General features: G+C 44.8%; 61 protein-coding genes (1 of these 61 running past the window's edge). 6 read left to right on the top strand and 55 right to left on the bottom strand.

Annotated features, from left to right (window positions below):
• The 5 genes from thiM to ACMN7X_RS14280 form a co-directional block, all read right to left on the bottom strand.
• Positions 1-535: the 5' portion of a hydroxyethylthiazole kinase gene (gene thiM / locus ACMN7X_RS14300; protein ID WP_418748125.1), read on the bottom strand. Its footprint begins 326 nt before the window's first position; 535 of the gene's 861 nt are visible here — the first part of the coding sequence; it begins with the start codon at positions 533-535; the stop codon falls past the left edge of the window.
• Complete coding sequence (gene thiW / locus ACMN7X_RS14295) at positions 528-1,259, bottom strand: energy coupling factor transporter S component ThiW (RefSeq protein ID WP_418748124.1); 732 nt, start codon at positions 1,257-1,259, stop codon at positions 528-530. The genes thiM and thiW overlap by 8 nt, the downstream gene beginning before the upstream one ends.
• A 29-nt stretch (positions 1,260-1,288) precedes the next feature.
• Positions 1,289-2,230 (bottom strand): magnesium transporter CorA family protein, encoded by a 942-nt coding sequence (locus tag ACMN7X_RS14290; protein ID WP_418748123.1) that lies wholly within the window; start codon positions 2,228-2,230, stop codon positions 1,289-1,291.
• A gap of 113 nt (positions 2,231-2,343) precedes the next feature.
• Positions 2,344-4,317, bottom strand: coding sequence for an MATE family efflux transporter (locus ACMN7X_RS14285; RefSeq protein WP_418748122.1), 1,974 nt, complete (start codon positions 4,315-4,317; stop codon positions 2,344-2,346).
• A gap of 86 nt (positions 4,318-4,403) precedes the next feature.
• On the bottom strand, positions 4,404-4,658 hold the full coding sequence (locus ACMN7X_RS14280; protein ID WP_418748121.1) for a hypothetical protein: 255 nt from the start codon (positions 4,656-4,658) through the stop codon (positions 4,404-4,406).
• Between the two features lie 291 nt (positions 4,659-4,949).
• On the opposite strand from ACMN7X_RS14280, the gene ACMN7X_RS14275 reads away from it, so the two are divergent.
• Positions 4,950-5,693 carry an AzlC family ABC transporter permease gene (locus ACMN7X_RS14275; protein WP_418748120.1) on the top strand — a complete coding sequence of 248 codons (744 nt, stop codon included), beginning with the start codon at positions 4,950-4,952 and terminating at the stop codon, positions 5,691-5,693.
• A gap of 14 nt (positions 5,694-5,707) precedes the next feature.
• Positions 5,708-6,025, top strand: coding sequence for an AzlD domain-containing protein (locus tag ACMN7X_RS14270; RefSeq protein WP_418463671.1), 318 nt, complete (start codon positions 5,708-5,710; stop codon positions 6,023-6,025).
• On the opposite strand, the gene ACMN7X_RS14265 is transcribed toward ACMN7X_RS14270, so the two are convergent.
• Positions 6,003-6,824, bottom strand: a complete 822-nt coding sequence (locus ACMN7X_RS14265) for a Cof-type HAD-IIB family hydrolase (RefSeq protein WP_418748119.1) — start codon at positions 6,822-6,824, stop codon at positions 6,003-6,005. The two genes, ACMN7X_RS14270 and ACMN7X_RS14265, sit on opposite strands and share 23 nt — an antisense overlap.
• Positions 6,825-6,896: 72 nt before the next feature.
• On the opposite strand from ACMN7X_RS14265, the gene ACMN7X_RS14260 reads away from it, so the two are divergent.
• A complete protein-coding gene (locus tag ACMN7X_RS14260; protein WP_418748118.1) occupies positions 6,897-7,184 on the top strand; it encodes a DUF1294 domain-containing protein in 288 nt (95 codons plus the stop codon).
• A gap of 20 nt (positions 7,185-7,204) precedes the next feature.
• Here ACMN7X_RS14260 and ACMN7X_RS14255 read toward each other — a convergent pair whose 3' ends face one another.
• The 6 genes from ACMN7X_RS14255 to ACMN7X_RS14230 form a co-directional block, all read right to left on the bottom strand.
• Positions 7,205-9,943 (bottom strand): NYN domain-containing protein, encoded by a 2,739-nt coding sequence (locus ACMN7X_RS14255; protein ID WP_418748117.1) that lies wholly within the window; start codon positions 9,941-9,943, stop codon positions 7,205-7,207.
• Positions 9,944-9,966: 23 nt separating this feature from the next.
• Positions 9,967-11,136, bottom strand: coding sequence for an RNA-binding domain-containing protein (locus tag ACMN7X_RS14250; protein WP_418748116.1), 1,170 nt, complete (start codon positions 11,134-11,136; stop codon positions 9,967-9,969).
• 615 nt (positions 11,137-11,751) lie between these two features.
• Entirely contained in the window at positions 11,752-12,141 is a 390-nt protein-coding gene (locus ACMN7X_RS14245) for a hypothetical protein (protein WP_418748115.1), read from the bottom strand.
• A 12-nt stretch (positions 12,142-12,153) separates the two neighbouring features.
• Positions 12,154-12,729 (bottom strand): hypothetical protein, encoded by a 576-nt coding sequence (locus tag ACMN7X_RS14240; protein ID WP_418748114.1) that lies wholly within the window; start codon positions 12,727-12,729, stop codon positions 12,154-12,156.
• Complete coding sequence (locus ACMN7X_RS14235) at positions 12,719-13,273, bottom strand: hypothetical protein (RefSeq protein WP_418748113.1); 555 nt, start codon at positions 13,271-13,273, stop codon at positions 12,719-12,721. The genes ACMN7X_RS14240 and ACMN7X_RS14235 overlap by 11 nt, the downstream gene beginning before the upstream one ends.
• Before the next feature lie 97 nt (positions 13,274-13,370).
• Positions 13,371-13,571 (bottom strand): hypothetical protein, encoded by a 201-nt coding sequence (locus ACMN7X_RS14230; protein ID WP_418748112.1) that lies wholly within the window; start codon positions 13,569-13,571, stop codon positions 13,371-13,373.
• A gap of 91 nt (positions 13,572-13,662) precedes the next feature.
• Here ACMN7X_RS14230 and ACMN7X_RS14225 point away from each other — a divergent pair, with 91 nt between their 5' ends.
• The gene (locus ACMN7X_RS14225) at positions 13,663-15,897 is read left to right on the top strand and encodes an ATP-binding protein (protein ID WP_418748111.1); all 2,235 of its coding nucleotides are present in this window, start codon (positions 13,663-13,665) and stop codon (positions 15,895-15,897) included.
• 41 nt (positions 15,898-15,938) lie between these two features.
• Positions 15,939-16,436 carry an HD domain-containing protein gene (locus tag ACMN7X_RS14220; protein WP_418748110.1) on the top strand — a complete coding sequence of 166 codons (498 nt, stop codon included), beginning with the start codon at positions 15,939-15,941 and terminating at the stop codon, positions 16,434-16,436.
• 23 nt (positions 16,437-16,459) lie between these two features.
• On the opposite strand, the gene ACMN7X_RS14215 is transcribed toward ACMN7X_RS14220, so the two are convergent.
• From ACMN7X_RS14215 to ACMN7X_RS14160, 12 genes are all read right to left on the bottom strand, one after another.
• Positions 16,460-17,104, bottom strand: a complete 645-nt coding sequence (locus ACMN7X_RS14215) for an NADAR family protein (RefSeq protein WP_418748109.1) — start codon at positions 17,102-17,104, stop codon at positions 16,460-16,462.
• Positions 17,097-18,152, bottom strand: a complete 1,056-nt coding sequence (locus tag ACMN7X_RS14210) for a hypothetical protein (protein WP_418748108.1) — start codon at positions 18,150-18,152, stop codon at positions 17,097-17,099. Before ACMN7X_RS14210 ends, ACMN7X_RS14215 begins: the two co-directional genes overlap by 8 nt.
• Before the next feature lie 9 nt (positions 18,153-18,161).
• On the bottom strand, positions 18,162-19,553 hold the full coding sequence (locus tag ACMN7X_RS14205) for a DUF6612 family protein (RefSeq protein WP_418748107.1): 1,392 nt from the start codon (positions 19,551-19,553) through the stop codon (positions 18,162-18,164).
• Positions 19,554-19,622: 69 nt separating this feature from the next.
• Positions 19,623-19,946: a helix-turn-helix domain-containing protein gene (locus tag ACMN7X_RS14200; RefSeq protein ID WP_418748106.1), complete on the bottom strand. Its 324-nt coding sequence runs from the start codon at positions 19,944-19,946 to the stop codon at positions 19,623-19,625.
• A 5-nt stretch (positions 19,947-19,951) separates the two neighbouring features.
• Entirely contained in the window at positions 19,952-20,524 is a 573-nt protein-coding gene (locus ACMN7X_RS14195) for a sortase (RefSeq protein WP_418748105.1), read from the bottom strand.
• Positions 20,525-20,527: 3 nt separating this feature from the next.
• Complete coding sequence (locus tag ACMN7X_RS14190) at positions 20,528-21,310, bottom strand: hypothetical protein (protein ID WP_418748104.1); 783 nt, start codon at positions 21,308-21,310, stop codon at positions 20,528-20,530.
• Positions 21,311-21,321: 11 nt separating this feature from the next.
• Positions 21,322-22,155 carry a class C sortase gene (locus ACMN7X_RS14185; RefSeq protein ID WP_418748103.1) on the bottom strand — a complete coding sequence of 278 codons (834 nt, stop codon included), beginning with the start codon at positions 22,153-22,155 and terminating at the stop codon, positions 21,322-21,324.
• On the bottom strand, positions 22,142-23,560 hold the full coding sequence (locus tag ACMN7X_RS14180) for a SpaH/EbpB family LPXTG-anchored major pilin (protein WP_418748102.1): 1,419 nt from the start codon (positions 23,558-23,560) through the stop codon (positions 22,142-22,144). Before ACMN7X_RS14180 ends, ACMN7X_RS14185 begins: the two co-directional genes overlap by 14 nt.
• 29 nt (positions 23,561-23,589) lie before the next feature.
• Complete coding sequence (locus ACMN7X_RS14175) at positions 23,590-29,463, bottom strand: SdrD B-like domain-containing protein (RefSeq protein WP_418748101.1); 5,874 nt, start codon at positions 29,461-29,463, stop codon at positions 23,590-23,592.
• A 370-nt stretch (positions 29,464-29,833) separates the two neighbouring features.
• Entirely contained in the window at positions 29,834-30,673 is an 840-nt protein-coding gene (locus tag ACMN7X_RS14170) for a tyrosine-type recombinase/integrase (protein ID WP_418748100.1), read from the bottom strand.
• A gap of 184 nt (positions 30,674-30,857) precedes the next feature.
• The gene (gene galT, locus ACMN7X_RS14165; protein ID WP_418748099.1) at positions 30,858-32,348 is read right to left on the bottom strand and encodes a UDP-glucose--hexose-1-phosphate uridylyltransferase; all 1,491 of its coding nucleotides are present in this window, start codon (positions 32,346-32,348) and stop codon (positions 30,858-30,860) included.
• Between the two features lie 31 nt (positions 32,349-32,379).
• Positions 32,380-33,663 (bottom strand): galactokinase, encoded by a 1,284-nt coding sequence (locus tag ACMN7X_RS14160; RefSeq protein WP_418748098.1) that lies wholly within the window; start codon positions 33,661-33,663, stop codon positions 32,380-32,382.
• 194 nt (positions 33,664-33,857) lie between these two features.
• On the opposite strand from ACMN7X_RS14160, the gene ACMN7X_RS14155 reads away from it, so the two are divergent.
• On the top strand, positions 33,858-34,853 hold the full coding sequence (locus ACMN7X_RS14155) for a LacI family DNA-binding transcriptional regulator (protein WP_418748097.1): 996 nt from the start codon (positions 33,858-33,860) through the stop codon (positions 34,851-34,853).
• Between the two features lie 193 nt (positions 34,854-35,046).
• Here ACMN7X_RS14155 and ACMN7X_RS14150 read toward each other — a convergent pair whose 3' ends face one another.
• The 31 genes from ACMN7X_RS14150 to rplE form a co-directional block, all read right to left on the bottom strand.
• On the bottom strand, positions 35,047-36,642 hold the full coding sequence (locus tag ACMN7X_RS14150; RefSeq protein ID WP_418748096.1) for a hypothetical protein: 1,596 nt from the start codon (positions 36,640-36,642) through the stop codon (positions 35,047-35,049).
• A gap of 23 nt (positions 36,643-36,665) precedes the next feature.
• Positions 36,666-37,190, bottom strand: coding sequence for a hypothetical protein (locus ACMN7X_RS14145; RefSeq protein ID WP_418748095.1), 525 nt, complete (start codon positions 37,188-37,190; stop codon positions 36,666-36,668).
• 17 nt (positions 37,191-37,207) lie between these two features.
• Entirely contained in the window at positions 37,208-38,350 is a 1,143-nt protein-coding gene (locus ACMN7X_RS14140) for a tetratricopeptide repeat protein (protein ID WP_418748094.1), read from the bottom strand.
• 75 nt (positions 38,351-38,425) lie between these two features.
• On the bottom strand, positions 38,426-39,751 hold the full coding sequence (locus tag ACMN7X_RS14135; RefSeq protein WP_418748093.1) for an MATE family efflux transporter: 1,326 nt from the start codon (positions 39,749-39,751) through the stop codon (positions 38,426-38,428).
• Positions 39,748-41,826 carry an NB-ARC domain-containing protein gene (locus tag ACMN7X_RS14130; RefSeq protein WP_418748092.1) on the bottom strand — a complete coding sequence of 693 codons (2,079 nt, stop codon included), beginning with the start codon at positions 41,824-41,826 and terminating at the stop codon, positions 39,748-39,750. The genes ACMN7X_RS14135 and ACMN7X_RS14130 overlap by 4 nt, the downstream gene beginning before the upstream one ends.
• On the bottom strand, positions 41,827-42,756 hold the full coding sequence (locus ACMN7X_RS14125; RefSeq protein WP_418748091.1) for a hypothetical protein: 930 nt from the start codon (positions 42,754-42,756) through the stop codon (positions 41,827-41,829). It lies immediately after the preceding gene.
• A gap of 326 nt (positions 42,757-43,082) precedes the next feature.
• Positions 43,083-43,475, bottom strand: coding sequence for a 30S ribosomal protein S9 (gene rpsI / locus ACMN7X_RS14120; protein ID WP_412281491.1), 393 nt, complete (start codon positions 43,473-43,475; stop codon positions 43,083-43,085).
• Between the two features lie 24 nt (positions 43,476-43,499).
• Positions 43,500-43,934, bottom strand: coding sequence for a 50S ribosomal protein L13 (gene rplM, locus ACMN7X_RS14115; protein WP_418748090.1), 435 nt, complete (start codon positions 43,932-43,934; stop codon positions 43,500-43,502).
• A 138-nt stretch (positions 43,935-44,072) separates the two neighbouring features.
• Positions 44,073-44,819 carry a tRNA pseudouridine(38-40) synthase TruA gene (gene truA, locus ACMN7X_RS14110; RefSeq protein WP_418748089.1) on the bottom strand — a complete coding sequence of 249 codons (747 nt, stop codon included), beginning with the start codon at positions 44,817-44,819 and terminating at the stop codon, positions 44,073-44,075.
• Positions 44,810-45,610, bottom strand: coding sequence for an energy-coupling factor transporter transmembrane component T family protein (locus tag ACMN7X_RS14105; RefSeq protein ID WP_418748088.1), 801 nt, complete (start codon positions 45,608-45,610; stop codon positions 44,810-44,812). Before ACMN7X_RS14105 ends, truA begins: the two co-directional genes overlap by 10 nt.
• Positions 45,607-46,461: an energy-coupling factor transporter ATPase gene (locus ACMN7X_RS14100; RefSeq protein WP_418748087.1), complete on the bottom strand. Its 855-nt coding sequence runs from the start codon at positions 46,459-46,461 to the stop codon at positions 45,607-45,609. The genes ACMN7X_RS14105 and ACMN7X_RS14100 overlap by 4 nt, the downstream gene beginning before the upstream one ends.
• Before the next feature lie 5 nt (positions 46,462-46,466).
• Positions 46,467-47,324, bottom strand: a complete 858-nt coding sequence (locus tag ACMN7X_RS14095) for an energy-coupling factor transporter ATPase (protein WP_418748086.1) — start codon at positions 47,322-47,324, stop codon at positions 46,467-46,469.
• A 93-nt stretch (positions 47,325-47,417) separates the two neighbouring features.
• Complete coding sequence (locus ACMN7X_RS14090) at positions 47,418-47,942, bottom strand: bL17 family ribosomal protein (RefSeq protein ID WP_418748085.1); 525 nt, start codon at positions 47,940-47,942, stop codon at positions 47,418-47,420.
• Positions 47,943-47,978: 36 nt separating this feature from the next.
• The gene (locus ACMN7X_RS14085) at positions 47,979-48,938 is read right to left on the bottom strand and encodes a DNA-directed RNA polymerase subunit alpha (protein ID WP_418748084.1); all 960 of its coding nucleotides are present in this window, start codon (positions 48,936-48,938) and stop codon (positions 47,979-47,981) included.
• Positions 48,939-49,002: 64 nt separating this feature from the next.
• Positions 49,003-49,596 carry a 30S ribosomal protein S4 gene (rpsD, locus tag ACMN7X_RS14080; protein ID WP_418463172.1) on the bottom strand — a complete coding sequence of 198 codons (594 nt, stop codon included), beginning with the start codon at positions 49,594-49,596 and terminating at the stop codon, positions 49,003-49,005.
• Between the two features lie 18 nt (positions 49,597-49,614).
• Positions 49,615-50,010, bottom strand: a complete 396-nt coding sequence (rpsK, locus tag ACMN7X_RS14075) for a 30S ribosomal protein S11 (RefSeq protein ID WP_418748083.1) — start codon at positions 50,008-50,010, stop codon at positions 49,615-49,617.
• Between the two features lie 25 nt (positions 50,011-50,035).
• A complete protein-coding gene (rpsM, locus tag ACMN7X_RS14070) occupies positions 50,036-50,404 on the bottom strand; it encodes a 30S ribosomal protein S13 (protein WP_132091805.1) in 369 nt (122 codons plus the stop codon).
• A 236-nt stretch (positions 50,405-50,640) separates the two neighbouring features.
• On the bottom strand, positions 50,641-50,754 hold the full coding sequence (gene rpmJ, locus ACMN7X_RS14065) for a 50S ribosomal protein L36 (RefSeq protein ID WP_073992704.1): 114 nt from the start codon (positions 50,752-50,754) through the stop codon (positions 50,641-50,643).
• A 70-nt stretch (positions 50,755-50,824) separates the two neighbouring features.
• Positions 50,825-51,043, bottom strand: coding sequence for a translation initiation factor IF-1 (infA, locus tag ACMN7X_RS14060; RefSeq protein WP_132091802.1), 219 nt, complete (start codon positions 51,041-51,043; stop codon positions 50,825-50,827).
• Position 51,044: 1 nt separating this feature from the next.
• Positions 51,045-51,347 carry a hypothetical protein gene (locus ACMN7X_RS14055; RefSeq protein WP_418748082.1) on the bottom strand — a complete coding sequence of 101 codons (303 nt, stop codon included), beginning with the start codon at positions 51,345-51,347 and terminating at the stop codon, positions 51,045-51,047.
• Positions 51,348-51,352: 5 nt separating this feature from the next.
• Complete coding sequence (map, locus tag ACMN7X_RS14050; protein ID WP_418748081.1) at positions 51,353-52,108, bottom strand: type I methionyl aminopeptidase; 756 nt, start codon at positions 52,106-52,108, stop codon at positions 51,353-51,355.
• A 2-nt stretch (positions 52,109-52,110) separates the two neighbouring features.
• On the bottom strand, positions 52,111-52,755 hold the full coding sequence (locus ACMN7X_RS14045) for an adenylate kinase (RefSeq protein ID WP_418748080.1): 645 nt from the start codon (positions 52,753-52,755) through the stop codon (positions 52,111-52,113).
• A gap of 131 nt (positions 52,756-52,886) precedes the next feature.
• Positions 52,887-54,200 (bottom strand): preprotein translocase subunit SecY, encoded by a 1,314-nt coding sequence (gene secY / locus ACMN7X_RS14040; RefSeq protein WP_418748079.1) that lies wholly within the window; start codon positions 54,198-54,200, stop codon positions 52,887-52,889.
• Positions 54,200-54,640 (bottom strand): 50S ribosomal protein L15, encoded by a 441-nt coding sequence (gene rplO, locus ACMN7X_RS14035; RefSeq protein ID WP_178040974.1) that lies wholly within the window; start codon positions 54,638-54,640, stop codon positions 54,200-54,202. The genes secY and rplO overlap by 1 nt, the downstream gene beginning before the upstream one ends.
• Positions 54,641-54,662: 22 nt before the next feature.
• Positions 54,663-54,845 carry a 50S ribosomal protein L30 gene (gene rpmD, locus ACMN7X_RS14030; RefSeq protein WP_418748078.1) on the bottom strand — a complete coding sequence of 61 codons (183 nt, stop codon included), beginning with the start codon at positions 54,843-54,845 and terminating at the stop codon, positions 54,663-54,665.
• A gap of 15 nt (positions 54,846-54,860) precedes the next feature.
• Complete coding sequence (gene rpsE, locus ACMN7X_RS14025; RefSeq protein WP_418748077.1) at positions 54,861-55,370, bottom strand: 30S ribosomal protein S5; 510 nt, start codon at positions 55,368-55,370, stop codon at positions 54,861-54,863.
• Positions 55,371-55,385: 15 nt separating this feature from the next.
• Positions 55,386-55,754, bottom strand: a complete 369-nt coding sequence (rplR, locus tag ACMN7X_RS14020; protein ID WP_418748076.1) for a 50S ribosomal protein L18 — start codon at positions 55,752-55,754, stop codon at positions 55,386-55,388.
• A 19-nt stretch (positions 55,755-55,773) separates the two neighbouring features.
• On the bottom strand, positions 55,774-56,316 hold the full coding sequence (rplF, locus tag ACMN7X_RS14015; RefSeq protein WP_178625951.1) for a 50S ribosomal protein L6: 543 nt from the start codon (positions 56,314-56,316) through the stop codon (positions 55,774-55,776).
• Between the two features lie 293 nt (positions 56,317-56,609).
• Entirely contained in the window at positions 56,610-57,011 is a 402-nt protein-coding gene (gene rpsH / locus ACMN7X_RS14010; RefSeq protein ID WP_412281474.1) for a 30S ribosomal protein S8, read from the bottom strand.
• A gap of 25 nt (positions 57,012-57,036) precedes the next feature.
• Positions 57,037-57,222 (bottom strand): type Z 30S ribosomal protein S14, encoded by a 186-nt coding sequence (locus ACMN7X_RS14005; RefSeq protein WP_418748075.1) that lies wholly within the window; start codon positions 57,220-57,222, stop codon positions 57,037-57,039.
• A 14-nt stretch (positions 57,223-57,236) separates the two neighbouring features.
• Positions 57,237-57,671 (bottom strand): 50S ribosomal protein L5 (gene rplE / locus ACMN7X_RS14000; RefSeq protein WP_418748074.1); only part of this gene is annotated, 435 nt, incomplete at its 5' end.

The following is a 57,671-nucleotide window of genomic DNA, read 5'->3' as shown; positions in this document are numbered from 1 at the left end:
CTTTTGCCGCGGATTTTGCCAGTCCGATCATTTCCGTCCGATTATCCTCTGACAGCACATCCCCCGAAGCCACATCGACACCGCTGACATGATAATCCGCTCCGGCCAGGGCCTTCAACTCCGACATATTTCCCTTTAATACGAGCGGGCTTTCCGGGACTTTCACAGCTTCCGACATGCGCTGTTTTAAAAATTCCTCTGTGAGTTCTCTGCGGAAATGACTGCATCCAATCCCAACCATATCCAGAATCACAGGGATATGCCGCTCCATCGCAGCCTTTCCCGAAATTAAAATCGAAGTCCTTCTGGCATCGGTGATATTGCCGAGGTTAAGGGCCAATGCTCCGGCTGTCACGGTAATCTCTTCCACTTCCGCCGGATGTTCCGCCATCATCGGACGGCCTCCCGTCGCCAAAACCACATTGGCACAATCATGGATGGAGATCGGATTTGTAATACAGTGAATCAGCGGCGCTTTTTGCTGCACCGCTGCACGAATGTGAGAAATTTCGTTTAATATTTCATTTTTAAGCATTTTTCTGTTCCCGCTCCTTACTCGACTGGGTGACATAATATACAATCGCAATCACTTCCACAAGAATCAACGCGGCGGCCGGAAGGATCTTCACCATGATTCCCTCAAGATGAAAAATATTTTTGGAAACGACCAACACCGCCAGATAAACAATAATTCCAAGGAAGCCGATGCCCGCGGCATCCATCCGCAGATCCGAAGGCTTCTCCTGTACGGAGGAACCCAGCATCTGCTGCATTTTCGTGAGCATTTTTCCCTTATTCAAATATTTCAAAAAGATAAAAGCGACGCTGCCGCCGATCAATGTTCCACAGATAAAGGACGGGACATAAAACATCAGAGAAAGTCCTTCGCGTCCCACAATAAATGTCATCACCGGATAGGACACCATCGCCCCGATAATACCGGTGCCGATCACCTCACCGACAACCGCGAAAATCATTCTTCCCCCGGATAATCGATATAAAACGCCGGACAAAAAAGCGCCGAAAACTGCTCCCGTTAAAGCCAGCGGCGGTATTCCCATAAACATCATGCGGATAATGCCGATCAATATGGCGCACAGCAATGAGTACCACGGTCCCATCATCACCGCACAGACAATATTGATCAAATGGGCCATCGGGCACATTCCCTCAACTCTCAAAATCGGAGATATGACCACTCCGATGGCAACCATCATTGCCAAAAAGGTCATTTTAATCAAGCCATTCTTTGCATTCACAGTCAAAACCTCTCTTCTCTCTAAATCGTCTATAACATTTTCTTTTTACGAAGCAGCCACAATGCCAGTATGCAGATCAATAAAGTGATGACACACAAAATGCCAAAGCCCTGAACCGAGCTGGCAAAGGGCATTCCTCCCGCATTGACGTTCATTCCATATAAACCGGAAATAACTGTCGGTATGGCCATGACGATCGTAATCGACGTCAGATATTTCATAACGTTATTCAGGCGGCTGTCAATCACTGAGGAAAGCAGTTCACGGGTACTATTGATAATATCTCTGTATATCGTAGTCATCTCGATGGCCTGTTTATTTTCAATGATAACATCATCCAAAAGCTCCTGATCCTCCGGATACTGTTCCAACCGTTTGTAACGTGTCAGCCGGTCCAAAACAACGCCGTTGGCCCGCAGGGAAGTTGCAAAATAAACCAGTGTGGATTCCAACTCATGCAGAGCCATCAGATCCACATCCTCCGTATCCCCCTCGATGCGTTCTTCAATCTCTGTCCGCCGCTTGTCCAAAACTCTCAGATAAGCCTGATACAATGAAGCGGCACGAAACAAAATCTGATATACGAAACGCATCTTCTTTTTTGTGCTGAACTCCTTCACTCTGCCCTTTATAAACCGGTGCAATATCGGCGTATCCTCCGTACATACGGTGATGATCATATTTTGGAGCAGAATAATACCTAACGGAATTGTCGTATAAGCCCGTTTTTCATGGCGGACCTCCACCGTTGGTATATCGACAAGTATCAGTGTATACCCGGGTTCCAATTCAATACGAGAACTTTCCTCCTCATCCAATGCAGCCATGACATCGTCAATATCGATCTCCAGTTCCTCGGCAACCCTCATTGCTTCCTCTCTGGTTGGATGAATCATCTGTATCCATACACCTTCCTGAATACTATCCTCTTCGTGTATAAAATTGTCATCTGTTCTGTATATTTTTATCATTCCGGATAAACTCCCCTCTGTCGAATGTTTTACCTTATTCTATTATATACATAACCCTTAAAAATGCAAAGAAAAAAGTCCCGAATCTGTTTTCGGGACTTTCAACTCTGCTGTTATTGCCGTTTCTGAATATATTCATATATCAGATCCGCACTTTTTTCCGCACCGATCGAACTGTCAATACACAGATCATATTGATGCACATCTCCCCACTTAAAACCGGAGATGTTTTTATAATAGGCTGCTCTCGCGGCATCCGAACGTTCAATACTCTTACGTCCTTCTTCCATAGTGTCTCCATACATTTCCATAACCTTTTTTACGCGGTAATCCTTCGGCGCATGAATGTAGATTCTGACTACATTTTCCCGCTCCCGGAGCACATAATCGGCAGCCCGGCCGATAAGGACGCAGGAACCTGCGTCTGCGATCATCTTGATCACTTTATCCTGGGCGGTAACCGCCTGCTGGATCACATTTGTACTTAAATAAAGTTCTTTCATTACGGCATTTTCATTCGAATTTATATTTGAAATAAACTCTTTAGTAAGTCCGCTCTCCTTTGCGGCCAAAGCCGTCATTTCTTTATAGTAACATGGAATATTCAGTTTTTTTGCAACCAGCTGGCCAATATATTTTCCGGCCGTACCGTGTTCACGGGCAATAGTAATAATAACTCCGGCATGTGAAGGCTGAAGGGCTGCCTTCTCTGCTTCCGGATCTCTGACTTCATTTTCGCGGCTGTCTAACTGTTTCCACAAATTAACCATAACCGCCGCCGTGATGGCAATCGCAATAATATCCGCGATCGGAGCTGCCCAGAAAATACCTGTCACTCCCCAAAACATTGGGGCTATCAAAGAAAAGACAATTAACAGTACATCTCGCAGAACAGAAAGGGGCGCCGCTTTTTTTGCATGACCGATAGACTGAAGAAAAATAGCGCATACTTTCTGCACACAGGTAAAAACGATAAGTGAAAGATAAATTCTCAGGCATAAAACAGCAAACTGAGTATACAATTCGCCGTCGGCACCAAACATCCGGATAAAGAATAACGGGAATATTTCAAACACGGCCGTACAGATCAGGCAAATAATCATCGTCCATTTAATAATCAACCTTAACAGTTCTTTGACACGGTCGTATTTCTCCGCACCGTAATTATACCCTACAATCGGCTGTGCGCCTGCGGCAATTCCTATGGCGATGTTCAAGACAATCTGGAATAACTTCATAATGACAACAAAGGCCGCCAGTGGAATATCTGCGCCATACGGAGAAAGAGCGCCATATTTGACCAATAAAATATTGTTAATAACCGTTATGATCACAATTGAAAATTGTGTCAGGAAACTGGAGGTCCCCAGAGCAATTACATGCTTTAAAAGTGTAAAATCCACCCGGAAACTGCTCAGGGAAATTTTGAAGGTCTTACTCTTCCTCAAATAAACAGCACATATAAGAAAGCTGACAAACTGGCCCAATATTGTCGCATAGGCAGCGCCTTTGATTCCCATATTCAATACAAAAATCGCAACCGGGTCGCCAATGATATTGACAACAGCTCCGGCCAGCATGGCGCCCATGGCGTATTTTGGACTGCCGTCGGCACGGATAATGGACGCCAGCGTATTCTGCACCAAAGCCAGCGGCATCATAGCATAAATGATAAACCCATAATCATGGGCCAGCCCCAGATTGGCGTCTGTTGCTCCGATTAAGAGTAATAAATTATCTCCCCAAAGATAACCTATGGCAATAATGACGATCCCTAAAAGAAATGAGCACAATACACTGTTGCCGACGCTCCGATGAATATGCTTTGTTTCATTCCTCCCAAGGGAAACACTCAGAGCCGCCGCGGCTCCATCCCCAAAAAGCAGAGAAACACCCCATCCGATAACCGTGATGGGGAAAATAACACCTGTAGCTGCATTGCCTAAATAACCAACACCATTCCCCACAAAAATCTGGTCCACAATGTTGTAAAGACATGAGATGATCAACGAAAAAATGCACGGAACGGCAAATTGCCGAAGCAATTTTCCTACCTTCTCTGTCCCTAAATAATTATTCTGATTCATAGATTCCTCCTGTTTAAACGCAAAAAAACAGAGCGCAGAATTCAGTCTGAAATTCTACGCTCCCGCTGTTCGACTTTCTAAGCTTATTACTGTTTTTCAAAATATTCACTGACATCCGCCCGTTCATTATATTGCTTTCTGACACGAATAATAACAGAACCATCCGGCTGTTCAGTTTCTTCCGTAATCTGATAACGGGTGTGTGTCTTCTCAAGGGATGCTTTATATCTTTCTAATTCCTCATGATTCAATGCAGCGGCCCGCTCTCTCGAATAGCCAAAATCTTCCTTCTGCTGAAAAATAAGGGTCTGAAAAATACACGCAGATTTTACACGTTTCATGATTTCACCTCCATCAGCACATAACCTATGGCAAAAGTCACAGTGCCCAATATGCAGAGAGATGATGGCGCGAAACATCAGCGTTTACGGAAATCTGATGCCGCAGATCTCCCAGGCTGCTATACACTCTCATGGTAATTTTCATTACCATGAGATTATATCATTGGCTTTTCAAAAAAATCAAGTATTAAAAATGAATATATTTTACATTGGCATCCATTCGTGTTACAATAATTTTTGCTGTTAAAAAGGAAAAATCAGTAAAAATATATTAAATTTGGGAGGATTGTTATGAATCGTAAAGCCGCCTTTCGGCAGGGAATGACCGACGGCATTCCTATTGCCCTCGGATATATGGCCGTCTCATTTACTTTTGGTATTATGGCTAAAAATGCAGGGCTGACCGCTTTTCAGGCCGTACTTTTGTCCCTGACAAATTTAACTTCGGCAGGACAGTTTGCCGGACTCGGTATTATTACCGCCTCCGCCAGCTATATTGAAATGGCTTTTACCCAGCTCGTCATTAATCTGAGATACTGCCTCATGTCCTGCGCTTTATCTCAAAAGCTGGAGCAGAGTACGCCTTTTTTTCATCGTTTCTTTATCGCCTATGGCAACACAGATGAAATTTTCGGTGTGTGCAGCTGCAAAGAAGGAAAACTGAATCCATTTTACAGTTACGGCGTCATTGCCGTCGCCTCACCCGGTTGGGCTTTTGGCACTTTTTTAGGCGTTCTCTCCGGCAGTATACTGCCCGGACGGATTTTGAGCGCTCTCGGCGTTGCCCTGTACGGTATGTTTATCGCCGTCATCATTCCGCCGTCCAAAGCAAGCCGGATCATCGCCGGTGTTGTCCTCGTATCCATGGGCGCCAGTTTTTTGTTTTCCTATATTCCTTTATTGAACCAGATTTCTTCCGGTTTTCGGATCATCCTGCTGACCCTGGTCATTGCCGGCGGCGCGGCAGCCCTTTTTCCTGTCAGCCCTGACTCACTGGATCATACCGAAGAAAACAGTTCCGGCAATACAATTTAAGGAGGATTTTAACAATGTCACATAACATTTATATATACATATTTGTCATGGCCGGAGTGACCTATCTGATTCGCCTGCTGCCTTTGACAATTATCCGAAAAGAAATTAAAAATACATTTATCCGCTCTTTTTTATACTATGTTCCTTATGTCACACTGTCTGTCATGACATTCCCGGCCATCCTGTCGGCAACCCAGAATCTGATCTCCGCTCTGGCCGGATTCATCACGGCAATTATTGTGGCATGGAAAGGCGGCAGCCTCATCAAAGTGTCCGCCGCCGCCTGTATTGCTGTCTTTATTCTGGAACTTATATTACCTGCAGCCATTTAAAGGCTTTAAAAAGGCCGTCTTTATCAACATCCGCCGTCACATGATCGGCAACGGCCTTCAAATCATCCGAGGCATTTCCCATGGCGATGGCTATCGCCGTTTCGGCAAGCATTTCTCCGTCATTCGGCCCATCGCCTATGCCCACGGTTGCCGCCATATCCCCGCCGACGAAAGATACATAGCGGCGGATTCCCGTGGCCTTATTCTCTCCGGCACAGGTGATCTCACCGTTACTCCCCTCGCCGCTCTTATAGCTGGCACCCTCAACTTTAAAATATTCTCCGAGAACCTCCTGAATCTTTTCCATCGATACGGGCGCATCGTAATAAGCCATTTTTTCCACATCCGGACAACTGCGCAAATCTTCCCGCAAAAAAATATCCGCCACCATGACTTTTTCCATTTCTTCCTCAGTCATTCCCATATCGGTGAAATGCCGGATCATGGCCTTCCGGCTTCTTTCTGTCATCACAACCCCCTGCTCTGTCTGAAGCATATAGGTCGTCCGGGTTTTCTCAAAATAATCAACGAGACGTGCCAATTGATCCGGCGCCGCCGTATGCCGATAGATTTCCCGGCCCCCACACTCGATATGAGCGCCGGCCGACGCTATAATCCCATCAAAATTCATTTCTAAAAGTTCCCGATATATCTGCGCCTTGATACGCCCCGTGCAGAGAACCAACTGATGTCCTTCCGCCTTCGCCCGGCAAAGCGCCGTTCTTGCCGACTCCGGGAGCTCCCCGGTAAAATCCATCAGTGTGCCGTCAATATCTAAAAAAATAATTTTCTTCCTCATCGCAGCCTCCATTAACTCTGGTCAAATTCCTTATCATCTGATATGATAGTTTGAGAAAGTAAGGTGTATTTTATGAATTTAACAAATATTTTAATCATTTATTTTATTATCATCAACGCGGCCGCTTTTATTATTTTCGGCATTGATAAGCGCCGGGCTGTTAAAAACCGCTGGCGTATCGCGGAATCCACGCTCTTTCTTCTCGCTCTCATCGGCGGCAGCATCGGGGCATTGGCGGGTATGTATGTTTTTCATCACAAAACAAAACATATCCGTTTTGTTATCGGAATCCCGCTCATTCTTATTCTTCAAATTGCTGCGGTCTTCCTGATCATGAAATATATTCTGAAAATTTTTTAAAGGGCATGATTTTCAGATGTTCATTTAAATTTTTTCTTTCCGAGCCGGACATCCTCAACCAGTTCGGCCATATCTTCAGGCAGGGCATTCAACAGATAATTTCTGTCATTTTCCCGCCGCTCCGCAAGAATCTGACGGATTTCCCGGCATGTCTGCTCCACCTCTTCTTTAAGGCCCTGAGCAGACATCCGCTGCGCGCCCTGACCGAGAATGATGACCTGCTCGAGCGCATCGGAAGTAGCCACCGTTACATCGTACTTACGGTTCATCCGATGCACGGTCTTTTCAATATACTGGTCCGCCGTCTCCGCTTCTTTTGTATAAACCACATAAATATTGTGATATTTAAAAACCTGTCCCGGATTTCCCTCCACTTTGTAGGCATCAAAGACAAGAATCAATGTATCTTTTTTAAATCCCTGATAATTGCACAAAATATCCATCAACGCATTGCGGGCGCTGGTAATATTGACTTCCGACAAGCTTCTCAGCTCATCCCAGGAAAAGATAATGTTGTAGCCGTCAACCAGCAGATAGCTTTCTTCCGCTTTCTTTGCCGGTCTGCGCTCCTCCGTCTCCTGAACTTCCCTCCGCTGCCATTCTCTGCGTTTCACCGGCCCGTAGGTCCGCTCAAAAATCCGCTCCAACTCTTTATCTTCCGCCAGCCCTGAACCCATCGTTCCGCCGCCGGAATTATCTCCGGTTTCTGATCGGTCTGCTGCCGCTGAACGATCCGTTTCCTCCCGGGATACCTGTGCAGATTTCAAAAAACTTTCCAAGTGCATATATTCCGTCACCTTATCCCAGGGTACATTGAATCCTGCTCCATGGGCGCAGAAAACCGACCCGGTTGGATTTTCCAGATCCGCCTCCGAATCGTATCCGACCGCCGCAACCACTTCGTCCGCATTATGGCACGGCATATAGCCGCCCGGTGTGCAGGTGAGCCGCCCCATTCCCTTTGTATAGCCAATCACTTCCGAAGCGTATTCCCGCATATTCACCACCGGGGCCGTCCCGATGATCACTGTCCTGTCGCCCTCCACTCTCGGCGCGGAAAAGCCGCCCTGCATTTTCTGTATATCTGTCATTGCCCGCCCCACCTTGTCCGATGGAATCTCAAGGCAAAATTCATAAATCGGCTCAAGCAGGACGGACTTTGCCTGTTTCAGGCCATGGCGCACCGCCCGATAAGTCGCCTGCCGGAAATCTCCGCCTTCGGTATGCTTGGTGTGGGCCCGGCCGCCCACCAGTAAAATCCTCATATCCGTGATCTCTGCCCCGGTCAAAACACCTCGATGGCTTTTTTCCGCCAGATGGGTCAAGATCAGGCGCTGCCAGTTTCTGTCCAGGGCATCCTCGCTGCACCTGCTCTCAAACTGAAGGCCGCTTCCCGGCTCTCCGGGCTCTAAAATCAAATGAACTTCCGCATAATGGCGCAAAGGTTCATAATGTCCCACGCCCTCAACCGTCGTCTCTATCGTTTCTTTATAGACAATATTCCCGGTTCCGAAATTGACATCCACCTGAAAACGCTCGGCGATCAGACTTTTTAAAATTTCTATTTGGATCTCACCCATCACCCTGGCATAAATCGCCCCCAATTCACTGTTCCACACAATCTGAAGCTGGGGTTCCTCTTCTTCAAGCTGTTTCAACTTTAAGAACATATCATGGACATTCGTTCCCTCCGGCAGCTCAATCGCATAGGTCAATACCGGCTCAAGCAGCGGCGCCGCCCCGCGCCCTTCGATACCGATGCCTTCGCCCGCCTTTGTTTTTTCCAGCCCGGTCACCGCACAGATCATCCCGGCGCCAGCCTCATTCACCATCTCATATCCGGCGCCGGAATAAATTCGGATCTGATCCGGCTTTTCCCCATTATCCAAAGGCATTTTCACTTTTAACACGCCGCCGGTAATCTTCATATGGGTCAAACGATTTCCCTGGGCATCTCTGGAAATTTTATAAACTCTCGCGCCAAAATCTTTCTCATACACCGGCATCTGCACGTATTTTTCAATACCGGTCAACAACGCTTCGATTCCCTGCATCTTTAAGGCTGAACCAAAATAGCACGGAAAAATCTTTCTCTCCGCAATGGCCGCGCCAATCTCCTTTTCTTTAATCGCTCCACGCTCTAAAAAAGCCTCCAGCAACCCTTCGTCACACATAGCCACATTTTCCATAAAAGTATCCGCTGCCGTGTCAGCAGCTTCGGCCCCGCCGGCACCTTTTTCTCCGCCGGCAGCCCCGGCCGTATCGTCTCCAAAATCCACACAGCACTCTGAAAGCCGCCCGCGCAGTTCATCCAAAAGGACCTGCCTGTCCGTTCCTTCCTGATCCATTTTATTTATAAATAAAAACGTAGGGATCCGATAACGCTTTAAAAGCTGCCAGAGCGTCTGAACATGCCCCTGCACGCCATCGGCTCCGCTGATGACCAAAATCGCATAATCCAGCACCTGCAGCGTTCTTTCCATTTCCGCGGAAAAATCCACATGCCCCGGCGTATCCAGCAGAGTTATCCCCAAACCTCCGACAGTCAACTCCGCCTGTTTGGAAAAAATCGTGATCCCTCTGCTCCGCTCCAAAGCATAGGTATCCAAAAAAGCATCTCCGTGGTCCACCCGCCCCAGTTTGCGGATGCTGCCGCTGTGGTAGAGAATCCCTTCGGCCAACGTTGTCTTGCCCGCATCCACATGGGCAAGGATGCCGATACATATATGGTTTTTATATTTTTCTGATGTTCCTCCCATCAAAAATACCTCTTTCATTCTTATTATTTTCTCTTATACACGGTATTATTGGTATTTCCCTCAGATATAACATATCCTGACCCTATCAATATCTTCAAATATCTTCTTACTGTTGCTGGTGATTTTTCGCATATCTCTATCGCGTCCTTCGGTGTTATTACTCCGTATTGATCAATAAAATTAATGATTTTTTCTACTTTATCAAAATCTTTCTTTGATAAAACTTCGCTCAAAACTTCGCTCAAACTTCGCTCAGTTTGAGCAAAGTTTACTCCAGCAGCAGCTTCTTTTTCATCATCTTCCAGAAAAAACGGATGAATCGGAATCTTAATTACCTTTTCACGAATAAACAAATTACGAAAACGCTCCATCGTAGCCTGTATCATCTGCGGCACGGAACCTGTAATATTAGGAAAATCCTCACTAATACTTGGATTTTCTACGCTCCCCTGCGGAAATGCTGTCATCTGCACATAAGTGTAGCCAAAAAACTTTTCCGGGTGCTCACAGAACATCATAATTGCTACATTTTGGATATATCGAAGTTCCGGTGGTCCCACCAGTAATTGCATATCTTCCAATATTTCCTCTATGCCACGTTCTCTGATCTGTTTCGCAAGTTTACTTCCTGTCTTGCGTAAATGATCTTCTAAAAGAACAGGTGAAATATCATCGAAGCTTGCTTTATGATTTGCTCTGCAATCAAAAGGAGTTTGATCTGACATATTGATCAGCTCTCGTTCCTGCTCTGGATTTGCCTTCACAGAGCTGGTCAGATAACGAATATAATAATGATACTTTTTTTCTTTTTTACCAGTAACATATTCTGGTGATTTATAAGGACGCTGTTGTCCGGTTCTCGCCATAATAACAAGAATCCATTTGTTGTCCACCTCTGATGTAATTATCTTTGGAAAATATGGAGGAGAAATCTTGTTATTGTAACCAACCATTTCCTTTTCAATTTTATCCAACATATATTCTGGAATTCCCTTTACCGGTCGAACTGCTACCCCATTTTTCTCTTCAACTCCAACAACAATATATCCACCGCCATCATTATTATAATCATTTGCAAATGCACAAACACTACGATAGATATCATCAGGATTCCATCCCGCCTTAAACTCAATGCGATCTGATTCAATCTTTCTTTTGTTTAATAAATCTTCTACGCTTATTTCAAGCTCCATAGTGCCAACTCCCATCAAAATAATTTCCTTATAAATACCCCTTTCTGTTGTCTATGATTATACGCATTATCATAACACAGAAAGGGGTATAAGTCGATAAAAACAGCCGGTTGATTCACGTTTAAAACCAATCGGCTATGTAAATGATTCTATACTCTATTTAATTTTACTGTTCCCACTTGGTAGGGAAGCACCTATTTTGAATCGTCCACTAAGCAGGACCACGCTCATTTCTTTGTGCCTTAATTATACACATTCAAGGATATACATGTCAAACGATTTCCCACTTTTGGTTCACTATCCCTTTTCTATTATAATACGCAATCTTTTAAATTTATGCTGTCACTTTTTGTTTATTTAAATGAATTTTTATTCCTGTTTAAAAACCAACGCAGTCCATCTGATAAAATGCCAAAAGGAATTGTTTTTCAACATTTTTATCTTTGTCTTTAGTTGATATGAAACTCATTTCCAATCAAATTGGTTAGAAATCGTCTACCCGATTTATATTATAACAAAATACCCCTTTCTGTTGTCTATGATTATACGCATTATCATAGCATAGAAAGGGGTATAAGTCGATAAATTAAAATTATTTAACCTCGGGCGTAATATTTATTTTTCTATAGTTTCTTCTTCAAATGGCGGTAAATCTAAAACAGCAATTCCATAAGCCTCTGTTACTTTTTTTACTGTTTTTCTAAGTTCTGCTAAAGCAACCGGAAGACACACTGCCCGAACACCTTCTTCACTGATTTCAATATTTTCTCCATCTCTCTCAATTTCAAAAATAGAAAGTGTCTCTAATATCAAATATAACCGTTCCTCAGGATTACCAACAGAAAATTTCAATTGAACCGTCAGATATTTGCTATTTTCAAAATCTTTTGGTATTAAAATACCGCCTTCTACGCTGATTTCTACATTATTCTTCTTTTCTTTTTCTCCGTTCTCAATAAAAGAGGCTTCTTTTACGCTATGCTTTCTCAACTTAAAGTTATTCATATCTTCACCTCGCTACGCAAATACCACTTTCTTATTATGAATTTTCTCCATTTTATATTGCATTACATCTTTTGCATCTAAATTTATAGAAAAAGCATCATCTGATATCAAAACGCTTTTTCCACTATATTGAAATGCAAAATATTTATTAACCCTCGGCTTAATCACATATTCTATATTTGTATTTCGTTTCCTAAACGCAGCAATCTCCTCTGCATACTCATCATCTTCTGCATCCATATATTCATCAGCCGTAGGCAATAAATTATCCGGAATATTACTCCTCTTTTCTATTCTGTACTCCACATTTTTTCCATTATAATCAATAATTATTTTATCTTCTGTAATATTCAAAAATGCATCCCTAATCGTAATTTTATTTTCCAGAAGTCTAATCAGGTTATCATACGTTGTCTTTGTCCCAATCCACTCTACTTTGTCGGCCGTCATAAGACAACAAATAAACAAATATACGTTTTTCTTATTCTTGCAGGTAAACATTACCGGATATTTACTCTCAAAAAGAATTTTATCTAAAACAATGCTGCTAAAATCCGGAATCCTTCTAAATATATTTTCAACTTTCATTTTCCAATACCTCAAATTCTTTATATGGTTCCGCATCCGTATATAACCACCAATCAACATGAGAGCCTTTATACTTTATGCCTAAATTTCTTTTCCATTCCTTTGTCTCTAAACAAATTCCATGTATCGGTTTCGTAGTCCCTTTCGCTATAACAAATGGAACCCCAAAACGACTATCCATAGTCATAAATCTTTTTACATCTCTAAACTTTATATAAGTGGATAACGAATACTCCTGCGGGTCATGTACATCTCCATCTACACTAATTTTATATTCATTTTCTTCAAAACTATTCAAAAATGATTCACGATCAACTTTGCCGGTTGCACATGCACGATATACTTGTAATTCCTGTTCTCTTGCCCACTTCGGCATCTCAAAATTTTCAAAATACGAAGGAAATTTTTTTACTATTTGCTCTTTATTCATCGTATCACTCAATTCGCCAAAATTATACCCATTCGTGCATCCCGTATGGGTATCCCATATCACAACATTTATGTTATTTCTATCATACCATATCCAAAATTCTTTTTCCAGCATGGCATGTAAAAAATGTCCTCCAAACTACCATAAATATATGTATGATCTAAACGCGATCCGTTCCGATCTGACGTTGAAATGCATGTGATTGTTCTATTCAGGTTTCATCAAAAAGAGGCGGCCGAATCGCCGCCTCTAAGCTTTTTATAAAAGCCGGAAAATCTGTTCTGTGCAAAGGGTCATATTTTTCTTTGCAGTTTCCTTTTTCCAGTTGGATTGCTTCCAAAACGATGTCTATTCCCGATTTCAGTTCCACATTTGGGAAATAACACTCTTTTAACCCGGCAGACCCCTTCATTATGAAAACACCTCTTAATTTCAACTTGAAGAATACATTTTTTTCATATATAGTAATACTAGGTTGGTTCTGTTTTCGAAGGTGATATATTATGAATAAGAAAATGTTTTTTAAATCTATCCGGAATCTTTTTATTTTGCTTATATGCGGTATTCTGATGCTGCCTGCGGAAGTATTTGCCGCTCAGACCGATACTGAAAGCACAGTTCTGCAGCTCTCCGAGGAAGAGCAGGCTTATCGTGATCGGGCCGGAGAAATTACCATAGGCTGCCCTGTCAACAACTGTCCGATGCTCTTTAAGAACGAAAAAACAGGAGAACCTGAGGGGATCATCATTGATGTGCTGGACATGGTATCTGAAACAACCGGGCTTAGCTTCCACTATCAGGCTCTCCCCTCCGGCAGTATCACATATGAAGACTTGCAGCGGCTTAATGTGGATATTGTCGCCGGCGTGGAATCTAATGAAACCAACGAGCAGGCTGTTGGCATTGTTTTGACAGACAGCTATTTACATGCTGCCAAAGTATTCGTATGCAAAAAAGGAACGGAATTTCATCCCGACGGCGAAATGACCATCGCCGTCAACTCCGGCTCGCAGACGCTTGAAAGAGTTATCCGAAAACAGTATCCTCAGTTTCAGGTATTATTCTGCAGCTCTACAGAGGAGGCGTTATCTGCCCTCCTTTCAGGAAAAGCAGATGCTGTCCTGCAGAATCAATATACCATTGAAAGAATTCTTCGCAAACCTGTTTACGAAAATCTTCGCATCGTAGCTACAGCATCTATCGGCGACAGTCAATGTCTCGGATGTTTTGTACCTATTGGAGAAGGCAAGCAAAATATTATATCCGATGACACTGCGCTTCTCATCTCTATATTAAATAAAGGTATCGATAATCTCGATCAGGGAAAGGTCTCCTTCAGCATCATCAGGGAAACGTCCGAAAATGCTTATCAGTTTACGATATGGGATATGATATACCGTTATCGTTTTGCAATGATCGGCTTGTTCATTAGTTTATTGTTTATTCTGATCCTTTTGTGGAAAAACCATCTCCTGTATCAAAAACGTCAGGAGCAGATCGTAGCCCAGAAACGCGCAAAAGAACTGGCAGCCATCAATGCCCAAATGAAGGAACAGCAGCTTCTTCTGATGGATGCGCTGAAACGGGCAGAGGAAGGAAACCGGGCAAAGACTTCCTTCCTGTTCAATATGTCCCATGATATCCGCACTCCGATGAATGCCATTTTAGGCTTTACCGAAATCGCCTGCCATAATATAAACGATTCCGCGAAGCTGAAAGACTGCCTTGAAAAGATACAGTCCTCCGGCAAACTTCTGCTGCAATTGATCAACGATGTGCTGAATATGACCGAAATTGAAAGCGGAAAAATCACTCTGACAGAGGATTACTGCAATCTCAAAGAGTGTATCGAAAAGGCCCCCGATATTTTTCAGGAAGAAATTGAAAAAAAGCATCTGACGCTCCAGACGGACACGTCAACCCTAAAAAATGAATGGGTTTACTGTGACAGTCTTCATTTCAATCAGATTTTGTTCAACCTTTTGAGCAACGCCGTAAAATTCAGCAAACCCAATGGCAATATTCAGATTACGCTGGCTCAGAATTCCTGCGCTATCCGGGAATATGCCGCATATGAAATACGTGTGAAAGATAACGGCATCGGTATGTCTCCGGAGTTCTTATCCCGCATTTTCGAACCCTTCGAACGGGAATATACCTCCACTATAAGCCAGACCCAGGGGACCGGTCTCGGCATGTCCATCACGAAAAACCTCGTCGATCTGATGGACGGCAGGATTCAGGTGACCAGCGAACTTAATAAGGGAACTGAATTTATCCTGCAATTCACTTTTAAATTGCAGGAACAGGCAGAACCGTCCTCCGATGAAACGGTTTCCACAATTGATTTTTCCGGAAAACGGCTGCTTCTGGTCGATGATAATGAACTGAATATGGAAATTGCCGAGGAACTCCTTCGCGAGGCCGGTTTTCTGGTTGAAACGGCCGAAAACGGACAGATTTCCGTAGAAATGGTTCGAAACTCCGAGGCGGGATATTACGATGCAATACTGATGGATATCCAGATGCCGGTAATGGACGGCTATCAGGCTTCCAGGGAAATCCGCAGCCTTGAAAATAAAGATCTGGCCGAGATTCCGATTATTGCCCTGACGGCAAACGCTTTCGATGAGGATAAAAAAGAAGCCCTGGCCAACGGTATGAACGCCCACATTGCCAAGCCATTAGATGTTGCCATATTATATGAGACACTGGAAAAAATTTTGAAAAATAAATAAACACTATCATATATATATATCAATGAAAGGCGGAAAGTTCCATGCTTAATAAACTTTTTATGGAAATGATAAATTACTACAAAGGAGATGCAAAACGTATCCAGCATTTCACCAAAGTACATTCCTTCGCAAAACTGATCGGCGATATGGAACAGGTGGATGCGGAAACAATGCAAATTCTGGAAGCCGCAGCTTATGTTCATGATATTGGAATTAAGCCCGCAGAAACCAAATACGGCGCCTGCAGCGGAAAATTGCAGGAACAGGAGGGGCCTGCCGTCGCCAAAGAAATGCTCGAAAAACTCGGATTTGATAATCAGCTCATCGAACGGGTCTGTTACTTAGTCGGACATCATCACACTTACACAGAAATTGATGGAATGGATTATCAGATTTTAGTGGAAGCAGACTTTTTGGTGAATCTTTATGAGGATGGTCTCAGCAAAGCCTCGGCCCTCTCTGCCTGTAAAAAAATATTCAAAACCCAAAGCGGAAAACTCATATGCAGAATTATGTTTGATTTGGAGGAAGAAAGCTAGCAGCGCTGCATTTATGTCCGGCTTTACTCAAGTCCAAAATCATCAAACAGATTAAAGTTTTCTCCTGTATGGTAGTTTTTGGTCGTATCGACTTTTATTTCCTGAATCGGCATGCCGAAAAGTCGAAAATTTTCAACATTCGGGCAGCCCAATGTGACATTTTTCCGCCCCCGGTTCGCTGCATAATCGGCTCTGGCACATTTCAAAAGCATTCCCAATACATTACAGCCTTCGGCGATATCGCCTCTTTCATAAGCTCCCCAGAAATCATCCTTTGATGATAATTCGACAATTTCTCTGTCCCCCGTCGACATCAGCAGCCGCCCGAATTTATTCCAGTTATAGAGCAGTTTAAGATGTATGCACCAATTCATGATCGCCACTCTTTTGTCATCCCAGTCTTTTCTTGTCAGATAATTATATTTTCTGCTGATATCCTTGGCAGTCATCGGACTTCGCTGATCAATGATTTCCTTCTGAATATCCGAGTGATCCGGAAAACGGCACGCCTGATACAGGGCCTCAGATGTCCGTATCTGCGTACCGCCAAAATAAACCGGATAACCGGCCGCCATATTGGATAAACCGCCGTTTGCCTCATGGGTTTTCCTGAATACGGCGCAGTCTTTAATAATATATATCTTCTTCAGATATTGATGATCAGCCATTATAGTTTGCCTCTCTCGGTAATAAAGGATACCATTTTCCCAGAGTGGTATCGGATGAATAATTTAAATTTCCCCACCAAAAAGCTAAAGGACAATTGTTAGAGATATTATAATCTGTGACAAAAAAGGCGCCGAATCCCAAAGATATTCCCGTGTCATATCCCATCGGTTTCATACGGTCATTTCCATTGGCCGGCAGAGAGCATATGTAAGCGCCCCGCTTTAACAATGCTTTTTCAAAAAGGACCCTGTTTTCAGTGCCGGTAAACAACCGGGATTCTCCCCGATATATGGGCTCTTTCCTGAATCCTAGGCCGCCTTTTTTCAGTCTTACCTTCTGTTCTTCCATCACATTGAGATAAGCGTCAACATATTCATCATTCTCAACCTTCTGGGGCCACAGTATATCCAAAGGATATTTATAAAACTTATTATTATATCTGTGGGCATAGGTGAAAATTACACTGATATTTTTTTCAGCGCATTTTTCATCCAGACATTTTTTTATATACTGATGATTTCCGCTGTACAAGCCTAAGAAAATAATCTCCAGCTCTGTATTTTCATTTGGATTCATCGTATCGATCCAGTTTTTAATGTCCTTCAAAAGTGTAAAACCGGTATACATGCAGTCATCCAGGTAAATATACTTTTTAACCCCGGCATGATTTATTTTATTAATCTGAGTATGTTTTTCTCTCAAATAATATTCTTCGATCAAACGCAGCAGACGTTTCTGGCTTTTTCCCTTTCGCTGAATATTCAGAAATTGAATGTGACTTATGTATTTCTCCGGATCTGCCCCCATAATGTCTTCAATCTGCCAGATATCGTCAAAGAATGTTTCGATTGCCTGCTTTTTAAAATAGTTGTTCTTCAGCAAACTGTTTGTTTCCGTCAATACAACCAGTCTTTCATCCTCCGGGAACTGGTTCACCCAGGTGTCCACATGTTTATCATCAAAGGTCCAATGATTTAAATCTTTTTGGTAATCCTTAATTTTATCCGCAATGCTTTCTTCCAATTTTTCAAATTGTTTTATCATCATGTCACCGGCCTATTCGTCAATAAAAATATTTGAAAGATTCAAAGCATAAGCGTCATCGATCTCAGCCAGCAAAGCCTCTGTTGTATCATCAAAGCCGTTTTCATCAAATTCCATTTCCGCGCACATATAAACGGAACCGTCGTCCCGGATATCCGCATATAACACCGTAAAAATCTGACTTCCCTCTTCATTCAGATATACGAGCGGAATCAATCCAACCGTATCATCCGCATCTGTAGACGGCGTATCGCTGTCTAAAACAGATAAGCCCTTGTCCTCCAAGCGCCTTGTATAATCTTCCAGAAGATTCCCCAGGGCCTCCGTTGCACTGTTGGCCCTCGCCATGCTAAGCCGGATGCTGACGCCGTGATTCACACCGGTCAGACTTCCTGTGTCCCGCTGGACAAAATTCTCCTCATAAGGAACATAGCCGTCGCGAATCGTATCTTCTTCCAGCCCGTCAAAATAATAACCGATACCCATATGTTCGTACTCCGGGGCCTTACCGTAAATTCCCTGCAGCCCGACCAAATTTTCCGCATCAGGCTCATCATTCTGAACGGCTGCTTCTCCCGGAATACCTTCATCCTGTTTTTCAGCGGATGCACTGTTCAACGCTTCTTCCGGAATCTCTATGCTTTCTATCGTATCAAATTCGGAATAATTCAACTCCAGAGACAGACTGTGAATCTCCATTTCCGTTCCATCACTTTCCGTCACACTGCCCGCATCCGATATTTCCACGCTGACGGATGCCGGAAGCATTTCATCCTTATAAACCCGCAATGTCACGGCAGCTTCTACGCCCGAAAGATCAAGCTCACCGGCATCCTCCGCCATGGATTCCACACTGCCCATAAAGGAATTCAGGCTTTCTCCGGAAATTTCCGCCGTCATCACATAAACTTCTTTATCATCGATCTTCTCCGTTTCTTTCTGCAAGGTGAGCTCCGATTCCGAGCTGAGTTCCTCAAACAGATCGCCGACACCGGCTTCATCTTCCTCCGCATCCTCCTCCGATTTTTCCCAGGCATTATTCATTTTTGTATAGGTAATCTCTTTATCCCCTTCTGTCACCGTATAAGACTCTATATCCATGGAAAGTCCCAACAAGCTCAAATTCAGCTTGCCCGCCATATGTACAACTTCCGGTTCCATTGTCATTTCCAGATCGCAGTCCATACCCATCGTCAGATTCATGCCCAAACCGCTTTCCGATATCTTCATATCGACATTCATCGCCATATCGCCGCTGACGGACTGAACATTGTCCATATTCTCATTGACCTGCTTCAGAATACTCTCCGCCGTCAATTCCTCTTTTTTACTGCCGCAGCCTCCGAAAATCACTGCTGATAACAGCATTGCCCCGGCCAATACCCAACAAAGTTTTTTTCTCATAGAATTCTTCTCCTTTATCCCTGATATAATGATTATACAACGAAACTCCGGAGACATCCATCGTTTAATTTATTTTTCCTGGGCAAGCCGCTCCACTAAAATAGAAATGCCCTGCAGCGACTGGGTATCCAGATAACGCAGTTCGTCAAAAACCTTTCTCAGTTTTTCCGGTTCCCTCATGTCATACTCAAAAAAGTCCTGGGGCGCAATTTCCAAATATTCGCATATTGCAAAAAAGATGGCCATGGACGGCATCGCCCTGCCCTTCTCGATACTGCTTATATATCCGGCATTCTGTCCGAGGGCCAGGCTCATACTCCGGGCCGACACGCCCTTTTTTATCCGCAATTTTTCCAGTCTTTCAGGAAATTCTTTTTCACAATTACTCATCATGTATCTCAATCCCTTTCACAATACACTGCCACACGTCCTCTTCCGCTGTAAGTACAGGTGAACAGTATTAACGCATAATCGCTCTCAACAACTTTTTCTACATCATAAGACGAAATCGTATCGATCAAAACCACTTTATAACGAAAAATCCTATTATCCACATCCACAAAATAGACAAGGTCATTTGGATTCAACTCATGAATTTTTCCAAAATGGGAGGCATAGTTGTGGGCCGCGATCACCAGATCATTCGTTTTTGCTGTTCCCGCATAACGGCACGGTGAAAGCTTTAGCCGCTCATAATCCCACCCGGACATTACAGGCAATTCCAGTTCAAGCGCCGGTATCGTCAAATAACCTACATATTCATTGCCATCCATCACCACGGCTGCCATGCCTGAATCATCGATACCTCCGGAGTCTGAATTTTCTATGCTCGATACAATCCCTCTGAGTACTTTTTCCGTATAACGCCCCGCCTGATTGTCCGCTTTTCGATTCCAAAGCAAAAGGACCAAAGCCGCAAAAACAAGCGCCGCGCCCATCCCCATGCATATAAGTGCTATCTTATTTTTCATATCTTATCTCGCAGAATCCGGGTTGCGGCGCTCCCGATGGTTATGCCCTTCCGCTCTGCCTCCCCGGCAAAGCAGCCATCCGCTCAAAAACAGTATCAGACCTGCCACAGCCATGATCGGTATCGGCCAATTTAACTGCCCCGTCTGCGGCAAGCGGGGAGGTGCAGGATTTCCCGGTATCTTATTTTTTTCAGTCTCCGTCTCCGACGGCTCGGATTCCGAAGATTCCGTCTCCCTTGTCTCCGGCGGCGTCTCTGGCAGCTTTTCAAGTTCTATCTTCGTATTAGCAATAACATCATATATGTATGTGCCATCCTCCATCATCGGCATGCTGACTAAAAACGGCGCCGCCTTCAGATAACCCTCCGCCGCCTGATTCTGCACAAGCAGATATAAGCCTAAATCTAAATTGTCAAAGGCAATGGTTCCATCTCCGGATACGGTGCGGGTCAAACCCGCAAGCTTTTGATTTTCCGCATAGATCTGCAATTTCACTGCCAGACCTTCTGCCTGAATATTTCTGAGGTTTTCGCCGGATGCCTTAAAATCCTCGGAAATAACAAAATCATAATCCCCGTCGTTCTCCTGAACATCGCCTACACGGTATAGCGTAAGGCTCCCGCCCGGCACAGCCTCTTCCCCATAAAGCATTGTAATATGAATGGAACCCTCCCGCTCCATATCCGGCGCTTCATGGGCATAGACCACGGCGCTCATCATATATAGCAATACCGCAACTATGAGTATCGCTGCATATCCTTTACTTTTTATTGTCATCATCGGCATAGAATTCTCTCCTATCTCTTTCTGCATATTCTTATCAGCAACAAAATCACCAAAATGATGAAAATCAACACGATCACTAAAGGAATGAGCGAAAAATGTATTTTCGTTTCTTCCTGCGCAGTTTCCGAAACTGCTGTTTCTTGTCCCGGCTTCTCCCGATCTGCCACCCGGCGGCCGCGAACCAGCATCCGGTGTGTGTTAATTCCATAGGGTGTACAGGTAACCAGTGTACAATAGTCTTTGCCTTCCTCGATTTCCAGTTTTCCCATTTCATCCGGCTCCACAACAGAAATCCGGTCCACCTCATAGGTCAAAATTTCATTAAGAATATGAAGCTCAAAGGTATCTCCTTCGACAAGCTTGTCCAGATTTGTAAACAGCTTTGCGCTCGGAAGACCCCGATGGCCGGAAATAACGCAATGGGTTCCTGCACCTCCCACCGGAAGAGAAGTTCCCGCAATATGTCCCGCCGCAATCTGCAGCGCGGATTCTGCCGTGCCGTGATAGATGGGGAGCGAACAGTTGATTTTTTCAATCTCGATATAGCCGATAATGCCATTGCCGGAAACATTCAGCATCGATTCGTATTCGGCCTTCTCCTCATTAGTCATTTTATAACGGTCCGGCTTTGTCAAAAGCCTCTCATTATAAGCAACGGCATCCTCCCAGAGCTGTTTGTATAAGTCGCTGTTCAGTTCGGCAACCTGCTCCGTATATCTGGCAATGGCCCTGGATTGATGATAGGAATTCCAACAGTCACTGATGGTTGGATACAGGAGCAGCGACAGCCCCGTTAAAAAAATCAGTACTAAAACAATCGTAGGGATTTTTTTACTTATTGACACTTGTACGTTTCCCAAAAATAAAAATTGCAGCCGCGCCAATCACCAAAATACCGCCGACAACATAAAACAGAGTCGTGCCCATACCGCCGGTGGACGGCAGCGTATGCCCCGCCGTGTTTTCGACTTCAACCAGCACTGTCTGACCTTCCTTTACTTCAAATTTCTTTGGAGCAGACAGTTTGGCATATCCATGAGGGGATTTTGTCTCCTCTAATTGATATTCAGCTAAATCAACGCCCTTAACGACAATTTTATTATTTGCAACTGTCACAATAGGAACTCCGGCGCCGGTTTCATTGCCATTGGCAACGCGATACTCGGTATCGGTTACCTTAACAACCTTAACTTCTGTTCCATCCGCCTTCAAAAGCTGGAATTCAGCTCCCGCCAGCGGGTTTTTTCTGGTGTCCGCCGCGTCATATTTTAATATTTCAAACTGATAGGTTTTTGTTGTCGTCGTACTCCACTCAGTTTGGTTCTTATCGCCCCATTTAAGCAGGGCTTCATTCTTTTCTCCGGCTGTAACATCCGCCTTTTCATTTAACACCGCACTATAGGTTACAGTAAGTGTGGTATCCGCAGTAAGACTATTTAAATAGTCCTCAGCAAAGCGAATCTCAAAGGTGCAGTCATCTTGAAGTGCTGCAATGCCGTCGGCAGGCGTATTTACTGTATAATCCGTCCCTTTTGTCAACCCATTAATCTGAACGCTGTCCTTATTAAATGTCAGGCCGTCCTCCATCTTATCATGCATCACATAGTTCCTGGCGCCTTTTTTCATGTTAATCTTTACTTCAAATTCCACCCTATCGCCAATCTGGGCGCTGTTTTCCGACCCGGCTGTGCCGTTTTCCTTAACTTTCTTATCAATCGTTGGATTCGGATTCTTTTCATTCACCGTGGCCTGGGGGGCCAACGGTGTTGTCTCTACCATCGAAAGCGTGCCGTTAGTGGAAGTGATCAAATAGTAGCCGGAATCAAGGCCGTCAAAAGTAATCGAGCCATCTGCCGCCGGAGTCTGTGCTGACACGGCTTCAGTAACGCCGGCAGTCGTCGCCGCATAAGCGGCGGCCGCTTTTCCGAAAGCTTCATAATCAGAAGCCCCACTTTCCTTCCATGTCACATAATCTGTTCCGTCAACGTTTTTTATCTCCACATAAGCAGCGCCAGCGCCGCCGGTATTAAAGAAACTCGCCCATTTGCTGTCCGCAGGAAGTGTGTAGCTGTAGGCCGTCTTATCCGGATTCACATCCACATCCAGCATTTTATAAATTTTATAAGTCTCTCCGCCCTGGGCATTAGTTACCTGAATAGAATTATCCCCTGCGGCAAAAACTGAAAGGGACATGGCAAAAATCATTGCCAGCGCCAATAACAGGCTCATTAATTTTTTTGTCTTTTTCATACTCATTTTCCTCGCTCCCTCTATATTTTTTATCTGGAATGTTTGCGCCTGCGGGTGATCCCCCACGCCGAACCGGCGAATATCATCAGCAGCATACCGCCCCCGATGTAAGCCAGTGCGCCCGGCCCGCCCGTGTCAGGCATCTGAGGCCCGGAGATCACCAGTCCCAAATCCTGATTTCTGGAATCTTCCACATTATTTTTCAGCGCAACCGTTCCCTTCCGAATATCTTCAATAGTGTGCAGCTTTATCTCATCGGATTCGACCGAATACTTAATATAATAAGCATATGTATCTTTATCAATTCCATCAGCTTCCCATTGAGAACCGGCCACCACCTGTCCATCACTTGTATCACTGTCATTCTTTCCGTTTTGCTGATAAGCCGTGGCGCCGGTGTAGGACTTCAGCTTCTCTCCTGAAAAAGCCACGATATAATCACCCGCCGCCAGCCTGTCAAAGGTGTAAGCGCCTCCACTCGCCGTATCCACCGGATTCGCCAGTGAGTTCGTTGGCGGGCTGCCGGTTGCTTCTGCATCGACGACCTCCTTGCAGATTTCATACTTTCCGGTTTCCGTATTTTTTTTGAACAAGGTCACCTCCACGCCGTCCAGCAGCTTTTCGTTGTCATCCCGGATACCGTTTAGATTTTTATCATACCAAACAACTCCGGAAATACGCCGTCCGACGGCCACCGTTCCGACCCTGTTGGAAGTCAGCGGCGGCAGCTTGCTCCCAACGATCCAGCTATTGGAAACATTTCGATACCAGTCGCCCGGCTCATTTCCTTTTGTCTTCACGGTGAATGTCATGGTGATCGTCTGTCCGCCATTCAATTCTTCTGCCTTCACATAAACGCCGCGAATCTCGGACAATCGTTGTTCGGTAACCCCTGTAAGGGATGAATCATACTTAAACTCTCCTTCGCCATTCACTTCTCCCAATGGCTCGAAAAACTTTATGCCGTGCTCACATGTTTCTCCTGCCAGCATAGTCTCCACAGCGGTTTCATTCATGCCGGTGACATTCCCCGCAGCATCCTTTGTTCCGCCAAAAACGCTTACCTTATCATAAAGCTCGTTATATTCGATGGTGCTGTAATAAACCTGGGCCTGCGCAACTCCCCCCAAACTGTCACTTGAGGTTACATTAAAGCTCCGCAGGATAACATCCCCCGTAAAGTGGGAATCCCGAATATCTCCGTAAAACGGAAGCAGGTCATAAAAATATACTTTTTCAAGTGTTTCTGTCCCGCTGTTGGTATATTTAACGGTATAGGTGATCGTCCCTCCCAGGTCGATTTTTTCCACATCCACTGATTTTGTCAGATTCGTTCCGCCGCCCAGTACAACGTACACCGTTATATCGTCCATATTTCCCTTTGCCTTATCATAGGCTCGATTATCGCCCTCGCCGCTGATATAGACGCTTGTCGTTATATCATCATTTTCTTTCAGGGCAGTGACCTCTGAAAACTGGGCGTCAAAGGTGATGTCCGGCAATTCCATCCCCACCGGCGCATTGCCGATAACAAAGGATACCGATTGCCCCGTTGGATCCAACGCCGAATAAACCGTAATCTCATAAGTTTCACCGTCCGACTCAAAAGAAATTTTTGTCGGATTCTCCGGGTCGTTGCCGATCAGTGTCTCGTTCATGCGATAAGTTCCCTCGGAAACGGAAATCCGCTGTTTATCCCCGGAATTTAATCGATCCAAAACAGCCCGGACTGTCAGCGTGGTGAGCGGCCTTGAGATCTGGCTTGTTTTGTCTGAAACCTCTGTTTTGATATTTTTCAGCCGGTAGTTTACCGTCGTTTCACCGCTGCCCTGGTTATAGCTGATCTTTGCGGTATCCGGTTTATTATCCACACCGATATTAACATTGGCCTTATAGCCCAGGATCAGAAGGCTGTTTCCGGCCAGAGTACCGCCTGCATGAGTCCCTGCTTTCTGAGTGCCGTCTTCATATTCGGTTTTTACATAAGTAAGATTGCCTTTATTGGCAAGTTCAGCCGCAGAACCGTCGGAAGCCTGATCCACATAACCGGTCAGCTCATTTTTTCCTTTCGTCTCATCCCACTGGCCATCGGCCCAGGTGACACCCTGCATATCCCCTTCATTTGACCACACACGCACCGCATTGACTGTGGCGACCGTCTTTCCAACCAGGTCCTCATCCTCCCCGTTGATCTTCACCGGAATACGCATATACTGATATTTGCCCCCCAGCAGATCACAATCTCGGATTTCCATCAAAACACCGATGCATTTCAGCCTCCTGCCTGTCTGGTCTGCCCCAAACTGTATATAGCCCTCCTCATCCGGCATATCTGTAGAATAAACCAGATCTTCCTCGCGAACCGTATTCATATAAGCCAGCACACCCTCCGCATTGGTGTCATAGCCCTCCGGATAATCCGGGTCGGCGGCATAGAGGAAGCTGACCTTTCCCGGGTCATTGCCCGTTCCCGCCTCCTGATTGGCCGAAGCCTTATCCCGGATGCTCAGCGCCCGGCTGTCAAACAACTGAAGCAGATTCATGGCCCGGGTCCGATAATCACCGCCGGAGCTGCGCATGCCATAGCTCATGATCCATATATCGTCCCCTGCAAAGGCGCTGCAGTCGTAGGCGGTCGTCCAATAATCCGTCCCGAGAAAGCCTTCGGACACAGTATTCGGCTGTCTATCCTTAAATAAACCATTAAAGGCATTGCCTTTTGTCATATTTCCCGGTCTATATAAATCAATCTTATCCCGCAGGCTATTATCCTTTTGATTCGCCTCATGCCCGATCTGAGTCGCATCTCCCTGCTGCGCTTCCAGGGACTGCCCCGCACGGGTTGTCAGTTTCAGGTTGCTGACCTTCACTGTCAGCTCATTATCCACTACATCTGCCTCCTGAACTCGCGGAAACACGTTCAGCACCTGGACACAGCCCGCCGAAAAGCATCGGATATAGCTGTCGTAACCGGTGACATTGCCGCTGTTGCCCGCGTCTCTGAGAGGAAAGTAATAATCATCAAAATCAAAGTCATAGCCGCTGACAGAAAAATGATAACTGGTATCTGCGCCGGTTCCCCGGACTGCTGTCGGGCCTGCCACCTGATTTATCCTATCCCCGGTAACCGGATCTCCGCTGTCATCATTTAACTGCCAGGCGCCGCCATTATAGCAGCCGTCATGATAGGCCGGGAAGCTGCTCGGCGCTGCGCCTTTGGCGTAGGAGGAACGTTCCTCATAGTCCCAGTAAAGATTGCGCCCGCTATTGCCCAGGCCATCCTTTGGCGTTGTCACCGTTCCTCCGTTCTCGCTCTGCATGCCCGGATCCTTATAGGTATAGCTGTAACTGCTATTTGCCGGGACATTTTCATTGTATTCCCACAAAATCGGCGTATACTCCGTATCTGATCCATCAAAACTCTGTCCTCCTGAAGTGACATTGGATTGAAAGTTCAGATCAAAGCTTATCTTGCCTATCGGCAGAGAAAGCCCCTTCATTTTTTTCTCTGTCAATTGGGCTTCCTGATTATCCGTTGCATTATAGAGCTGGAGCGTGACGCCGTAGCAGGTCATACGCCCATAGCGGTAATTCTTATATTTTTCCTTTTCCGCCTCAGACAGTGGATTTCCCTGCTCGTCGACAAACTCCGCCGGATCGGCTTTTCCACGATTTTCTTCAATCATCGCAAGCTGATCCAGCTCTGCCTGGGTCGTTTTATCTACTTCCCTTCCTGTAGAAAAATCAAACCAGCTCTTATAGCTCATATCGCCGTTTTTCTTTAACTGAAGGTTGAAATTGGTTCCGGCGGACACGGTAACCGCATAATCGCTGCCGCTCTCCACCTCAATTCTATTTCCATCCTTCGGGGTGGCCGGAGCCATCGTATTATCCGGATTCAGCGTCTCCGACCCATAATTCTCCTCATTTCCTTCCAGCCACATCCGGAAAGTCGGCAAAAAGACTTCCCCATGATCCGCATTGCGCACCTCAATGGCCGCTGAAAAATTTTGTGTACCAACCAGTATACTTTGCCCCTCTTTTGCCGACAACTCAGTCCATCCAACCAGCCTCTGCTTCGCAATACCCGTTCCGGCTGCCACCTTATAACTCATTGGCCCGGATTCACTGCCGTTAACCTTTGAATTCGTTGAAACTTTTTTATCCGTATCCGCCCGGGCAAAGCCGTTCTCATCCCGAACAATATTGTCTTCTTCGTCTTTTAGCGGTTCATATATATTTCCGTTATGAGCTTCGACCATAATGACATTACCGCCGCTGTCCAGATACTCGATACTGTAATTTTCTCCCAGCCATACCATCTTGCCCGTATCAAATCTTGCGGAAGTCACCGACTTGGATAACGTCAACTCAAAATACATCGTAACATTCGGATTTGTAACCTCCTGATCTCTCGCTGCAAACTTCGCTTCCAGATTATATTGAATCGTATCATAGGAACGAACAATCCGATTATTCGGACTGCTGTCATTTCCCGGGGTATCTGAGTTGTCAAAGGGCTTCGATCCATCTTCCACCGATTGAATCATCAATGCCTCTACATAACATTGTTCCAGCTTTTTGCTCACAAACACGTAGGGGCCGGCCTCGCTTGTGTGGAAGGTAAATCCGGTATAAAAATCACCGTCTACGGTGACATTTTCAACCAGATCAGCCAGGGTATCCTTCAGCGATCCATCTTCATTGCTGTTATAAACAAGCAGCTTGCGCGCTCCCGCAGGCCCCTTCAGCCTTTCATCGCCTGTGCCTGTGTATTCGATCTTAATCGTAACATTCCCCCGCTGCCCCAGCACCTCATCCATCTTCTTAACATCGGATGTATCGGTTGCTTCATTATACTTTACCCATCGAATCCGAAAGCACTGGAAATCATTGTATTCGGAAACGGCTTCCTTCACGGCCTGCTCCGTCGGATAATAATCCTCTCCTTCGCTCACCCTTCGGATGAATAATCGGTATCCCTCCGGCGCCTCCACGCCTGCCGGCAGGGTAACCGTTGCCTTCACGGTGGCAGTCGGCGGCGGTGTCTCGCTGTATTCCGCATCGTAGGCCACCCAGGAGCCGTCCGCCTGTTTTTCTCCGGGATAGGCAGTATTTCCGTCCGGCAATGTCACCTGTTTTGCGCCCTCTGTCTGAGTAAGCGCGATTTCATTGACCGCCGTTTTTAAACATTCCTCACCGTGCTGATGTTCTGTCACCTGCAGTCGACCGCAGATCAATGCGCCGTTTTCATCCCGGCAATCCTCCGTATGGGTGTGGAGAAGAATCTCTTCCTTCCCGCAGATCAGGGTCTGCTGCATCCCATAGCACTCCCCACTGTGCACATGCCCCGGGCTTTCCTCCATGCCGCAGGTCAGTTCCCGCGTCCGGCTATAACATTCGGCGTTATGTTCATGCCCTGCATCTGTGATTTCACAAATTAATTCACCCTGTATGTCGGTGTAGCATGATTCATCATGCAAATGGCCGCTGTTTTCGATTTCCCGGCACACCAAGACAGGCTGCTCCGTATAACAGGAGGCGCTGTGTTCATGGGCTTTCACCTCCGCCAACGGACATATCAGATTGCCGTCCTTATCATAGCAATATTTAAGATCATGGGTATGTACCACATAGTCGGCATAGCCGCACGTCACATTTCCATCGCTGTCAAAACAGCTGTCATTGTGCCGGTGCGCTTCATAAGTGCAGGACAGCGTCTGATCCGCTTCCAGTGTAAATGCGGGCATCACCGGCATATAGGTGGTACATAGCAGCACCACCGCAGCCAGCCATGCCACCGCAGTCAGCCATTTCTTTTTCTGCCGATGCATAGCTCTATATTTCTTGATTCTCTGCGACCTTCTGTTTATTTTCATATGACGTCCGACCTTTCCATTCATTCTGCAGTTCCCTTTCCACCGCTGCCACATAATTTGCCTTATGTGGTATACCGTTCTTGAGTTATACCGAAAAGCAGATGAATTTTCTGCATTGAACGTCCTACACTGCATTTTGGGCATAGAAAAACAAGCCTTTCTAAAAAAGTACTCAGGAAGGCTTACATTTCGTGTCCGGACATTGCCAAATCAAATGTTTTCAGGGATTTTTAGTTGACACACTAAATATTCAGCAATATAATTATAAATAAATCAGAGTACAACTATGTATCATCTCGTCCATAAAATACCACATAAGGCAAATTATGAAATATATTTTCAAAAATGTACGGTCTCCCCTTTTTGGTGTCCGTATTTTTTCTTTTTTCTCCTTTCACACTACAAGTCTCAGCGCATCCAGATGCCGCCGATGCTCTGTCCCACTGGTAATAATATAAATTCGGGTCGTATTAATACTGCTGTGCCCCAGAATATCCGCCAGACGGGCAATATCTTTATCTATAGAATAGAAGCACCGGGCAAACAAATGGCGAAGATTATGCGGAAATACTTTCTTTGCATCCACCCCCGCATCCCGGCACAAGTTCTTCATCATTTTCCATATATTACTCCGGTCCAAAGGCCGCCCCGTGCGCGTAATAAATACCGGTCCCTCGACAATTCTTTCCCGTCTCAAATAATTTTTGAGTTTTTTCTGAAGCTTCTTTGGGAGCAAAATTGTCCGGGTCTTTCCTTTAAGCTGAATCACAGCCTCCCCGCAGTTCACCGCCGCCGCCGTGATATATTTTAACTCAGATACCCGAATACCCGTACCGCAGATGGTCTGCAGCAACAGGGCCAACCTCTTATTTTTCTTTTTCTCTGCCGCCTGAATCAGCCGGAAATACTCCGACTTACTCAATTCCTTCTCTTCCGAACAGTAGACGCTTCTCTGAATCTTTAGTAATTTCAATTTCAGATCATCCCGCCCGATAAAAGAAAAAAAGCTGTTCAGGGCAGACAATTTCACATTCACACTCACCGGCTGATAAGCTTTCATCAACTCCTGTTTATACTGAAGAACTGCATCCTTCGTTAATTCTTTTAAATTTAAAAATGAGAAAAAACGGAGAACATCCCGCTCGTATTGACATACGGTAGCAATACTACGCTCCTCATTTTGTAAATAATCGATATACTTTTCCAGCTGCATTGAATAATTGATCATAGTCATGTTCTTCGCCTCCTAAAAATAAATTTTCCCATTTCTTCCTTAAAATATAACAAAAGAACAACCGCATAAATATACGATTGTCCTCTTTTATTATACACTATCTGTACCTGTTTTGTGAATTGCTCTGATAAAAAATCCTCCGAAATTGATAGCCGATTACTATATGATATTACCTCTTCACCTGTCACAGACTGTCAATAAAACGATGAAACGCCGCCTTTCCCTCCGGAGTTCTTTTGTATACGCCCGCATGCTCCAGCACCCGGCCAAAAACCCTGCCTATTTCTGCGTGAATAATATCTTCTATATTATTCCTGTCAATCGATGAATAATGCTTCATAAAGCTCTCTGCCCATTTTGCATGCTTCTCAATATCCGCATCTGCCCGCAGATCTTTTCCGCATACAATAGCATCCGCCAGCTTTTCCATTTCTCCTTTAAGCCTTGCAGGAAGCACAGCCAATCCCATCACCTCGATCAGCCCGATATTCTCTTTTTTTATATGGTGAAGCTCTTTATGCGGATGATATACTCCAAGAGGATGCTCTTCCGTAGTAATATTATTTCTAAGCACCAAATCCAGTTCATACTTGCCTCTGCACTTTCTGGCGATCGGAGTGATCGTATTATGAGGCTCTCCCCTCGTTTCCGCATAAATAAAAGCGTCTTCATCAGTGTATGCCCGCCATGCTTTCAAAATTTTATCTCCCGCTGCCGTCAATTCGGCGATGTCCTCCGAGCGGAGACGGATAACCGACATGGGCCACTTCACAATTCCCGCCTCAAGCTTCGGAAAACCGCGGATCACAATTTTCTCTTCCATAGGCGCCTTAGCCATGGCAAACTCATATCGGCCTCCCTGGAAATGATCATGACTCAAAATAGAACCGCCCACAATTGGAAGATCGGCATTGGAGCCCACAAAATAATGAGGAAACTGCCGTACAAAATCCAGCAGCTTCACGAAAGTATCTCTGCTGATCTGCATTGGAACATGCTCTCTGTTAAATACAATACAGTGCTCATTATAATATACATAAGGAGAATACTGGAAGCCCCACGGCTGTCCGTTCACCGTTACCGGAATAATCCTGTGATTTTGTCTGGCAGGATGATCCAAGCGCCCTGCATAGCCTTCATTTTCCATGCAAAGCTGACATTTCGGGTAACCGCTTTGCTTTGCGGTCTTTGCCGCCGCAATAGCTTTCGGATCCTTCTCCGGTTTCGACAGATTGATGGAAATATCTATCTCTCCATAAGGCGTTTCCGACTTCCACCTCAAATCCTTTTTTATCCGATAACGACGGATATAATCTGTGTCCTGACTGAATTTATAATAAAAATCTGTAGCCTTTTCAGGGGCCTGTTTATAAAGAGTATTAAATTTTCTGATGACGGTGCTTGGCCTGGGCACGAGGCAGGCCATAATTTTTGTATCGAACAGATCACGATACCCAATGCTATCCTCAATGATTCCTGACTGGCACGCATAATCCAATAATTCCTTCAGAACAGGCTCCAGCTCCACATTATGATAAGTTTCCGGCGGCTCCTCATACTCTGAAATTCCCAGGGTCTCCAGGATCACATTCGTTGTATAAACAGCATCTGTTTTCTCAATAAGTCCCGTTTCCATTCCGTAAGTTACCAGTTTTTTGACCGCTTCATGAATCATAGTCTTCTCCTCTTTTACCTCTTTTTAAATATTAAAATACCTTTATCCCGCCGTAAGGACGTACCTTCAATACATGGCAGGAGCCCTCGCCAAAGACACTGTCCAATACACATCGATACGTTTCTACAAAATCATTCTGAACAAATGCCTGAATCGTCCCGGCAAAGCCGCCGCCATGGACACGGCAGACACCGTGAGAGCCGAGTATACTCTTGCTGACAGCCAGTCCGACGGATATTCCCTGCTCCCGCACTCTCCCCGGCGAATAAACATTTTGCAGAAATTCGCAGGAGGAATTCCCGGATTCCTCCACAAGCCGCAAAAATTTCTCAAATTTTCCGCTCGCCAAAGCCTCCGCCTCTGCCCGGGCACGTTCATTTTCACCATAAAAATGAAGCGCCCTGACAACAGCCCTGTCACCGCAGACCCTTTGCACCTCGGGAATCCTCCGCATAAATTCTTCCTTATCCACTTCCCTGAGCACTTTTTTCCCGAAACAGGCTGCGACTGCCTTCATCTCAAAGGGAATCTGCGCATAATCATCCGTCAGATCCGAATGAGACCCTTTTGTATCGACGATACACAGGCTATAATGATACGCATCAAAATCCACATCAACCTTGTTCACGATCGGCGCCTTCGGTTCTTTAAAATCAATATGTATCAAACCGCCCACAGAACACGCCATCTGATCCATCAAACCACAGGGCTTTCCGAAATAATTGTTTTCCGCATACTGGGCCAGCCCGGCAATCTCCACCGGGTCAATCTTCATCCCATAAAAAAGGCCGGAAACGATCGTCCCTATGATGACTTCAAAGGCTGCAGAGGAAGAAAGCCCGGCCCCGATCAAAACATCACTCATCACATAAGCATTGAACCCCCTGCTCACCGGATATCCGTGTTCCGAAAGACCGGCTGCCATTCCGCGGATCAATGCCGCAGAAGTTCCCTCTTCCTGTGCCTTCTGAGATAAATCAGAAAGCTGTATCGTCACCATATCATAGCCTTCCGATATCAGCCGAATACAATTCTCCTCATTCCATCCCACAACGGCAATGGCATCCAGATTCACCGAAGTCGCAAGCACCATACCGTTCTGATGATCTGTATGATTTCCTCCAACCTCGCTTCGCCCGGGAGCACTGTACAGCTCTATCTCTCCTTCGCCAAAAACTTCTCTATACTCTTTGACTGCTTTCCCATACCGTTCCTTCTGATAAGGAAGCAATGTCTCGTCTACATAAATCTCCTTCAGCCGGTCATCATACAAACCGCTGTCCAACCCCTTAAGTAATTGATCCATCTGCTGCATCTTTTATCCTCCAACTCTTTCAAATTCTATCCCGTTTCTCTACTTTCTATTATGCATATTTTTAGTAAATTTTCAATATATTTTTACTTTTATTTTACTTATTTTTACTAATTTTTTAATTATCCTTAATTCCTCTTGCTTTTCCATTTTTTTTTGTTATAATAGCAAGCAAAAGCCAAATGGGAGGTGCCTGGATGGCCACGTTAAAAGATATTGCAGAAAAGGCCGGCGTTTCTTCTGCCGCAGTTTCCAGAATTTTAAATAACGATCCTTCTTTATCCGTTACCGCAGAAACACGGCAAAAGGTTCTTCATACAGCGCGGATGCTTGGTTATCAAAAAAAGCTCCGTTCCTTTAACTCTTATACAATGGGAATTGTACAGTGGTTCTCAGCCAACCAGGAGCTGGAAGACAGCTACTATTTATCCATCCGTCACGGAATTGAAGATTTTTGTCTGTCCAACGGGCTGAATGTCGTACGCACCTTCAAAAATGATTTAAACTGCATGGCCTCTCTGGAACAGGCAGACAGCCTTATCTGTATCGGTAAATTTACTGAACAGGAGATCAGAAATTTCAAGCATCTGACCGGCTCTCTTCTGATGATTGACATGGCTCCTTCGGATGCAAGTATCTCCAGTATTACTCTGGACTTTTCAAAAGCTATTACTGACATGATGGATTATCTGACCGGCCTCGGCCATAGTGATATCGGATTTTTGACCGGGTTGGAATACCTGGAGGACGGCTCTGTTTTTTCTGACGCCCGCCTCCGCATTTTTATTGAATACTGCAAATCCCATAATATTACGTATCTTCCTTATCTGCAGGAAGACCAGTTTTCCAGCAGTTCCGGCTTCCGGATGATGGAAAACCTGATTCTTTCCGGCTCTCTGCCTTCCGCCGTTTTTGCCGCCAGCGATCCCATTGCTCTCGGCGCCCTAAAGGCTTTAAAAGCTCACGGTCTCCGGGTTCCGGAAGATATTTCCCTGGCCGGCTTTGATGATATCAATCTATGTGAAATGGTATCGCCGTCTTTAACCACGATTCATGCCCCGGCTTATGAAATGGGACAATACGGCGCAGGAATTGTCTACCATTTAATGAAGAATAGTCCCGGCGCTGCCATGCGTATCCAAATGCCCTGCCGGCTGATCGTGCGCGGCTCCTGCCGTAAAAAGCAGTCATGACCGCCCGTAAAACGGGCAATGTCGTCAACTTAAGAATATAACTTTTCATATGATTGTAAAATTGTCGGCGTATATGCTTTTTGTACCTTCCAATTTTTCTGTCGGAGCGTTTCATCAGGAAATTTTCAGATGTGATTAAGTGCATACTACAAAGGCGGCGGAATAAATCCGCCGCCCCAAAAATAAAGACTGACTATCTGCGATGAAACCCAACAGGCGAACCATAATCAAAGTCAGAAGCATAGAAGATTCTTGTTTCTCCGGTCTTCTGGCAATAATAGCCGGCACTGTCAGAGCCGCTGTTCATAAGTTCCCATGGATTTTCATCTCCATCATAAATAAATCTTGGAAAAACAAAATCATGATGTGATATATCCGAATCTCCGGCATCTATGCCCGACTGTGGCGACTTCGGATGGGCCGCCTTTTGCACTGCCTGCCGGAAGTTTCGCTCTGCGGCCGCTTCCGCCGCGAACTGACTGCGGAATTTTTCCAGGCTTTCCCTGGTTACGGACTTCCCTTCTCTCTGCAATTCCTCTCTCATAAAGCCGCATTTTTCTGCAACCGCAGCTACTGCCTTATCCAGAGCATCCTTCCACCGCTTTTCTGAAGCGGCGTCTCCAACGGAAAGCTGCGTTAACAGGTAAAGAGCGGAGATACAGCCATTTTCCGCCGCAATTTCTATCAGCTTTCTGCCCTTTGCTTCGTCCTTCTCCGTGCCATAGCCAAAAAGGAAAGCCTGTCCCAGTAAGTATGCGGCATAGAGGTTCTTTTCTGCCTGCTCTTCGCATAAACGAACTGCTTCCTGTGGCCCTTTTGCCAGCCTCCGCTTATCCAGACTGTTCGTGTACAGAATATATTCCACGTACATGGCAAGACCGAAATCGCTTCCGCATGCCCAGTCAGCCAGCATATTGTACGCCTGATCCTGATAATCCTCCGGATTTCTCGGATAGCCCTGAGTCATTGCGCGGATCACAGAAACCGCCACATCATCCAGCTCCAAGTGACGCGCCATCTGATAAGCCTGGGCATATAACCGTTTTGCCTTTGTGATATCCTGCGGGACATCCTGGAAGCCCGCCGCATAAATATGGGCGGTCTGAAGCCAGCATTTTACCATCCGTGCCACGCAGCCGGGCCCGACCTGGCTCAGATGAGCCTCATATTTGACTCGAAGCGTCTCCGGCAGTTCATAATATGTAAGCGCTTTTTGGAAATCAATCGGGAAATCATAGGCATTTTTATAATACCCATTGCCCTCCATGGCCCGCTTTCGGTCCGCCAGACGTCTGGCGGTATAGTATGCAGCGTGAGTCAGATCGTTATTTGCCGGAACCGGATAGGCATAGCTTTCCGCCAGCTCATAAATACACTTAATTCCATATTCTACAGTCGTTTTGTTCATCTGATCAAATTTGCCCAGCTCCTCTAAATACTGGGTAATATAGTACTCTGACGCCAGCATACAAAACGCTGGATCATATTCGTACTGTTTATGCTCCTCGTCTTCGCCGTCAGAAAGATTGTGCAGCGCAACCGTGCCATAGTAAGCCGTAGAATAGGGATAGTCCTTTCCGTTTGCACCGGTCACCGTTCCTTTTGAGGCGTACTCGATACCCAGAGGCAGCTCCTCGCTGACAGACGGTTCTCCGTTTTTCTTACGTTCTTTGACCTTTCTCTGCCATTCTTCCTCTTTCTTCTGCTGTGCTTCCTTAAAATCCTTATTTTCTTTTACTTTGTAGACGATCACTAAGGCAATGACTACAAGAACAACCAATATGATCATAAAACATCCCCCTTTCCGCTCTTTTAATACCAATGCAGCGTTCCCGCACTCGTGATGGCGGATGAGCCGGAAACCTGTCCGGAATAAATCGTAACCTCATCGCCGTCATTGTTGTAGTACACCGCATGGTCTCCAAATACTCCCCGGCGTTTCCATTGACGGTTACTGTCATCGTAGACAATGACAGGGATATGAGAAACATCAAATTCTCTGCCATCCGCTCCGTTCTCATCGTAGTTCCGGCTTTTCTGTCCGAATGAAAAATTGCCAAATATAATAATACCGATCAGCACACCTGCGATAGTTAAAAGTCCTATAATGTAATCATACAGGAACATCCCTGCGATCCAGATGAAGGCATGGACTCCTAATTTGAACAGCAGATCCTTTTTATCCGCATATCTGCCGCCAACAGCAGATACCGTTTTTAGGATCGCAGCTGCGAGCAGAATAATGCCAACGATTTTTCCTGCCATGCCCTGAACGTTATGAACGCCCCATTGCCAGGAAAGCATCCCCAAAAAGGATAATACATATGCCAGTATCATGTTTTCACATCCTCCGTTTAAAAGAATTTGCCGAACAGTCCCTTTTTCTTACCCGTGTCGGAGGCCTTCTGCTCGGTTACTGCTTCTCCGTTTTTGACGCGGGCAAGATAATCTGCAAAAGTTTTGTTTTCCTCAATACCCGGCACACGATCTGGCAGATAATCCAACGCTAACCGGGGAAGTTCCCCGCCGCGAAGACGGTTTTGCATTGCCTTTCCTAATTGTCTGTTCATTTTATCGTACATCTGTAAAACATCATTGAAATCAGAGGGATAATTTTTCTTTTGCTCCGTATTCAGCGACGCGGATAATTCTTTTGCTCTGTCCATATGGTATTTTGCATTTAAAAGCATTTCCTGTTTCTTTTTGCCGCAGTCATAAAGGCAAAACGATGCTCTGAAATATTCGGCCATCGTGCCAAAGCCGGCCTCTTCCATTTGAGCGGTTACTGCAACGGCCTGATTTCTCCAGTAAAGCTGTTCCTGCGCATTTGCTTTCCCGGAAATGACAGAGGCTCCGATCGATAAGGCGCTTACACGGTTAAGGTCAGCCTTGGAAATTTTTTTCAACTCCCCGTTCAGGCTCATAATATACATCATATCCGCTGAACGTCCGTAAGCCTGCCAGTCTGCATCTTCCAAATGTTTCTTATTTGCCTGAAACGCCTTGTTATATAACTCCAGGCAACGAATATAAAGGGAAATCGCTTTCCCGTTACAGTCCGCATATTGCATCGGATTCATGGTTCCTGCCGCCTGATTTCTAAAATCATTTGCGTGTATATAATAAATACCGGCAAGCAAGGTAAGGGCGGTTGTATTTCCGAGTTCAACTGCCTTTTCATATGCGGCGGCTGATTTCTCATCATCATCAAAATATTGTTGAATATTCCCAAGCATCAGATAAGCATTTCCATCGCCTGGCACGCGCTTTATGTAGCCTTCGATCCTTTTCAGGGCTTCACGCGGGTTTTCACGTTCAATCTCTCCCATATAATAGAAATAGGACATAAAATATCCTGCCGCGTCTTTATCCAGTTTCTCCAGTTCCTTGGTTTTTGCATGTGCCTCTTTTGACTTTCCCTGCCCGATCAGATTGTCGATTTCTCTCGCATATTGGAGCCGTGTGTTCTCATCAATAACTGCCTTTTTAAAAAACATAACTTTTCTCCTCCCACTACAACGTATTTATTTTCACATTAACGTTGCGGCCTGTCGGCGTCAACAAAGTAAAAATTAACATTTTTGCTTTTGAGATTTCAAGTATTTCCGGTGACAGACACAGGCGGTCAGACCGGGCAGAGACCATTTGATCACATTTGCCAGGCAGACACACAGATAGCCAAAGCGTGGAGCCAGCAGAGCCAGTATCGTGTTGGCCAGCGTCTCCTGCAGCCCCAGCCATGGCAGAATTTTGTATTGTCCCATACTCTGAAGAGAACTTCTGCAGATTAAAAGAAGGCACAGTCCGGGATAACCGACGCTGCAGATACGAAGATAGCAGGTTCCGGCCTGTATGATTTTCGGGGTTATGGACTCTCCCGCAAGAAGCCCAAGGAGCGTTCCGGAAGCGCACAGGTTCACCATCCCAAATACCGCGCACCAGCAGAAACTCATACGGAGCAGACGCTGATGATAGCTTTGGATGTTCGAAAAATTTTGCTTTCCTTTATTCTGTCCGGCGATGATTCCGGCTGCTGTGGCATAAGCGCTGAAAATGCTCATGAAAAAGGCGTTGACGGTATTGGCATAGGCTGTTGCGGCAATGATTTCCCCGGAAAAACCGTTTACGGAACGCTGCATCAGAAGACTGCCCAGCCAGATCACCATCATCATCCCGGATTTGGCGGCCCCGCTTTTGGAAAGCTCCATCCAGACATCGGGCAAAATCTCTCCCGGAGAGATTTTCCTGCATGGACGCCTGCAGTGTAAAAACAAGTAAAAAATCAGACAAAAAGACAGGAAGAGGTTATTGAGAAGAATGGCCAGCGCAGCGGCAGACACGGGAAGCTTAAGACCTGCGATCAGGAAAACCGTAAGCGCTGTATGAGTGAAAACGCCTGCCATAGATAAAAGCCCGGGAAACTTTGTGTCTCCCAGTCCCTGTACCGTACAGAGCAGCAGATTTTTAAGCCCCAAAGCCCCGGAACCGGCCATGAGAAAGAAAAAATACAGTTTTGCCTCGGACCGGAGATTGGGAGGAATATTTGCCAGAAGTATAAACGCAGGAGAAAAAAACGCCAGAATCACGCCCAGCACCGCCAATCCTCCGGTCAGATACACAGAGCCCCAAAAACCCTTTCGGAACGTCTCTTCCTCGCCGGTGCCGATACACCGATAAATATAGAAACTAAAACCCGTGGTCATTCCCGCGAACAGGAAGTCCTGCAAGGACGCATAGGGAGCGCATGCCCCGATGACGGCTACGGACTCATAGCTCAGATAACGACTGATCACTGCCGTGTTGATCAGAGAGTACAGCTGCTGAAACGCCCCCGAACACAAAATCGGTATCAGGAAAAAATAAAGCTCGGCCTTTTTCTGCTCTCCTGTAAAATTCAAAATTCTCCTTGAATGATTTTTCTGCATATCCGTTCGATCCACTCCCTCTGACGTGGATACTTTTTCTGAAGCCAGCCAAGAAGGATGTGATACTCTTCCATGGCCTTATCCACTTTTCCAAGCTTGATATACACATCTGCCAGCAGTTCCCGGCAGCTTAACGTGTCCTTAAAGGATTCTCCCCGAAACCGAACAGCGCGTTCCACGCACTCTTTCGCCAGCGGCTCTGCCTGGCTGTAGTCCTTTTTGGCCATGAGGATGTCAATGTAAAAACACTGAAACTCATTGGGATAGAAATCTTTTTTATAGGAATCCGGCATTTTTTTCTGAATTTCCCGATAAACGGCTTCCGCCTCCGGAAGTTCCCCGGAAGAGAACAGATTCTTTCCCTCTTCCAGAAGGCAATGGGTAAGCGAACGTTCAAATCTGTCCGTATCTTCCTTGTGCTTCCGGGCATCCTCGATCGCCTGTTCTATAGATGCCACTGCCCGCCTGGCCATCTGGAGCCCGTTGGAATAGTCCTTATCATACCGGTACAGTCTTGCCGCCTTGTGATAGGCCTGCCCCAGATAAAGGGAACGAAGCGGAACCGAAGCGGGACACCTCTGCATCATAGTCAGCCCTTTCTGATACCAGGCTCTTGCCTCCTGAAAATCAAGCGAATTGTAGTAAACGGCCGCCACCCGCAGAGCGATCCATGCGGTCATGGGATGGGATTCCCCATAATATTCGCAGACAGCCCGGTACAGTTTTTCTTCATAGCTCTTGGCTTCCTCAAAATACTCCTGAATCCAGTAAAAGGTGTAAAGCTCGTCAAAAGCCTCGCACAGCCATGGGGCGGGCTCCGGAAAAGCCCGGATCACCGCGTATATGTACGGCTCAAGTCTTTGGTTTTCCGCATGAGTTCGGCCCCACGTATCCCTTCCGTCGGTCAGCTTTCCACGCAGATAGTTGTATAATCCGATCAAAAGCTTTCCACAGTTTAAGCAGGAGGGTTTAAAGACCAGCCGTGCAGCCTCCGCGATGATCGGATGCAGGGACAACATACTGTCTTTCCAGTTTTCATCCCAGCCTGTCTGGATAAACATATCATTTTTTAACTGCTCAATGACCTCATCCCCGATTCCGGTAATGGTCTGAAACATGGTTCTTGGAATCCCCTGTACCGGCATGATGGAGAGATAGGTCATAGCCTGTTTTTCCTCTTTTTTCAGTGGAAAACGCTGAAATATTCCCCTCTTAAAATCCTCGAAGCCTTTGAATTCTTTTTCCGGATTATGAATTCTCTGCTGCATCATCAGCGTATGTCCCTGAACCATGTCCCGGTACTGCGCGATGCGCTCCATTTCCTCCGGCGACAATTCTTTTGTCCGATATGCGTCTGTAAATGTGCGCCATTCCTCCTCTGTCTGCAGCCTGCTCACCTCAATCCCCGGGTAATCTCCCCAAAGGATCGGATTTCTTCTGGTGGTTACAAGAAAGTCACAGGGGAGTGAAAACACGTCCTGCATATGTTTGTCCCCTTTGATGTTGCAGTCGTCAATGACGATCAGAATCCGTTCTTTCTTGGCAATCTGCCGTAAAATCCGGCATTTTATCTGAAAGTATTTCTTTTGATTTCCGTACTCATCCGCACTGTACTGAAGATTGGATATCCGGACAGAAAAGTCATCCACAAGCAAGCTCTGCATGGTAGAGGAAAAGCTTAAGAACAAAATATGGTCGTAATCTTCCATATGCTGTCTTACATAAGCCCGCGCCAGAGCACTTTTTCCGATGCCTCCCATACCGTAGAGAACAACCGGCCCCGCTTTTTTCTCTAATGCGGCATGAATTCTCTCCAGATCATCTTTCCTTCCCACAAATATCTCCCCGGAGGGCTGATAGCGGGAGAGGATTCTGTAAATCTGCCCTTCCCGGAAACGCTGTACGTCCTGCTCCCAAAGAGAACGAGCCAGGCGCTCCTGCTCCTCGCTTTTAAACCCGGCCGGAGTATTATTATATTTTCGCCGGAGATACAGCTGCCGCCAGCGCCATTCTAAAATCTCCTGTTCATATGTCTTTGTTTTCTTCATCTATTCTTTCAAAGCCTTAAAATACATGAATCTAAGACTGTTTTTCCCTCTTTCTTCAAAAAATTCATCTAAAATCCGACAGGCATTTTGAAGCCAGCGCATACAATGCTCCGGCTCCTTACCCGTACAACATTCCTCGTACAACTCCAGAAGACGGATAAGAAGCCAGTCCAAAGACTCCCCTCCTGTCAGGGTGTGCTCCTCCGTCAGCGGAAGATATCCCATCTCTTCCAGCCAGGTATCCATGTAGGCCCTGTTGATAAAAGGAGTCTTGCAAATGAAAAGATGCCGTATCATCGTCTTTCTGGGGATTTCCCCTTCCAAACGGAGCGTACGGGAAAGCTCCGAGCCGTAATTAATGCTCGTAATATGACAATCGAGTGATTTCTGTATGCGCTGGGAATCGACGTGTATATACTTCAGCGCATCTGTGTAGTAGAGGTGACGCACATTGTTTTCCAGGCGGATTCGCGATATTTTAAGCTGAAGCATACGGCCCGGATGGATTTTGCTTAAATATTCCTCTATCATACCGTCCATAAATCCCCGGCACGTCAGATATTCGCGGCTTTTCTCCATGCCGGGACCAAATACCCATCTGCTTTTATCATAATAGGCTTTTACAAAATAATCCAGCTCCCGGCAATCCATATTCAGCGCTTTTCCGAATGACAGAAGCTGTGTCCTGTCAGCGGGCACATGGCGGCCGGTTCGCCAATAACGGATTTTTAAGACATCAGAGGCTTTTTCCGGAGCACGAGAGTACATTTTTTCAAAGATCAGACTGTCAGCCTCGGATTTTCCTAAAAGGCCGCAGTCAGCCCGGAAACGCTCATAGATTCCTTTCAGCCAAACCAATTCGGGCCGTTCTTTTCCCTCTCTTAACAGACATTCCTCTGCCAGACGGATGAGTCTCTCCTGCTCTTTCATTTTTTTCTCCTTTTTCTCTTCTGATAAGAAGAGAATAACACTTTCATTTTGGCCCTGCAAGCAAGTAAACTTTAACATTAGTTATACGGATAGTACAGCCAATTAATGCACTACCTTTGGAAACATACTGCCCCCTTCTTAAACTAATGGATTAATTCTGTTCATCGGCTTTTCGGTCTATTTGTGTGCTACATGTGTGCTACTTGTGTGCTACGCTTCAAAATTCTGCACTTTTTTCAAAAATTCTTAAAAACGCTGACATAAAGAAAACCCTTGAAAATACTGGACTTTCAAGGGTTCTTCTAAATCTCTTATTCTGTTTAAAACTATCGTTTGCTGAACTGAGGTGCGCGACGTGCGGCTTTGAGACCGTATTTCTTACGTTCTTTCATACGTGGATCACGAGTTAAGTAACCTGCTTTTTTGAGAACCGGTCTATAATCGTTATCTGCTTTCAGTAATGCTCTGGCGATACCATGTCTGATCGCACCGGCCTGTCCTGTAAATCCGCCGCCATGAACGTTAACGATAACATCGAATTTATCTACTGTATTTGTAGCAACCAATGGCTGTCTTACGATAACTTTTAAGGTTTCAAGCCCTAAATAGTTGTCGATATCTCTTTTATTAATGGTGATATTGCCTGTTCCAGGTACGAGATATACTCTGGCGATACTTTTCTTTCTTCTTCCTGTTCCGTAATATTTTACACTAGACAATGTTCTTCTCTCCTTCCGATATTATTAGTATTTAATTTCCAATACTTCTGGTTTCTGAGCAGCATGATTATGTTCCGGGCCTGCATACACATGAAGTTTTTTAATCATCTGTCTTCCGAGCGGTCCCTTTGGAAGCATGCCTTTCACTGCAAAATTAATAACATCTTCTGGTTTTTTTGCTAATAACTCTTTCAGAGTTGTCTCTTTCATACCACCAACATAATCCGAATGTCTGTAGTAGATCTTCTGGTCTAATTTCTTGCCTGTAACTTTGATTTTATCAGCATTTACAACAATAACATAATCACCTGTATCCATACTTGGTGTATATGTTGGTTTATTTTTTCCTCTTAAAACACTGGCAACCTGGGAAGCTAAACGACCTAATGTCTGGCCTTCTGCATCAACTACATACCATTTTCTTTCGATTGTTGCTGGACTAGCCATGTAACTTTTCATGGTTTGGACCTCCTTAATGTACTAAAAACAATGTATTCTTTAATAAATGCTACTTACCGGGGCTATGGATTTCGCATTTTTAGACATATCGTCACAATTAAATATTATATGGCAAAGAAAAAGTGCTGTCAAGCATTTTTATTCTAAATATTCAATATTTACCAGGGTTAATCCCTGGGGCGGAGCCGTCGGCCCGACAACATAGCGTTCGCCGGTTTCCAGGCTCCTTCGAATATCCGCCGCCGTTTTTTTATGAAATCCGACCTTTAATAATCCGCCGACAATAATCCGAACCATGTTATAAAGGAAACCGTCTCCGGTGACCCGCAGATATATCATGTCATCTTCTTTTGTCAAAGTCAGATGGGTGATCGTCCTCACCGTATTTTCTGCCTTCGTTTTAACCGAACAGAAATTATGGAAATCATGAGTTCCGATCAGTTCCACCGCCGCCTCACGCATGGCTTCCATATCCAGCTTCTGCGGAACAAAATAACTGGTCAGCCGCTCATTCGGCAGCGGAACACGCCGATTTAAGATCCGATATTCATAGGTCTTTAATGTATTCTGATATCTCGGATGAAAATCACGGGGAACTTCCTCCGCCGACTGAATGACAATATCCTTCGGCAGCCGCTGATTCAGAGCAGGAACAAAGCGTTCCGCCGGCCAGGGCTTTTCCGTATCAAATACAGCCACCTGTCCCAGGGCATGGACCCCTGAATCGGTCCGGCTGGCCCCTGTCAGCATGATTTTTTCTCCGGTCAACGCCTCTATGTGCTTTTGGAGTACAGCCTGAATGGATATGCCGTTTGGCTGCACCTGCCAGCCGCAGTAATTTGTGCCGTCATAGGCCACCACCAATTTAATACGTCTTACAGCCATACCTTCACCGCCGCCCATATCAGAATATAGATTAAAATAATACCGTAAGCCGCATAATCCCTGCGGGCATAAACGAGAGGTTTCATTTTAGTCCGGCCCACACCGCCGTGATAACAGCGGGCCTCCATCGCCATAGCCAGATCGTTTGCCCTGCGGATCGCCGAAATAAATAAAGGTACCAAAATCGGTATAAGGCTCTTCATTCGCTGGATCAGATTGCCACTCTCAAAATCAGCGCAGCGCGCCTGTTGAGCTTTCATGATTTTATCCGTCTCTTCCATTAAGATCGGTATAAATCTGAGGGCGATCGACATAGTCATCGCCAGCTCATGCACCGGAAAATGGATTTTTTTAAGCGGCCCCAACGCTTTTTCCAGTCCATCCGTCAAATGATTCGGCGTGGTAGTCAGCGTCATGATCGTGGAGCCCACGATCAGATAAACAAGTCGAACCGCCGTCTTTCCGGCAAGCACAAGTCCCTCTTCGGTGACCTTTAAAAAACCAAAATGTATGAGCTCTCTACCCGGCGTCAGAAATACATTTAAAAGAACGGTAAAAAGCATCAATATGAAAATCGCCTTCAGTCCCTTTAACATGTATTTCAGCGGAACTTTTGAAAGCCGAATGACGGCAGCCAGCGCAGCTGTCGCCAAAAGCAGGCCAACAATATCATTTACAAAAAAAACACTCACAACAAAAACAATGGTTCCCAATAGTTTTACTCTGGGGTCCAGCCTGTGGATGACAGAGTTGGCCGGATAATATTGTCCAATCGTAATATCTCTAATCATTTATCTGCCTCCAGGCAGCGCAGCAGCGCCTGCTTTGCTTCTTCTATCGTAGTCACATCTTCCGGCAGTTCCGGGAATATCCCGCGAAGCCGCCGCATCAGATAAGTTACCTGAGGTGCGGCAAGTCCCACGCTTTCCAACAATTCCGAGTTTTTAAAAATCTCTTTCGGCGCACCGTCCATAAAAATCTCTCCGCGGTTCATCACAATGATTCGATCCACATATTTCGCCACATCTTCCATACTGTGGGAAACGAGAATGACCGTGATACCTGTCTGTTTATGCAGATCAGAAATCTGGTCCAAAATATCATTTCGACCCTTCGGGTCCAGGCCGGCTGTCGGCTCATCCAGGATGAGCACATCCGGATGCATCGCAAGCACTCCGGCAATGGCTACCCGCCGTTTCTGACCGCCGGAAAGCTCAAAAGGAGACTTCTCATAATCCTTTTCCGGCATTTCTACCATGGAGAGGGCCTCCCGCGCCCGCTCCTCCGCCGCCGCATCATCCAAGCCAAGATTTTTCGGACCGTAACACACGTCCTTCAACACCGTCATTTCAAAAAGCTGATGTTCCGGATATTGAAAGACAAGTCCCACATGGCTTCGGAGCTCTGTCATCCGATACTTTTCATCATATATATTCTGCTCATTGTAATAAATACAGCCGTCCGTTGCCTTTAAAATCCCGTTTAAATGCTGAATAAGCGTTGATTTTCCCGAGCCGGTATGTCCGATAAGTCCAATGAACTCACCGTCCCTGATTTCGAGATTTATGTCCCTGAGAGCCTGTTTTCGGAAAGCGTTATCCGGGCTGTATATATAGTTTACATGCTCTAATCGAATTCCCATATCCGTCACCTGCTTTTTAATCTTTCCAGAGATTTGGCCAATTCTTCAATTGTCAGAACGCCCTCCGGAACATCGATCCCGGACTGCCTCAGCTCATAAGCCAGCTCCGTTACCTGAGGAACATCCAGACGCAGTTGCTTTAAATGATCCACCTGGGAAAACACCTGCCGCGGTGTCCCTGAAAGTACGATTTTTCCATCATCCATCACATATACTTTGTCCGCATGAACGACCTCATCCATATAATGCGTGATCAGAATGACCGTTACCTTCTTTTCCCGATTCAATTCATGCACAGTCTCAATAACCTCTTTACGGCCATTCGGGTCCAGCATGGCCGTTGGTTCATCCAGGACAATGCACTCCGGCTCCATTGCCATCACCCCGGCAATGGCTACCCGCTGTTTCTGGCCGCCCGAAAGACGATTCGGCGAATGATGGCTGTATTCTATCATTCCAACGGATTTCAGGCTCTGATTCACCCGTTTCCAAATATCCTCTGTAGGCACACCGAGATTTTCCGGCCCAAATCCCACGTCTTCCTCAACAAGACTGGCGATGATCTGATTATCCGGATTCTGAAATACCATTCCTGCCGTCTGACGCACTTTCCAGACATTCTCCGGCTGGCTCGTATCCATATCCTTCACCCATAACGTGCCTCCCGTGGGAACAAGCAATGCGTTTATCTGTTTAGCCAGGGTGGATTTTCCCGAACCGTTATGCCCCAAAATAGCGATAAACTGTCCGGCTTCCACATCCAGATCCACGCCGGATACGGCGTGAATGACATCTTCAATTTCATCGTGTTCATCTTTACTCACGTAATCATAAAACAATTTCGCAGCTTTTATAATTCCCATTGTGCTTCCTTCCCGAGCTTTGAAAAACTCGCACAGATTTTAAAAAACACAGGTGGGTCGCACCTGTGTTTTTAATTGCTATTCAGCTACTTCTTATACTAATTCGATAAGTACTTCCATTGCTGCGTCACCTTTACGCTGTCCAATTTTTACAATACGTGTATAACCACCATTACGGTCAGCATACTTTGGTGCGATTTCTGTAAACAGCTTGTCTGTTAAATCTACTTTTTTTGTAGCCGCTTTCTTGCCGGCAGCTTCTTCCGGAACAGCAGTCACCGGATAAAGCACCTTTAACATCTGTCTTCTTGCATGTAAGCGAGACGGGTTGTCCTTTTTAATTGTTTTTTCAACTGTATCAAAAACAACTTTCCCATTCTCTTTTACTCTCTTGCCGTCTTTATCTTTACGAGCAACTTTAGCCTGTACAGTCACTGTTTCGAAATTATCTTTTTCTTTAACAGCAAGAGCGATCAGACCTTCGGTAATTCTGCGGATCTCTTTAGCCTTAGCTTCAGTTGTACGAATTTTGCCATTGTCAAGCAAAGCTGTAACCTGATTTCTAAGTAAAGCTTTTCTCTGATTGGAAGTTCTTCCAAGTTTTCTATAGCCTGCCATGATTTAGCCTCCTCCTACTCTACTTCAATATGGCGATTATTCATCGCTCGGATTTAACTGAAGGCCCAGTTCTTTCAATTTGGCAAGAACTTCTTCCAAAGATTTACGTCCAAGATTACGAACCTTCATCATATCCTCTGCTGTTCTGTTCGTCAGCTCTTCAACTGTGTTGATTCCTGCTCTCTTCAGGCAGTTATAAGAACGAACAGACAACTCTAATTCATCAATATTCATTTCAAGAACTTTTTCTTTTTCATTATCTTCTTTTTCTACCATAACCTCGGCAGTCTTGGCATTTTCAGAAAGATCAATGAAAAGATTCAAATGTTCGCTTAAAACTTTTGCCGCCAGACTCACAGCCTCATCCGGTCCCAATGTACCATTTGTGTATACATCAAGTGTAAGTTTATCAAAATCCGTAATCTGTCCGACACGGGTGTTTTCCACATTCATATTTACTCTCTCCACAGGAGTGTAGATAGAGTCCACCGGAATCACACCGATCGGCAGATCTTCGTTTTTATTTTTATCGGAACTTACGTAACCGCGGCCTTTTGTAATGGTTAATTCCATATACAGTTTGCAGTCTGTACCGCCGCTTAAGGTGGCGATGACCTGGTCTTTATTCAAGATTTCGATATCGGAATCCACCTGAATATCTGCTGCCGTTACAACACCTTCGCCTTCATACTCAATATAGGCAGTTTTAGGCTCAGATGATGTGCTTGTATTCTTAATTGCCAGACTCTTGATGTTCATAATAATTTCAGTAACGTCTTCCTTTACGCCCGGAATCGAACTGAACTCATGAACAACACCGTCAATCTTCACCTGGCTCACTGCGGAGCCCGGCAGGGACGAAAGCATAATTCTTCTCAGTGAATTACCAAGCGTAATGCCGTAGCCTCTTTCAAGAGGTTCTACGACAAAACGTCCGTATTTATTATCTTCTGAAATCTCTGCAATCTCAATTTTCGGTTTTTCAAAATCAAACACTATTATTAGCCCTCCTTTAATGGGTTAGGTTTCTTTGAGGGTAACACTCTAGCTTAACAAGCTATTATTTAGAATACAATTCGACGATAAGCATTTCATTTACCGGAACATCAATCTGCTCTCTGGTAGGAAGCGCTTTAACAGTACCGGAAAGATTTTCCTGGTCAGCTTCAAGCCATTCAGGAACAAGTCTTGCGCCTGTGACTTCCAGGATATCTTTATATCTCTGAGAACCTTTGGATTTCTCACGAATTTCTACGGTATCTCCGGCTTTAACCTGGTAGGACGGAATATTTACACGTTTTCCGTTAACCAAAACATGTTTATGTCCGACAATCTGTCTGGCCTCTTTACGTGTTCTTGCGAAACCAAGACGGAAAATCACGTTATCTAATCTGCTTTCAAGTAAAATCATCAGGTTTTCACCGGATGTACCTTTCATCTTGCTCGCTTTTGCGAAATAATTTCTGAAAGGTTTTTCAAGAACGCCATAGATGAATTTCGCTTTCTGTTTTTCAGTAAGCTGCTGTCCATACTCGCTCTTTTTTCTATTTCCTCTAATAGACTGTCTATTAGATTTTTTATCAACACCCAGATAAATTGGGTCGAGACCAAGACTTCTACATCTCTTCAATACTGGAACCATATCTCTAGCCATATCTAATTTAACCTCCTATTAGACTCTTCTTCTTTTTGGTGGACGACATCCGTTGTGCGGAACCGGTGTTACGTCTCTGATGCTGGTGACTTCGATACCGCAAGCCTGCAGTGCACGGATTGCAGCTTCACGTCCCGAGCCAGGACCTTTTACCATAACTTCAACAGATTTTAAACCATAAACAGCTGCAGCTTTTGCTGCTGTTTCCGCTGCCATCTGAGCAGCATACGGTGTGGACTTTCTGGAGCCTCTGAATCCAAGACCGCCAGCACTTGCCCATGAAAGAGCATTCCCTTCGGAATCTGTTAATGTAACAATTGTATTATTAAAAGATGACTGAATATGTGCCTGTCCACGCTCAACGTTCTTTTTAACACGTCTTTTAGTCACTTTTTTTGTAACTTTTTTAGCCATTGAACCAAACCTCCTATTAGGTTACTTATTTCTTCTTATTTGCTACTGTTCTCTTAGGACCTTTACGAGTTCTTGCATTTGTCTTAGTCTTCTGACCGCGAACCGGAAGACCTTTTCTGTGACGAATACCTCTATAACATCCGATTTCCTGTAATCTCTTAATATTCATAGCGATTTCACGACGTAAATCACCTTCAACTGTCTGAGTTTCATTAACAACAGCATTGATTCTGGCTACTTCCTCGTCTGTTAAATCTCTTACACGTGTATCTGGATTAACATTAGCTTCTTTAAGGATACGATTTGAACTTACTCTACCGATTCCGTAGACGTAAGTAAGGCCGATTTCGACACGTTTCTCTCTTGGTAAATCTACACCACTGATACGAGCCATGTAATTACACCTCCACTGGTTCTTTCTTATTTCATATTCAATATTTACAGATGCCCTGTCTCCTTGACTAAAAGACATGACAATAGGCAGGCTCAGGCCCTGCTCTTAAAAATTTCTATTTATTTAATAGCGATTACAACACATCCTGGTGTTTCATCGCTGCAGCCGCATACTTTCTTTCTGACCTTCTGCCAGAAAAATCGTTTTATAACACAAAACACAAGCCTAATTGATCATTAGCCCTGTCTCTGTTTGTGTTTAGGATTTTCACAGATAACACGAATACTGCCTTTTCTTTTAATGACTTTGCATTTTTCGCAGATAGGTTTTACTGATGATCTTACCTTCATTAGAAATCTCTCCTTTCAAAACGTTCACGAACAATTATAGCATCCCACAATATGACAAGTCAAGAATTTTTTACTTGTCTCTCCAAATTATTCTTCCTTTTGTCAAATCGTACGGAGATAATTCGATGGTTACTTTATCACCTGGTAAAATTCGAATAAAATTCATGCGAAGCTTTCCACTAATGTGAGCCAATACCCGATGGCCATTTTCCAATTCCACCTGAAACATCGCGTTTGGCAGCTTCTCTACAACAGTTCCTTCGACTTCAATAACATCTGCTTTTGACATATTAGCCTCCTATTACCTTACATTTCGCTTCAAAAAGCTGAATGGCTTTTAAAACATCTCCATTATTTAACGGTTCGCCGCCGTCCAGTCTGGCTTCAATCCCCGGGGCTATGTAGTTCATCCGACGTACATGCCGGACATTCTTTATCTTTGGTTTTTCTACCGTCCTGCGAAGGCCGTCCGCAAGCACCAGGGTTTCACCCCGGACCTCAAGAATGACATACAGCTTTCCCCGGTCATGGCCCGCATCCGACAGGGCCATCTGCCCTGTCCGGAACCGATTCACATCTCTTTTTTTTGCCATTTCAATTACCTCAACAGTGTTAAAATCTCACATCCATCTTTTGTAACTAAAATAGTATTTTCATAATGTGCCGACAATTTTCCGTCAGCGGTCACCACGGTCCAATCATCATCCATCCACTCGACATCATAAACCCCTTCGTTGATCATCGGCTCAATTGCGAGGGTCATACCTGCCTGGAGTTTCAGGCCTCTGCCTTTTGGTTTGAAATTCGGTATCTGTGGGTCTTCATGAAGGTGTGTCCCTATTCCGTGTCCAACCAGATCCCGGACGATGGAATATCCAAAACCTTCTGCATAATCCTGGATTGCCTTGGAAATCTCATAGAGATGATTTCCTTCTTTGGCAAATTTTATACCTTCAAAGAAACTTTGTTTTGTTACATCGATAAGTCTCTGCGCTTCTTCCGAAATTTCTCCAACGCCCCATGTCCGGGCCGCATCGGAATGATATCCCTTGTAGATCAATCCACAGTCCAGGCTGATGATATCACCCTCCTGAAGAATCCGCTTTTTGGAAGGGATCCCATGAACGACTTCATCGTTGACCGATGTGCATATTGATGCCGGATAACCATTGTAATTCAGAAAGTTTGGAACGCAGCCAAAATCCCGAATGATCGTTTCTCCAATATGATCAATATCCCATGTGGACATTCCCGGTTTGATTTCTTTATGAAGCTCTTCATGCATGATCGCCAAAAGCCGTCCCGCTTCCCGCATCAATTCAATTTCATGTTCTGACTTAATTGTAACTGCCATATTTATACTCCCAAAATTTTACGAATATCACTGAATACTTCATCCATTGTCTGAGTACCGTCGATCGTATGTACAATACCCTGCTTTTCATAGTAGTCAATCAATGGCTTTGTCTGCTCGTGATAAACGTTCAGACGATTCTTTACCGTTTCCGGTTTGTCATCATCTCTGAGGATGAGCGCTTCGCCGCATACGTCACAAACATCGGTAACTTTTGGCGGGTTAAACTCTACATGATATGTAGCTCCACATCCAACACATGCTCTGCGGCCGGCCATCCTATGAATTATATTTTCATCTGGAACATCGATATTTAACGCATATTCCATCTTTTGTTCGATAGCATTCAGGGCATTTGTCAAAGCTTCAGCCTGAGGAATTGTTCTCGGGAAGCCATCCAAAATAAACCCTTCGGTACAGTCATCTTGTTGAATTCGATCAACAACGAGATCGCAGACTAATTCATCAGGAACAAGTTCTCCAGCATCCATATATGTCTTTGCCTTCTTTCCAAGTTCTGTTCCCTGTTTGATATTAGCTCTGAAAATATCTCCAGTTGATATATGTGGAACCTTGCACAAATCGGCAATTCTTTTTGCCTGAGTACCTTTTCCGGCACCAGGTGCACCTAACATAATTATTTTCATAATTTGCCTCCAAACATATGTCCAACAACTTCTGATGATTCATAATATATTTATCCGTGGATAAGCCGGATGCTTTCATTCACTGAAATATCCTGAAAATTTCCGGCTCTCATCCACGAAGATCAGACCTGTTAGTCATTTAAAAAACCCTTATAATGCCTTACAAGCATTAAGGACTCAATCTGTTTTAATGTTTCCAGTACAACACCCACGACAATGATCAGGGATGTTCCGCCAAATGATACATTAACGCCAAAGATTCCCGAAGCCAAAATCGGGATAATGGCAACTACGATCAAACCTACCGCACCAATAAAAATCACATTATTTAAAATCTTGTTTAAATATTCTGAGGTAGGTTTTCCGGGCCGGATACCCGGAATAAAGCCGCCCTGCTTCTTCATATTATCCGCAACTTCCAATGGATTGAAAGTAATGGATGTGTAGAAATAAGCAAAAAATACGACTAAGAAAATATAAATCAGTAATCCGATGGAATATACCGGCTGAGACGGCTTACACCAGTTAGAACTGCTCAATGTTGCCAGAATATGTCCCGGAATACCTCCCGGTGTCTTGCCAAGGAAACCGACAATGATTCCCGGCAGAGACATAATTGAAGATGCAAAAATGATCGGCATAACACCGGCGGTGTTTACCTTCAGCGGAATACTGGATGTGCTTCCGCCAACCAACTTGCGTCCAACAACTTTTTTTGAATACTGCACAGGGATACGGCGTTCGCCGTCCTGCAGATAGATAATGAATACAACAATAAACAGGATGATCGCGAGAATGATGATCGCTGCAATACCTGCCTTGACAATATTATTTCCGTTGATGAATTTATCATATAAAAGTCTGAAATCATTCGGAATAGTGGAAATAATATTGATCAAAAGGATAATAGAAATACCATTACCCACACCCTTATCGGTGATCTGCTCACCCATCCACATCAGGATAGCGGAACCGGCTGTCAACGCTGCAACAACCATAATAACATCCAATGCATTATTGTGCATCAGATTGCCGCCCCGATAAAGATTAATACCCATTGCGAGACCTTCAATGACAGCCAGAGCAATGGTTACATATCTTGTGTATTCACGGATCTTTTTTCTTCCATCTTCGCCTTCCTTTTGCATTTCCTCCAGCTTCGGAATAGCGATCGTCATTAACTGCATAATGATGGAAGATGTAATATACGGTGTAATACTCAGTGCAAATACGGAAAACTGAGTAAATGAACCGCCGGTCATCTGATCAAAGAAGTTAAATGCTCCCCCGGTCTGAGCCGCAAACCAGGCACTGAATACATCCCGGCTGACGCCTGGGATTGGAAGCTGTGCTCCCAATCTCACGACAACCAGTATGAATAATGTAAAAAGAATTCTTTCTTTAATCTCTTTGACCTTAAATGCGTTCTTTAAGGTTGTAAGCATTAGATCACCTCTACTGTTCCACCTAAAGCTTTAATTTTTTCCTCAGCACCTGCGCTGCAAGCATTAACTTTTACTGTTAATTTCTTTGTAAGTTCGCCGTTGCCAAGAATCTTTACGCCATCCTTAGGATTTTTGATGATACCTGTTTCAACTAATGTTTCTACAGTAACCTCTGCGTCGTTATCGAAACGATTTAATACATCAACGTTAATGGCTACGATTTCTAAGGAATTTCTATTTGTGAAACCTCTCTTAGGTAATCTTCTGTATAATGGCATCTGGCCACCTTCAAAGCCCGGTCTTGGCGCTCCGGAACGAGCCTTCTGACCTTTATGGCCTTTACCAGCCGTCTTACCGTTTCCTGAACCATGTCCACGGCCTCTTCTGAAGTTATCGCTGTGTTTTGAACCTTCTGCAGGTCTTAATTCTGATAAATTCATACGTGCACCTCCTCACTGTCTATTAGATTTCTTCTACTTTCACTAAGTGTTTTACCTGCTTTACCATGCCTCGGGTACATGCGTTGTCCGGAAGCTCAACACTTTTGTTGAGTTTCTTTAAACCTAAAGCTTCAACAGTTTTTCTATGTTTAGGAATTGCACCAATTGTAGATTTAACTAAAGTAATCTTTAATTTATCTGCCATTTTATACTCCTCCTCCTATGCCAAGACTTCTTCAACAGATTTTCCACGTTTCTTAGCAACTTCTTCTGGAGTCGTTAAGGCACCCAATCCTTCGATTGTGGCAAGTACGACGTTCTGTTTATTATTGGAACCCAAAGATTTTGTACGGATATTCTTGTATCCGGCCAACTCAAGTACGGCACGAGCCGGACCGCCGGCGATGATACCGGTACCTTCAGGAGCTCTCTTCAGCAATACGTTTGCGCTGCCGAATTTACCCTGGAAATCATGTGGAATACTCTTGTTTTCATCCAACGGAACTTCAATAAGTTTCTTTATAGCATCTTCTTTTCCCTTGCGGATAGCTTCAGGAATTTCAGTTGCTTTTCCTAAGCCAGCACCAACGTGTCCATTGCCGTCGCCAACAACAACTAAAGCGGCAAAACGCATGTTACGTCCACCTTTAACAACCTTTGTGACACGTTTAATTGATACTACTTTTTCTGTTAACTCTAATTGGCTAGCATCAATAATTGTACGTTTCATCTGTTCTCCTCCCTGCTAGAACTGTAATCCAGCTTCTCTAGCTGCTTCAGCTAAAGCTTTAATTTTACCCTGATAAATAAATCCGCCTCTGTCAAATACGACTTCAGTAATACCTTTATCTAAAGCCTTTTTAGCAATTGCTGTACCTACAGCGCTTGCGGCTGCAACATCATTCGTCTTTTCAAGACCAGCTTTGATTTCTTTTTCAACTGTGGAAGCTGCCACCAGTGTGTTGCCTACAGTATCATCAATAATCTGGGCATAAATGTGGTTGTTGCTTCGGAATACAGCTAAACGAGGACGCTGGGCAGTGCCAGAGAAACGGTTACGCAGTCTTTTATGCTTTTTAACTCGAATTTCTTTTCTTGAATCTTTCTTAACCATCTTACGCTATCCTCCTTAATTATTTCTTACCAGTCTTACCAACTTTACGCCGGATGACTTCATCAGCATACTTGATACCTTTACCTTTGTAAGGTTCCGGTCTTCTCTTGTCTCTGATTTCAGCAGCGTACTGGCCAACTTTTTCTTTATCAATACCAGAAACGATGATCTTATTCTGGCCATCCAATGTGGTCTCAACACCTTCCGGGTCAACCATTTCTACCGGATGGGAGTAGCCCAAAGATAAAACGAGTGTCTTGCCCTGTTTCTGAGCCCTGTAACCAACACCGTTTACTTCAAGTTCTTTCTTATAGCCCTCTGTAACACCAATAACCATGTTATTGATCAATGTACGGGTCAGACCATGTAAAGATTTCATTCTCTTTAATTCATTCGGTCTGGAAACAACGATGGAATCTCCATCTTTTTCGATTTTCATTTCAACAGGTAATTCTCTTTCAAGAGTTCCCTTCGGTCCTTTAACAGTAACCTTGTTGTTCTCTGCGATTTCTACAGTAACGCCTGCAGGAATTGCGATTGGCAATCTACCGATACGTGACATGCCTTTTTCCTCCTAACTTAAATTCTCGGAAGGGGCCGGACCCCTTCTGTTTTCAGCTATACCCCGCTTTTGCGGGGATTTCTGCCTTTGCCCGGACAGGAGCGGGTATGTTCCCTCAACTAAGTGATAGGAACGGGTATAGGGGTATGTTCCCTCAACTAAGTGATAGGAACGGGTATCTTCGCCTCCACTAAACTCAAGCGGCGCTGAGGCTTGCTTTCGTTAAGTGTCGCGAAGGACCTTCGAACTAAGTTCAGACTTCGCTGAGGCTCGTCTTCACTAAGGTCTCATGGTCACCATACAAATGCGATAACTTCGCCGCCTACGTTCATAGCGCGGGCTTCTTTATCTGTGACAACACCTTTGTTTGTGGAAATGATAGCAACGCCGAGTCCGCCAAGTACCTTCGGCAGTTCATCTTTACCGGCATATACGCGAAGACCCGGTTTGGAGATTCTCTTGATTCCGCTGATGGTCTTCTGGTTTTTATCTACACCGTATTTCAGGGTGATTTTAATTGTTTTTGCTATTCCATCTTCAATAATTTCGTAGCTTTTAATATATCCTTCATCTAAAAGAATTTTAGCGATAGATTCCTTCATCTTGGATGCCGGAACATCGACAGTATCATGTTTTGCAGTGTTTGCATTACGAATTCTTGTAAGCATATCTGCAATTGGATCGCTCATTGACATGATAAGTTCCTCCTTTCACTTATTCCTACCAGCTTGATTTTGTAACTCCTGGAATTTCACCTTTATATGCTAATTCACGGAAACAAATTCTGCAAATGCCATATTTTCTTAAATAAGCATGTGGACGTCCGCAGATTCTGCAACGGCTATATTCTCTTGTTGAGAATTTTGCTTTTCTTTTCTGTTTTGCAACCATTGACTTCTTAGCCATGGGAACCCTCCTAACTATTTCTTAAACGGCATACCAAATAAAGTTAATAATTCACGAGCTTCTTCATCAGTGTTCGCTGTTGTAACGAAGATGATGTCCATTCCTCTTACTTTGTCTACTTTATCGTATTCGATTTCTGGGAAAATTAACTGTTCTTTAATACCTAATGCATAGTTACCTCTTCCATCGAAAGAGTTCTGGTTAACTCCTCTGAAGTCACGTACTCGAGGTAATGCTAAGTTAATTAAACGATCAGCGAATTCATACATTCTTTCACCACGTAATGTAACTTTGCATCCGATAGGCATACCTTCTCTTAATTTGAAGTTCGCAACAGATTTCTTTGCTCTTGTTACGACTGCTTTCTGTCCAGCGATCTTTTCAAGATCAGCTACTGCAGATTCTAAAACTTTTTTATTTTCTTTTGCTTCACCAACACCCATGTTGAT

It is taken from the genome of Frisingicoccus sp. (assembly GCF_048388605.1).
In the GTDB taxonomy this organism is placed as follows: Bacteria; Bacillota; Clostridia; order Lachnospirales; family Lachnospiraceae; genus Frisingicoccus.
This window is presented reverse-complemented; position numbering and strand designations above follow the sequence as displayed.

Coding starts and splice junctions, on each gene's coding strand:
- ACMN7X_RS14005 (WP_418748075.1), bottom strand. CDS start 57,222: ATGGCTAAGAAGTCAATGGTTGCAAAACAGAAAAGAAAAGCAAAATTC.
- ACMN7X_RS14290 (WP_418748123.1), bottom strand. CDS start 2,230: ATGATAAAAATATACAGAACAGATGACAATTTTATACACGAAGAGGAT.
- ACMN7X_RS14255 (WP_418748117.1), bottom strand. CDS start 9,943: ATGGGAGGAACATCAGAAAAATATAAAAACCATATATGTATCGGCATC.
- ACMN7X_RS14225 (WP_418748111.1), top strand. CDS start 13,663: ATGAATAAGAAAATGTTTTTTAAATCTATCCGGAATCTTTTTATTTTG.
- rpsE (WP_418748077.1), bottom strand. CDS start 55,370: ATGAAACGTACAATTATTGATGCTAGCCAATTAGAGTTAACAGAAAAA.
- galT (WP_418748099.1), bottom strand. CDS start 32,348: ATGATTCATGAAGCGGTCAAAAAACTGGTAACTTACGGAATGGAAACG.
- rplR (WP_418748076.1), bottom strand. CDS start 55,754: ATGGTTAAGAAAGATTCAAGAAAAGAAATTCGAGTTAAAAAGCATAAA.
- rpsK (WP_418748083.1), bottom strand. CDS start 50,010: ATGGCTAAAAAAGTTACAAAAAAAGTGACTAAAAGACGTGTTAAAAAG.
- secY (WP_418748079.1), bottom strand. CDS start 54,200: ATGCTTACAACCTTAAAGAACGCATTTAAGGTCAAAGAGATTAAAGAA.
- ACMN7X_RS14285 (WP_418748122.1), bottom strand. CDS start 4,317: ATGAATCAGAATAATTATTTAGGGACAGAGAAGGTAGGAAAATTGCTT.
- ACMN7X_RS14220 (WP_418748110.1), top strand. CDS start 15,939: ATGCTTAATAAACTTTTTATGGAAATGATAAATTACTACAAAGGAGAT.
- rpsD (WP_418463172.1), bottom strand. CDS start 49,596: ATGGCTAGAGATATGGTTCCAGTATTGAAGAGATGTAGAAGTCTTGGT.
- ACMN7X_RS14055 (WP_418748082.1), bottom strand. CDS start 51,347: ATGGCAAAAAAAAGAGATGTGAATCGGTTCCGGACAGGGCAGATGGCC.
- rpmJ (WP_073992704.1), bottom strand. CDS start 50,754: ATGAAGGTAAGATCATCAGTAAAACCTATCTGCGAAAAATGCAAAGTC.
- ACMN7X_RS14160 (WP_418748098.1), bottom strand. CDS start 33,663: ATGCAGCAGATGGATCAATTACTTAAGGGGTTGGACAGCGGTTTGTAT.
- ACMN7X_RS14090 (WP_418748085.1), bottom strand. CDS start 47,942: ATGGCAGGCTATAGAAAACTTGGAAGAACTTCCAATCAGAGAAAAGCT.
- ACMN7X_RS14270 (WP_418463671.1), top strand. CDS start 5,708: ATGTCACATAACATTTATATATACATATTTGTCATGGCCGGAGTGACC.
- rpmD (WP_418748078.1), bottom strand. CDS start 54,845: ATGGCAGATAAATTAAAGATTACTTTAGTTAAATCTACAATTGGTGCA.
- ACMN7X_RS14125 (WP_418748091.1), bottom strand. CDS start 42,756: ATGAAAGAGCAGGAGAGACTCATCCGTCTGGCAGAGGAATGTCTGTTA.
- ACMN7X_RS14275 (WP_418748120.1), top strand. CDS start 4,950: ATGAATCGTAAAGCCGCCTTTCGGCAGGGAATGACCGACGGCATTCCT.
- ACMN7X_RS14045 (WP_418748080.1), bottom strand. CDS start 52,755: ATGAAAATAATTATGTTAGGTGCACCTGGTGCCGGAAAAGGTACTCAG.
- ACMN7X_RS14265 (WP_418748119.1), bottom strand. CDS start 6,824: ATGAGGAAGAAAATTATTTTTTTAGATATTGACGGCACACTGATGGAT.
- ACMN7X_RS14170 (WP_418748100.1), bottom strand. CDS start 30,673: ATGACTATGATCAATTATTCAATGCAGCTGGAAAAGTATATCGATTAT.
- rpsM (WP_132091805.1), bottom strand. CDS start 50,404: ATGGCTCGTATCAGTGGTGTAGATTTACCAAGAGAGAAACGTGTCGAA.
- rplF (WP_178625951.1), bottom strand. CDS start 56,316: ATGTCACGTATCGGTAGATTGCCAATCGCAATTCCTGCAGGCGTTACT.
- ACMN7X_RS14230 (WP_418748112.1), bottom strand. CDS start 13,571: ATGAAGGGGTCTGCCGGGTTAAAAGAGTGTTATTTCCCAAATGTGGAA.
- ACMN7X_RS14280 (WP_418748121.1), bottom strand. CDS start 4,658: ATGAAACGTGTAAAATCTGCGTGTATTTTTCAGACCCTTATTTTTCAG.
- ACMN7X_RS14175 (WP_418748101.1), bottom strand. CDS start 29,463: ATGAATGGAAAGGTCGGACGTCATATGAAAATAAACAGAAGGTCGCAG.
- ACMN7X_RS14250 (WP_418748116.1), bottom strand. CDS start 11,136: ATGGAGCTTGAAATAAGCGTAGAAGATTTATTAAACAAAAGAAAGATT.
- ACMN7X_RS14235 (WP_418748113.1), bottom strand. CDS start 13,273: ATGCTGGAAAAAGAATTTTGGATATGGTATGATAGAAATAACATAAAT.
- ACMN7X_RS14155 (WP_418748097.1), top strand. CDS start 33,858: ATGGCCACGTTAAAAGATATTGCAGAAAAGGCCGGCGTTTCTTCTGCC.
- ACMN7X_RS14150 (WP_418748096.1), bottom strand. CDS start 36,642: ATGATCATATTGGTTGTTCTTGTAGTCATTGCCTTAGTGATCGTCTAC.
- ACMN7X_RS14145 (WP_418748095.1), bottom strand. CDS start 37,190: ATGATACTGGCATATGTATTATCCTTTTTGGGGATGCTTTCCTGGCAA.
- ACMN7X_RS14105 (WP_418748088.1), bottom strand. CDS start 45,610: ATGATTAGAGATATTACGATTGGACAATATTATCCGGCCAACTCTGTC.
- ACMN7X_RS14190 (WP_418748104.1), bottom strand. CDS start 21,310: ATGCCGATGATGACAATAAAAAGTAAAGGATATGCAGCGATACTCATA.
- ACMN7X_RS14095 (WP_418748086.1), bottom strand. CDS start 47,324: ATGGGAATTATAAAAGCTGCGAAATTGTTTTATGATTACGTGAGTAAA.
- ACMN7X_RS14195 (WP_418748105.1), bottom strand. CDS start 20,524: ATGAAAAATAAGATAGCACTTATATGCATGGGGATGGGCGCGGCGCTT.
- map (WP_418748081.1), bottom strand. CDS start 52,108: ATGGCAGTTACAATTAAGTCAGAACATGAAATTGAATTGATGCGGGAA.
- rplM (WP_418748090.1), bottom strand. CDS start 43,934: ATGAAAAGTTACATGGCTAGTCCAGCAACAATCGAAAGAAAATGGTAT.
- ACMN7X_RS14210 (WP_418748108.1), bottom strand. CDS start 18,152: ATGATGATAAAACAATTTGAAAAATTGGAAGAAAGCATTGCGGATAAA.
- ACMN7X_RS14240 (WP_418748114.1), bottom strand. CDS start 12,729: ATGAAAGTTGAAAATATATTTAGAAGGATTCCGGATTTTAGCAGCATT.
- ACMN7X_RS14140 (WP_418748094.1), bottom strand. CDS start 38,350: ATGTTTTTTAAAAAGGCAGTTATTGATGAGAACACACGGCTCCAATAT.
- ACMN7X_RS14100 (WP_418748087.1), bottom strand. CDS start 46,461: ATGGGAATTCGATTAGAGCATGTAAACTATATATACAGCCCGGATAAC.
- infA (WP_132091802.1), bottom strand. CDS start 51,043: ATGTCAAAAGCAGATGTTATTGAAGTCGAAGGAACTGTTGTAGAGAAG.
- ACMN7X_RS14180 (WP_418748102.1), bottom strand. CDS start 23,560: ATGAAAAAGACAAAAAAATTAATGAGCCTGTTATTGGCGCTGGCAATG.
- ACMN7X_RS14260 (WP_418748118.1), top strand. CDS start 6,897: ATGAATTTAACAAATATTTTAATCATTTATTTTATTATCATCAACGCG.
- rplO (WP_178040974.1), bottom strand. CDS start 54,640: ATGAATTTATCAGAATTAAGACCTGCAGAAGGTTCAAAACACAGCGAT.
- ACMN7X_RS14215 (WP_418748109.1), bottom strand. CDS start 17,104: ATGGCTGATCATCAATATCTGAAGAAGATATATATTATTAAAGACTGC.
- ACMN7X_RS14245 (WP_418748115.1), bottom strand. CDS start 12,141: ATGAATAACTTTAAGTTGAGAAAGCATAGCGTAAAAGAAGCCTCTTTT.
- rpsH (WP_412281474.1), bottom strand. CDS start 57,011: ATGTCAATGAGCGATCCAATTGCAGATATGCTTACAAGAATTCGTAAT.
- ACMN7X_RS14205 (WP_418748107.1), bottom strand. CDS start 19,553: ATGAGAAAAAAACTTTGTTGGGTATTGGCCGGGGCAATGCTGTTATCA.
- ACMN7X_RS14130 (WP_418748092.1), bottom strand. CDS start 41,826: ATGAAGAAAACAAAGACATATGAACAGGAGATTTTAGAATGGCGCTGG.
- ACMN7X_RS14200 (WP_418748106.1), bottom strand. CDS start 19,946: ATGATGAGTAATTGTGAAAAAGAATTTCCTGAAAGACTGGAAAAATTG.
- truA (WP_418748089.1), bottom strand. CDS start 44,819: ATGGCTGTAAGACGTATTAAATTGGTGGTGGCCTATGACGGCACAAAT.